Annotated in this window: 63 protein-coding genes and 1 pseudogene (2 of these 64 running past the window's edge); 36 read left to right on the top strand and 28 right to left on the bottom strand. The window is 67.7% G+C overall.

Features of this window, described 5'->3' with window-relative positions; genetic code table 11:
• Positions 1–232, top strand: partial view of an RNA polymerase sigma factor gene (locus HQ308_RS18530; protein ID WP_231476307.1) — the final stretch only. The gene continues 443 nt to the left of window position 1, outside the view; 232 of the gene's 675 nt are visible here — the last part of the coding sequence; its start codon lies off the left edge, out of view; it ends in the stop codon at positions 230–232.
• Positions 223–756: a hypothetical protein gene (locus tag HQ308_RS18525; protein ID WP_056448644.1), complete on the top strand. Its 534-nt coding sequence runs from the start codon at positions 223–225 to the stop codon at positions 754–756. The genes HQ308_RS18530 and HQ308_RS18525 overlap by 10 nt, the downstream gene beginning before the upstream one ends.
• On the opposite strand, the gene HQ308_RS18520 is transcribed toward HQ308_RS18525, so the two are convergent.
• Positions 740–1,597 (bottom strand): cyclopropane mycolic acid synthase family methyltransferase, encoded by an 858-nt coding sequence (locus tag HQ308_RS18520; protein ID WP_222647464.1) that lies wholly within the window; start codon positions 1,595–1,597, stop codon positions 740–742. The genes HQ308_RS18525 and HQ308_RS18520 overlap by 17 nt on opposite strands.
• 197 nt (positions 1,598–1,794) lie before the next feature.
• Here HQ308_RS18520 and HQ308_RS18515 point away from each other — a divergent pair, with 197 nt between their 5' ends.
• Positions 1,795–2,025 carry an acyl carrier protein gene (locus HQ308_RS18515; RefSeq protein WP_222629984.1) on the top strand — a complete coding sequence of 77 codons (231 nt, stop codon included), beginning with the start codon at positions 1,795–1,797 and terminating at the stop codon, positions 2,023–2,025.
• Positions 2,026–2,055: 30 nt separating this feature from the next.
• Positions 2,056–3,267, top strand: a complete 1,212-nt coding sequence (locus tag HQ308_RS18510) for an alcohol dehydrogenase catalytic domain-containing protein (protein WP_222647463.1) — start codon at positions 2,056–2,058, stop codon at positions 3,265–3,267.
• Positions 3,268–3,336: 69 nt separating this feature from the next.
• Here the strand turns inward: HQ308_RS18510 and HQ308_RS18505 are convergent, their stop codons facing one another.
• The 4 genes from HQ308_RS18505 to HQ308_RS18490 form a co-directional block, all read right to left on the bottom strand.
• Complete coding sequence (locus HQ308_RS18505; protein WP_027505583.1) at positions 3,337–3,741, bottom strand: four-helix bundle copper-binding protein; 405 nt, start codon at positions 3,739–3,741, stop codon at positions 3,337–3,339.
• An 80-nt stretch (positions 3,742–3,821) separates the two neighbouring features.
• Complete coding sequence (locus tag HQ308_RS18500; RefSeq protein ID WP_222638495.1) at positions 3,822–4,754, bottom strand: TIGR01777 family oxidoreductase; 933 nt, start codon at positions 4,752–4,754, stop codon at positions 3,822–3,824.
• Positions 4,751–5,422, bottom strand: coding sequence for a TetR family transcriptional regulator (locus HQ308_RS18495; RefSeq protein WP_222647462.1), 672 nt, complete (start codon positions 5,420–5,422; stop codon positions 4,751–4,753). The genes HQ308_RS18500 and HQ308_RS18495 overlap by 4 nt, the downstream gene beginning before the upstream one ends.
• Positions 5,423–5,528: 106 nt before the next feature.
• The gene (locus HQ308_RS18490) at positions 5,529–5,684 is read right to left on the bottom strand and encodes a hypothetical protein (RefSeq protein ID WP_197027779.1); all 156 of its coding nucleotides are present in this window, start codon (positions 5,682–5,684) and stop codon (positions 5,529–5,531) included.
• 123 nt (positions 5,685–5,807) lie between these two features.
• Here HQ308_RS18490 and HQ308_RS18485 point away from each other — a divergent pair, with 123 nt between their 5' ends.
• Genes HQ308_RS18485 through HQ308_RS18465 form a run of 5 tightly spaced genes read left to right on the top strand, consistent with a single transcriptional unit; the run spans position 5,808 to position 9,516 of the window.
• Entirely contained in the window at positions 5,808–6,035 is a 228-nt protein-coding gene (locus HQ308_RS18485; protein ID WP_056448660.1) for a hypothetical protein, read from the top strand.
• A complete protein-coding gene (locus tag HQ308_RS18480) occupies positions 6,032–6,952 on the top strand; it encodes an ABC transporter ATP-binding protein (RefSeq protein ID WP_222647461.1) in 921 nt (306 codons plus the stop codon). Before HQ308_RS18485 ends, HQ308_RS18480 begins: the two co-directional genes overlap by 4 nt.
• Positions 6,949–7,734 (top strand): ABC transporter permease, encoded by a 786-nt coding sequence (locus tag HQ308_RS18475; protein ID WP_027505580.1) that lies wholly within the window; start codon positions 6,949–6,951, stop codon positions 7,732–7,734. Before HQ308_RS18480 ends, HQ308_RS18475 begins: the two co-directional genes overlap by 4 nt.
• 40 nt (positions 7,735–7,774) lie before the next feature.
• Complete coding sequence (locus tag HQ308_RS18470) at positions 7,775–8,914, top strand: sensor histidine kinase (protein ID WP_222647460.1); 1,140 nt, start codon at positions 7,775–7,777, stop codon at positions 8,912–8,914.
• Positions 8,911–9,516: a response regulator transcription factor gene (locus HQ308_RS18465; protein WP_027505579.1), complete on the top strand. Its 606-nt coding sequence runs from the start codon at positions 8,911–8,913 to the stop codon at positions 9,514–9,516. The genes HQ308_RS18470 and HQ308_RS18465 overlap by 4 nt, the downstream gene beginning before the upstream one ends.
• 6 nt (positions 9,517–9,522) lie before the next feature.
• Here the strand turns inward: HQ308_RS18465 and HQ308_RS18460 are convergent, their stop codons facing one another.
• A complete protein-coding gene (locus HQ308_RS18460) occupies positions 9,523–9,885 on the bottom strand; it encodes a metalloregulator ArsR/SmtB family transcription factor (protein ID WP_027505578.1) in 363 nt (120 codons plus the stop codon).
• A gap of 14 nt (positions 9,886–9,899) precedes the next feature.
• Complete coding sequence (locus tag HQ308_RS18455; protein WP_222647459.1) at positions 9,900–11,162, bottom strand: MFS transporter; 1,263 nt, start codon at positions 11,160–11,162, stop codon at positions 9,900–9,902.
• Positions 11,163–11,231: 69 nt separating this feature from the next.
• Here HQ308_RS18455 and HQ308_RS18450 point away from each other — a divergent pair, with 69 nt between their 5' ends.
• Complete coding sequence (locus HQ308_RS18450) at positions 11,232–11,435, top strand: zinc-ribbon domain-containing protein (protein ID WP_027505576.1); 204 nt, start codon at positions 11,232–11,234, stop codon at positions 11,433–11,435.
• Between the two features lies 1 nt (position 11,436).
• Here the strand turns inward: HQ308_RS18450 and HQ308_RS18445 are convergent, their stop codons facing one another.
• The 5 genes from HQ308_RS18445 to HQ308_RS18425 form a co-directional block, all read right to left on the bottom strand.
• Positions 11,437–12,621, bottom strand: a complete 1,185-nt coding sequence (locus tag HQ308_RS18445; protein WP_222647458.1) for a phytanoyl-CoA dioxygenase family protein — start codon at positions 12,619–12,621, stop codon at positions 11,437–11,439.
• A 117-nt stretch (positions 12,622–12,738) separates the two neighbouring features.
• Positions 12,739–13,755 carry a LacI family DNA-binding transcriptional regulator gene (locus HQ308_RS18440; RefSeq protein ID WP_027505574.1) on the bottom strand — a complete coding sequence of 339 codons (1,017 nt, stop codon included), beginning with the start codon at positions 13,753–13,755 and terminating at the stop codon, positions 12,739–12,741.
• Between the two features lie 78 nt (positions 13,756–13,833).
• The gene (locus HQ308_RS18435; protein WP_222647457.1) at positions 13,834–17,340 is read right to left on the bottom strand and encodes an AAA family ATPase; all 3,507 of its coding nucleotides are present in this window, start codon (positions 17,338–17,340) and stop codon (positions 13,834–13,836) included.
• A gap of 31 nt (positions 17,341–17,371) precedes the next feature.
• The gene (locus HQ308_RS18430; protein WP_222647456.1) at positions 17,372–18,022 is read right to left on the bottom strand and encodes a dihydrofolate reductase family protein; all 651 of its coding nucleotides are present in this window, start codon (positions 18,020–18,022) and stop codon (positions 17,372–17,374) included.
• A gap of 33 nt (positions 18,023–18,055) precedes the next feature.
• Positions 18,056–18,688 carry an isochorismatase family protein gene (locus tag HQ308_RS18425; protein WP_222629918.1) on the bottom strand — a complete coding sequence of 211 codons (633 nt, stop codon included), beginning with the start codon at positions 18,686–18,688 and terminating at the stop codon, positions 18,056–18,058.
• A 154-nt stretch (positions 18,689–18,842) separates the two neighbouring features.
• On the opposite strand from HQ308_RS18425, the gene HQ308_RS18420 reads away from it, so the two are divergent.
• Positions 18,843–19,811, top strand: coding sequence for a GlxA family transcriptional regulator (locus HQ308_RS18420; RefSeq protein WP_222647455.1), 969 nt, complete (start codon positions 18,843–18,845; stop codon positions 19,809–19,811).
• A 63-nt stretch (positions 19,812–19,874) separates the two neighbouring features.
• Here HQ308_RS18420 and HQ308_RS22745 read toward each other — a convergent pair.
• Positions 19,875–20,117, bottom strand: a pseudogene (locus HQ308_RS22745) (hypothetical protein); the annotation flags it as partial.
• A 56-nt stretch (positions 20,118–20,173) separates the two neighbouring features.
• Here HQ308_RS22745 and HQ308_RS18415 point away from each other — a divergent pair.
• Together HQ308_RS18415 and HQ308_RS18410 are read left to right on the top strand one after the other, a co-directional pair.
• Positions 20,174–21,157, top strand: coding sequence for an arsenic resistance protein (locus HQ308_RS18415; protein WP_222647454.1), 984 nt, complete (start codon positions 20,174–20,176; stop codon positions 21,155–21,157).
• 128 nt (positions 21,158–21,285) lie between these two features.
• Entirely contained in the window at positions 21,286–21,621 is a 336-nt protein-coding gene (locus HQ308_RS18410; protein ID WP_222647453.1) for a hypothetical protein, read from the top strand.
• A 175-nt stretch (positions 21,622–21,796) separates the two neighbouring features.
• Here HQ308_RS18410 and HQ308_RS23015 read toward each other — a convergent pair whose 3' ends face one another.
• Positions 21,797–22,609, bottom strand: coding sequence for a MerR family transcriptional regulator (locus HQ308_RS23015; protein WP_222647452.1), 813 nt, complete (start codon positions 22,607–22,609; stop codon positions 21,797–21,799).
• Positions 22,610–22,621: 12 nt separating this feature from the next.
• The gene (locus tag HQ308_RS18400; RefSeq protein WP_027505563.1) at positions 22,622–22,957 is read right to left on the bottom strand and encodes a nuclear transport factor 2 family protein; all 336 of its coding nucleotides are present in this window, start codon (positions 22,955–22,957) and stop codon (positions 22,622–22,624) included.
• A gap of 161 nt (positions 22,958–23,118) precedes the next feature.
• Here HQ308_RS18400 and HQ308_RS18395 point away from each other — a divergent pair, with 161 nt between their 5' ends.
• The 4 genes from HQ308_RS18395 to HQ308_RS18380 are packed head-to-tail and all read left to right on the top strand — an operon-like array spanning position 23,119 to position 25,587.
• Positions 23,119–24,096 (top strand): intradiol ring-cleavage dioxygenase, encoded by a 978-nt coding sequence (locus HQ308_RS18395; protein WP_222647451.1) that lies wholly within the window; start codon positions 23,119–23,121, stop codon positions 24,094–24,096.
• Positions 24,097–24,119: 23 nt separating this feature from the next.
• Positions 24,120–24,353 (top strand): twin-arginine translocase TatA/TatE family subunit, encoded by a 234-nt coding sequence (locus HQ308_RS18390; protein WP_027505561.1) that lies wholly within the window; start codon positions 24,120–24,122, stop codon positions 24,351–24,353.
• Positions 24,350–25,132 (top strand): twin-arginine translocase subunit TatC, encoded by a 783-nt coding sequence (tatC, locus tag HQ308_RS18385; protein ID WP_222647450.1) that lies wholly within the window; start codon positions 24,350–24,352, stop codon positions 25,130–25,132. The genes HQ308_RS18390 and tatC overlap by 4 nt, the downstream gene beginning before the upstream one ends.
• Positions 25,120–25,587 (top strand): preprotein translocase, encoded by a 468-nt coding sequence (locus HQ308_RS18380; protein WP_222647449.1) that lies wholly within the window; start codon positions 25,120–25,122, stop codon positions 25,585–25,587. Before tatC ends, HQ308_RS18380 begins: the two co-directional genes overlap by 13 nt.
• 155 nt (positions 25,588–25,742) lie before the next feature.
• Here HQ308_RS18380 and HQ308_RS18375 read toward each other — a convergent pair whose 3' ends face one another.
• From HQ308_RS18375 to HQ308_RS18365, 3 genes are all read right to left on the bottom strand, one after another.
• On the bottom strand, positions 25,743–26,690 hold the full coding sequence (locus HQ308_RS18375) for an ABC transporter substrate-binding protein (protein WP_051613305.1): 948 nt from the start codon (positions 26,688–26,690) through the stop codon (positions 25,743–25,745).
• A gap of 83 nt (positions 26,691–26,773) precedes the next feature.
• Positions 26,774–27,205 carry a hypothetical protein gene (locus tag HQ308_RS18370; RefSeq protein WP_261776295.1) on the bottom strand — a complete coding sequence of 144 codons (432 nt, stop codon included), beginning with the start codon at positions 27,203–27,205 and terminating at the stop codon, positions 26,774–26,776.
• Between the two features lie 45 nt (positions 27,206–27,250).
• Entirely contained in the window at positions 27,251–29,143 is a 1,893-nt protein-coding gene (locus HQ308_RS18365; protein WP_222647448.1) for an acyl-CoA synthetase, read from the bottom strand.
• Between the two features lie 182 nt (positions 29,144–29,325).
• Here HQ308_RS18365 and HQ308_RS18360 point away from each other — a divergent pair, with 182 nt between their 5' ends.
• Entirely contained in the window at positions 29,326–29,763 is a 438-nt protein-coding gene (locus HQ308_RS18360; protein WP_222647447.1) for a hypothetical protein, read from the top strand.
• A gap of 19 nt (positions 29,764–29,782) precedes the next feature.
• Here HQ308_RS18360 and HQ308_RS18355 read toward each other — a convergent pair whose 3' ends face one another.
• A complete protein-coding gene (locus tag HQ308_RS18355; protein ID WP_222647446.1) occupies positions 29,783–30,445 on the bottom strand; it encodes an NAD(P)H-dependent oxidoreductase in 663 nt (220 codons plus the stop codon).
• Between the two features lie 98 nt (positions 30,446–30,543).
• On the opposite strand from HQ308_RS18355, the gene HQ308_RS18350 reads away from it, so the two are divergent.
• From HQ308_RS18350 to HQ308_RS18340, 3 genes are all read left to right on the top strand, one after another.
• Positions 30,544–31,119, top strand: a complete 576-nt coding sequence (locus tag HQ308_RS18350) for a TetR/AcrR family transcriptional regulator (protein WP_261776294.1) — start codon at positions 30,544–30,546, stop codon at positions 31,117–31,119.
• Positions 31,120–31,219: 100 nt separating this feature from the next.
• On the top strand, positions 31,220–32,437 hold the full coding sequence (locus HQ308_RS18345) for an FAD-dependent monooxygenase (protein WP_222647444.1): 1,218 nt from the start codon (positions 31,220–31,222) through the stop codon (positions 32,435–32,437).
• A gap of 30 nt (positions 32,438–32,467) precedes the next feature.
• Positions 32,468–32,938 carry a MarR family winged helix-turn-helix transcriptional regulator gene (locus HQ308_RS18340; protein ID WP_027505555.1) on the top strand — a complete coding sequence of 157 codons (471 nt, stop codon included), beginning with the start codon at positions 32,468–32,470 and terminating at the stop codon, positions 32,936–32,938.
• Positions 32,939–32,941: 3 nt separating this feature from the next.
• Here HQ308_RS18340 and HQ308_RS18335 read toward each other — a convergent pair whose 3' ends face one another.
• Positions 32,942–34,222: an EAL domain-containing protein gene (locus HQ308_RS18335; RefSeq protein ID WP_222647443.1), complete on the bottom strand. Its 1,281-nt coding sequence runs from the start codon at positions 34,220–34,222 to the stop codon at positions 32,942–32,944.
• Between the two features lie 199 nt (positions 34,223–34,421).
• Between HQ308_RS18335 and HQ308_RS18330 the strand changes: the two genes are divergently transcribed.
• The 3 genes from HQ308_RS18330 to HQ308_RS18320 are packed head-to-tail and all read left to right on the top strand — an operon-like array spanning position 34,422 to position 36,636.
• Positions 34,422–35,273 carry an NAD(P)-dependent oxidoreductase gene (locus HQ308_RS18330; RefSeq protein ID WP_082544688.1) on the top strand — a complete coding sequence of 284 codons (852 nt, stop codon included), beginning with the start codon at positions 34,422–34,424 and terminating at the stop codon, positions 35,271–35,273.
• A gap of 59 nt (positions 35,274–35,332) precedes the next feature.
• Positions 35,333–35,986, top strand: a complete 654-nt coding sequence (locus tag HQ308_RS18325; RefSeq protein ID WP_308115820.1) for a helix-turn-helix domain-containing protein — start codon at positions 35,333–35,335, stop codon at positions 35,984–35,986.
• On the top strand, positions 35,983–36,636 hold the full coding sequence (locus HQ308_RS18320) for an enoyl-CoA hydratase/isomerase family protein (protein ID WP_222638517.1): 654 nt from the start codon (positions 35,983–35,985) through the stop codon (positions 36,634–36,636). Before HQ308_RS18325 ends, HQ308_RS18320 begins: the two co-directional genes overlap by 4 nt.
• Positions 36,637–36,654: 18 nt before the next feature.
• On the opposite strand, the gene HQ308_RS18315 is transcribed toward HQ308_RS18320, so the two are convergent.
• Positions 36,655–38,157: an NAD(P)/FAD-dependent oxidoreductase gene (locus tag HQ308_RS18315; protein WP_056448723.1), complete on the bottom strand. Its 1,503-nt coding sequence runs from the start codon at positions 38,155–38,157 to the stop codon at positions 36,655–36,657.
• 156 nt (positions 38,158–38,313) lie between these two features.
• On the opposite strand from HQ308_RS18315, the gene HQ308_RS18310 reads away from it, so the two are divergent.
• The gene (locus HQ308_RS18310; protein WP_222647442.1) at positions 38,314–39,168 is read left to right on the top strand and encodes an alpha/beta fold hydrolase; all 855 of its coding nucleotides are present in this window, start codon (positions 38,314–38,316) and stop codon (positions 39,166–39,168) included.
• Here HQ308_RS18310 and HQ308_RS18305 read toward each other — a convergent pair.
• Positions 39,149–40,030: a bifunctional 2-polyprenyl-6-hydroxyphenol methylase/3-demethylubiquinol 3-O-methyltransferase UbiG gene (locus tag HQ308_RS18305; protein WP_222647441.1), complete on the bottom strand. Its 882-nt coding sequence runs from the start codon at positions 40,028–40,030 to the stop codon at positions 39,149–39,151. The two genes, HQ308_RS18310 and HQ308_RS18305, sit on opposite strands and share 20 nt — an antisense overlap.
• A 48-nt stretch (positions 40,031–40,078) precedes the next feature.
• Between HQ308_RS18305 and HQ308_RS18300 the strand changes: the two genes are divergently transcribed.
• Together HQ308_RS18300 and HQ308_RS18295 are read left to right on the top strand one after the other, a co-directional pair.
• Positions 40,079–40,891: a class I SAM-dependent methyltransferase gene (locus tag HQ308_RS18300; RefSeq protein ID WP_222647440.1), complete on the top strand. Its 813-nt coding sequence runs from the start codon at positions 40,079–40,081 to the stop codon at positions 40,889–40,891.
• Positions 40,882–41,868 (top strand): phytanoyl-CoA dioxygenase family protein, encoded by a 987-nt coding sequence (locus HQ308_RS18295; protein ID WP_222647439.1) that lies wholly within the window; start codon positions 40,882–40,884, stop codon positions 41,866–41,868. The genes HQ308_RS18300 and HQ308_RS18295 overlap by 10 nt, the downstream gene beginning before the upstream one ends.
• A gap of 24 nt (positions 41,869–41,892) precedes the next feature.
• Here HQ308_RS18295 and HQ308_RS18290 read toward each other — a convergent pair whose 3' ends face one another.
• Positions 41,893–42,060: a hypothetical protein gene (locus tag HQ308_RS18290; protein WP_222647438.1), complete on the bottom strand. Its 168-nt coding sequence runs from the start codon at positions 42,058–42,060 to the stop codon at positions 41,893–41,895.
• Between the two features lie 37 nt (positions 42,061–42,097).
• Between HQ308_RS18290 and HQ308_RS18285 the strand changes: the two genes are divergently transcribed.
• Entirely contained in the window at positions 42,098–43,357 is a 1,260-nt protein-coding gene (locus HQ308_RS18285; RefSeq protein ID WP_222647437.1) for a hypothetical protein, read from the top strand.
• Positions 43,358–43,388: 31 nt separating this feature from the next.
• Here HQ308_RS18285 and aztA read toward each other — a convergent pair whose 3' ends face one another.
• Positions 43,389–44,033 carry a zinc ABC transporter ATP-binding protein AztA gene (aztA, locus tag HQ308_RS18280; RefSeq protein ID WP_222647436.1) on the bottom strand — a complete coding sequence of 215 codons (645 nt, stop codon included), beginning with the start codon at positions 44,031–44,033 and terminating at the stop codon, positions 43,389–43,391.
• Positions 44,034–44,087: 54 nt separating this feature from the next.
• Here aztA and aztB point away from each other — a divergent pair, with 54 nt between their 5' ends.
• The 4 genes from aztB to aztD are packed head-to-tail and all read left to right on the top strand — an operon-like array spanning position 44,088 to position 48,363.
• Positions 44,088–44,945 (top strand): zinc ABC transporter permease AztB, encoded by an 858-nt coding sequence (gene aztB / locus HQ308_RS18275; protein WP_308115819.1) that lies wholly within the window; start codon positions 44,088–44,090, stop codon positions 44,943–44,945.
• 33 nt (positions 44,946–44,978) lie between these two features.
• Positions 44,979–46,196: an ABC transporter gene (locus HQ308_RS18270; RefSeq protein WP_222647434.1), complete on the top strand. Its 1,218-nt coding sequence runs from the start codon at positions 44,979–44,981 to the stop codon at positions 46,194–46,196.
• Positions 46,196–47,119 carry a zinc ABC transporter substrate-binding protein AztC gene (aztC, locus tag HQ308_RS18265; protein ID WP_308115818.1) on the top strand — a complete coding sequence of 308 codons (924 nt, stop codon included), beginning with the start codon at positions 46,196–46,198 and terminating at the stop codon, positions 47,117–47,119. Before HQ308_RS18270 ends, aztC begins: the two co-directional genes overlap by 1 nt.
• A gap of 32 nt (positions 47,120–47,151) precedes the next feature.
• Positions 47,152–48,363, top strand: coding sequence for a zinc metallochaperone AztD (aztD, locus tag HQ308_RS18260; RefSeq protein ID WP_222647433.1), 1,212 nt, complete (start codon positions 47,152–47,154; stop codon positions 48,361–48,363).
• A gap of 54 nt (positions 48,364–48,417) precedes the next feature.
• On the opposite strand, the gene HQ308_RS18255 is transcribed toward aztD, so the two are convergent.
• Both HQ308_RS18255 and HQ308_RS18250 read right to left on the bottom strand, forming a co-directional pair.
• Positions 48,418–48,870 (bottom strand): hypothetical protein, encoded by a 453-nt coding sequence (locus HQ308_RS18255; protein WP_222629816.1) that lies wholly within the window; start codon positions 48,868–48,870, stop codon positions 48,418–48,420.
• Between the two features lie 29 nt (positions 48,871–48,899).
• Positions 48,900–49,571 (bottom strand): DUF6745 domain-containing protein, encoded by a 672-nt coding sequence (locus HQ308_RS18250; protein WP_308115817.1) that lies wholly within the window; start codon positions 49,569–49,571, stop codon positions 48,900–48,902.
• A gap of 769 nt (positions 49,572–50,340) precedes the next feature.
• On the opposite strand from HQ308_RS18250, the gene HQ308_RS18245 reads away from it, so the two are divergent.
• A complete protein-coding gene (locus tag HQ308_RS18245) occupies positions 50,341–50,517 on the top strand; it encodes a hypothetical protein (RefSeq protein ID WP_156380573.1) in 177 nt (58 codons plus the stop codon).
• A gap of 61 nt (positions 50,518–50,578) precedes the next feature.
• Positions 50,579–51,010: a hypothetical protein gene (locus HQ308_RS18240; RefSeq protein WP_027505539.1), complete on the top strand. Its 432-nt coding sequence runs from the start codon at positions 50,579–50,581 to the stop codon at positions 51,008–51,010.
• A 122-nt stretch (positions 51,011–51,132) separates the two neighbouring features.
• On the opposite strand, the gene HQ308_RS18235 is transcribed toward HQ308_RS18240, so the two are convergent.
• Positions 51,133–51,540 (bottom strand): hypothetical protein, encoded by a 408-nt coding sequence (locus HQ308_RS18235; protein ID WP_156380572.1) that lies wholly within the window; start codon positions 51,538–51,540, stop codon positions 51,133–51,135.
• A 247-nt stretch (positions 51,541–51,787) separates the two neighbouring features.
• Between HQ308_RS18235 and HQ308_RS18230 the strand changes: the two genes are divergently transcribed.
• Complete coding sequence (locus HQ308_RS18230) at positions 51,788–52,483, top strand: hypothetical protein (RefSeq protein WP_222647432.1); 696 nt, start codon at positions 51,788–51,790, stop codon at positions 52,481–52,483.
• Positions 52,484–52,562: 79 nt separating this feature from the next.
• Here HQ308_RS18230 and HQ308_RS18225 read toward each other — a convergent pair whose 3' ends face one another.
• Positions 52,563–53,969 (bottom strand): cytochrome P450, encoded by a 1,407-nt coding sequence (locus HQ308_RS18225; protein WP_222647431.1) that lies wholly within the window; start codon positions 53,967–53,969, stop codon positions 52,563–52,565.
• 235 nt (positions 53,970–54,204) lie between these two features.
• Between HQ308_RS18225 and HQ308_RS18220 the strand changes: the two genes are divergently transcribed.
• A protein-coding gene (locus HQ308_RS18220) for a TetR/AcrR family transcriptional regulator (RefSeq protein ID WP_056448759.1) crosses the window boundary here: on the top strand, positions 54,205–54,855 show its 5' portion. It continues 48 nt past the right edge of the window; 651 of the gene's 699 nt are visible here — the first part of the coding sequence; the start codon lies at positions 54,205–54,207; its stop codon lies beyond the right edge, outside the window.

Here is a 54,855-nt window from a genome sequence, read left to right as displayed (position 1 = left end):
CCCGAGGGACGACCCGTCGCGCACCGTGTCCGACGCCGACTTCCTGTCCGCCTTGGACGATGCCCTCGCTGAGCTACCGTATCGCCAGCGGGCCTGCTGGTTGCTCCGTGAGGTCGAGGGCATGAAGCACACCGAGATCGGCACGGTCATGGCCCTCTCCCCCGGTGCCGTCCGCGGCCACCTCACGCGTGCACGCGCCACACTCGAGACACGATTGGAGACGTGGAGATGACGTCGGGTCAGCCTGATTCGACACCGCCGCAGACGGATTCGACGCTCCGTCGAGCCGCGAGCGTGCTGCGCGACGCGCCCGTCCACGGGTGGGTGGACATCAGCGCCGCCGCCCTCTCACGCGTGCGAGCCGTCGGGGTCCGGACGTGGCCCCTCGACGCCCGCTACCCCGACGAGGGCGTCGTCGAGGGCGTCGTCGAGGGAGTGGACGTCGACGCGGACACCCTTCGGGTCAGTGACGTCGTCGTACGTATCGCCGTCCGCAGCGCCGTCGCCGAGGTGGCGGGCACAGAGCCCGCCGACATCTCGCTCTACACCGAGGGTCACCGGTGCACGGGCGGTCTGGTGACGGTGATCGCCGCCTACGGCACGGATCTCCAGGAGGCCGGCGATCTCGTCGCGAGCCGGGCAGCTGCCGCTCTGACGGATGTCCTCGGACTTCCCTACAGCGCCGACGACATCGGCGTCGTGATCGCGGAGATCGACGCCCCCGACCAGGCGACGGCGTCTACTTCACCATCGTGAACTGGCGGACGTCGATCAGTTCACGCCGGAAGAAGTCGGCGCAGCCGGGCAGGTACCGCATGTAGGTCTGGTACATCGCCTCGCCGGCGATGGCGACGGCTTCGTCCTTCCTCTCCTCCAGCGCGGCCGACCACAGATCGAGCGTTCGAGCGTAGTGCTGTTGCAGCGATTGGACCTTCTCCACGCGGAAGCCGGCTCGCTCGCCCTTCTCGATCACCACCTGCGGGATCGGGAGCTCGCCGCCGGGAAAGATCTCGCGGCCGATGAAGTCGGCGAAGTCCATGTCCGCCCGCGTCACGCGCGACTTCTGCCGGAACATGTCGCGGCCGAGTTGCACGATGGTGTGCAGCATCATCCGGCCGTCCCCGGGCAGGATCGAGTAGGCGCGGGCGAAGAAGTCGTCGTAGCGGGGGGAGGTGAAGTGCTCGAAGGCGCCGATGCTGACGATGCGATCGACCGGCTCGTCGAACTCCTCCCACCCCTGCAGCCGCACCTCGGTGGTGCGTCCCGTGTCGAGCCCGTTCAGCATCGCCGACACGTGCTCGTACTGGTTCCTGCTCAGGGTCAGACCGACGACGTTCACGTCGTACTTCTCCACCGCTCGCCGAAGCGTCGCGCCCCACCCGCAGCCGACGTCGAGCAGACGCATGCCCGGACGGAGGTCGCACTTGGACAGCGACAGATCGATCTTCGCGAGCTGCGCTTCCTCGAGTGTCATGTCCTCGCGCTCGAAGTACGCACAGCTGTAGGTCTGCGTCGGATCGAGGAAGAGCCTGAAGAACTCGTCCGAGAGGTCGTAGTGAGCTTGGACGTCGTCGTAGAACGGCTGAAGATCGGACACTGAGTTCCTCCACGGGTCACCGGACAACCGAGCCCCACCCGACGGTGGTGCTGCGGCGCCCGTGTTCCCGCGATCGTCGCGTCGAAACACGCCGTCAGATCCTCGATCAGGGAGTTTCGGTCGGTCCGACCGCGGTACCCGTGCCCGACCGCGTCACCGAACACCGGAGGTGACCGAAACGGATGAAGGAGACGACGATGCCTGCAGGACAGACCGGATTCGACGACGTGACGTTCGACCTCGTGTCGGTGCAGTACCACGCCCTCAAGGCCGGACACGACTACGGACAGTACGTCCGCGATGCACGCAACGCGGGTCGCGACGACATCGCCGAGTTCTTCGAGAACGTCATGGCCGAGGACACGCAGCGCGCACACCGGTGCCACGAGTTCCTCGCCCAGCTGACGAGCTCGACCAGCGGCAGCTGACGCGCCGACACGCACGACGAGAGGACACGTATGAAGGCAGTGGTGTGGCACGGAACCGGCGACATCCGACTCGACGACGTCGACGATCCGGTCCTGCAGAATCCGACCGACGCGATCGTGCGCGTCACCGCGAGCGCGATCTGCGGCACCGATCTGCACATGGTGCGCGGAACGATGCCAGGAATGAAACCGGGCACCGTCCTGGGGCACGAAGCCGTCGGCGTGGTGGAAGAGCTGGGCTCGGCGGTCCGCGGCTTCTCCGTGGGAGACCGCGTAGTGGTCTGTTCCACGATGTCGTGCGGGTGGTGCTCCTACTGCCGGGCCGGCTACACCGCGCAGTGCGACAACGCGAACCCCGGCGGTCCGCTCGCGGGGACGAGCTTCTTCGGCGGTCCGGAGGCCACGGGCTCGATCGACGGTCTCCAGGCGGAGCGGGTGCGCGTCCCCTGGGCGCCGAACACGCTGGTGCCAATACCGGACGGAGTGAGCGACGATCAGGCCATCCTGGTCTCGGACATCTATCCGACGGCGTGGTTCGGTGCCGAACTCGCCAAGGTGCGTGACGGCGATACCGTGGTGGTGTTCGGCGCCGGCGTGGTGGGACAGTTCGCAGCGGCATCGGCGAAGCAACAGGGCGCGGGACGAGTGATGGTCGTCGACGGCATCGCCTCCCGACTCGAGGCGGCCCGGCGACAGAATGCCGAGACGATCGACTTCAACGCAGAGGATCCCGTCGAGGCCGTTCTCCATCTCACCGGAGGGATCGGCGCCGACCGGGTGATCGACGCCGTCGGTGTCGATGCGCAGACACCGTCGAGCGGTCCCGCCGCGGATGAGGCCGGACAGCAGCGCGAGACGTTCGCGAGCGAAGTGCAGCAAGCTGCACCGGATGCTGCGCCGAACGGCGACCTTTGGAGGCCGGGTGACGGTCCCAGCCAGGCGCTGCGGTGGGCCGTCCAGGCCGTGGCCAAGGCCGGCACCATCGGCATCCTCGGTGTGTATCCCCCCACCTTCGACGGCTTTCCCATCGGCACCGTCCTGAATCGCAACCTCACCGTGCAGGCCGGGAACTGCAACCACCGCCGCTACGTGCCGATGCTGCTCGACCGTGTCGCGAGCGGGTCGTTCGATCCGTTGAACTTCATCACGCAGACCGAGACACCGGTCACGGCCGTCGATGCCTACGAAAGTTTCGACCGTCGGGAGGAGGGCTGGCTCAAAACTGTTCTTGCAGTGAGCTGATCGACGGTGACTCGATCGACACCGCGTCCGCCGCACCCGCCGTACGTGCGAGTGCGGCGGACGCCGTCCTCACATCGGTGTGCCCGGCGCGGCCAGCAGGTCGCGGCACGCCCGCGCGCATCGCCGACATGCGTCCGCACACGCGGCGCAGTGCTCGTGCATCCCCGCATGCCGGGCGCACTCGTCGGCACAGTCGTCGCACGCGGACGCACAGGCGATCAGCGCGGCGCGTGCCGTCTCGGACCGGGCACCGCTCCGCGTGATGATCCGGGCGGTCGCGGCACACAGGTCGGCGCAGTCCTGATCGAGTCGAATGCACGACCTGAGTCGCGCGACGGAATCCTCGGCGAGGCAGGCGTCGGCACAGACGGTGCACGCCGTCGAACAGTCGAGACACGCCTCCACACAGGCCGCCACCAGTGCACGATCACCATCGAGGGGATGGGTGGCCAGTAGGTCCGTCACGGTCGTCATCGCTGCTCCTTCGTCGCACGGATCGCGTCGGTGTCGGCTACCCGCGGACCGTCGGCGGAAACGGCGCGTACGACGTCGCGTCAGCCCAGGGTGACCGGCAGCAGACCGCGGGACGTGTGGCGAGCGATCTGCTCCAACGCCGGACCGAGGCGCGGATACTCGAACTCGAAATCACTGCGCCGCAACACCTCGGGATCCACCCACCGACTCTTCAGGACCAGTTCCGGTTCGGTGCGGATGACAGCGGCGCCGGCGTGCAGCAACCATGCGGGGGTCGCGACACCTCGTGACCGTCCCAGGTGACGTCGGACCTCGCGCATCATGGTGGCGTTGTCCACGGCGAACGGTGTCGCGAGGTTCACCGGTCCCGCGATGTCCTCGCGCGCGTACAGATGGTCGATGGACCGGAGCACGTCCGCGACGTGGATCCAGCTGAACATCTGTGTGCCGTCACCCATCCGGCCGCCGAGTCCGAGCCGCGCCAGATCGATGAGGGGGTTGACGGCGCCGCCACCGGCACCCAGGACGATCGCCATGCGCAGAGCGATCTTGCGGACGCCGGTGGGCGCGTCGAACAGTTCGCGCTCCCACGCGCGGGCCACCTCGACGGAGAAACCCGTCCCCACGTCCCCGTCCCGCTCCGTCATCGGCCGGTCACGAGCATCGCGGTAGATGGTTCCGGTGCTGGCGTTGAACCACACGTCCGGAGCGCGGTCCACACGCGAGAGGGCCTGGCCCAGTGCGGCCGTCGTCTCCACCCGCGAGGAGAAGATGACGTCGGCGGTACTCTTGGTGTAGCGGCAGCTCACCGAACGGCCCGCCAGATTGATCACCATGTCGGCTCCGTCGAGGACACGGGTCAACCGGTCACGGTCCGACCACGACGCGTCGTTGACGGCGCCGCGGCCCACGGATCTCACGTCGATTCCCCGGTCCCGATACGCCCTCGCGAGGTACTGCCCGATGTATCCCGTCGCTCCACAGATCACGACGGTCCGTACGTCTCTCGTCATCGCCCGCTTCCCTTCTCGGATGTCATGGTGTCCACCAGCCCGACGATGTCGCCGAGCAGTCCTCGCGCGACCGGCAGTCGGGACAGGCTGATCGTCTTCGTGACGACGGGAACGAGACCGTCGACGAGCGCGCGGGTGCGGCGTTGGTCGTCGGATCCGTCCGTGACCCAGTGCAGGGTCACACCCAGGTACGCGACCCACAGCAACGTGGGGAGACGAGCCTCCAGCGATGCCGGTCCGCGCTGCTTGGACTTCTGCAGAGTCAGTCGCATGAGGTCCACGGCCATGTCTCGCGCGGCGGACGATTCGGGCGAGAAGGGACTGGAGGTCGACTGCAGGGGAAGCGCCGACTGGAGGAACGAGCCGCCGAAGCTTCGGTAAGGGTGCATCACGTCGAGACCGGCGTGCAGCACCGCCGAGAGGTTGTCCGCCAGCGAGGCGCCGTCACGGAGCAGGGGTATCGCGCGGGTCCGATGCTCGCGTTGGACGACGAGATACAGCTCGTGGACCAACTCGTCCTTGCCGGCGAAGTAGTAGTAGGCATTGCCCAGCGAGACGCCCGCCTCGGTCGCGATGCGCCGCATCGTGGTCGCCTGGAACCCGTCCTCTCGGAAGAGTCGAAGCGCCACCTCCACCAACCGCTCCCGCGTCGCCGTGTCTCGCACCATTGTCGGACTCCCGTCTTGAACGTGTTCAACAACGACCGTAGCGAAGTTGAACACGTTCAACAAGTGCCACCATGAACTCGCGACGAGAATCGAGGGGAGGGTGCGATCAGGAGATACGGCGACGGCGAACCGCCGTCACGACCGCGCTGACGACGAGGATCAGACCGAGAAACTGGAGTCCCGGTGAATCGTCGGCGCCGCCGAGAACGATCGCCGCCAGACCGAGCACCCCGAGCAGCGCGACGACGAACCATCCGTTCATGGTCGACACGCTACTCGGGCGTCCGGTTCATGACGTTTGTCATCGCTCGACCGTGACGGTGTCATCTCGACCGATGCATCCTGGCACTGCCGGTCCTGCCGCACGATCCGAAGAATTGTTCTCATGAAGCAACCAGACGAAGGAAACCTCTTCACCGACCTCATGGAGATCGGACCCGCGCCGACCCCAGCCCGCGAACTGGTGGTGGCCGTCATCTCGGTGGCCCTCATCGCGGTGCTGATCGCGATCGTCGGAGTCTCGGTGCCGACCGTGGCAGCGGCTGCCGTCGTCGCCGCGTTCCTCGCCGTCCGCGTCGCCGTCGGGCGTCGGCACTGGGGGCGAGCGTCATGACCGTCATCGAGGTATCGGGAATGACCCGCCGCTACGGCTCCGGCAAGACAGCGTACGACGCGGTCCGCAACCTCGACCTCGACATCGCGGAGGGCGAACTGTTCGGACTGCTCGGCACCAACGGCGCCGGCAAGACGTCGACTCTGGAAGTCGTCCAGGGTCTGTCGCGCCCCAGCGAGGGCACGGTCCGCATCCTGGGACTCGACCCCGTGGCGGATCGGAGAAGGGTCCGGCCCGCCCTGGGCATCATGCTGCAGAAGGGTGGACTACCGCAGGACCTGACCGCGGCCGAGAGCCTGCGGATGTGGGCCGGCACGTGCAGCGATCCACTGCCTGTCGACGACGTCCTGGCGCGCGTCGATCTCGAAGCCCGTGCGGACACCCGAGTGAAGTTTCTGTCGGGCGGCGAGCAGCGTCGTCTCGATCTCGCCTGCGCGATCATCAGCCGACCGCGAGTCCTGTTCCTGGACGAACCGACCACCGGACTCGATCCCGAGAGTCGGCGCAACACGTGGCAGCTCATTCAGGAGCTCAAGAACTCCGGGGTGACCATCATGCTCACCACGCACTATCTCGACGAGGCGGAATCGCTGTGCGATCGGTTGGCGATCATGCACCGCGGCAGCGTCGTTCGCAGCGGAACGGTCGACGACGTGGTCGCCGGTCACCCGGCGCGCATCGAGCTGAAGGACCCGCGGACCGCACTGCCGCAACTCCCGGGAGCCGACGTCGACCGGAAGGGCGACACGGTGTCGATCACGACGAACTCGGTACAGGAGACGCTGACCGAGCTGCTCGTGTGGGCCCGCGACAGCGGCGTCACCCTGCACGGTCTCGACGCGCGAGCCGCGTCCCTCGAGACCGTGTTCCTCTCCATCGCAGACACATTCGACGACCCCGAGGTGATCACGGCATGAGTACGATGACCGCACTGTCCCGAGCGGAATTCACGCTCCTCGGACGCAACCGCGTCCTTCTCTTCAACGCTCTGGTCATGCCCCTCGTCCTGCCGATCGTGCTTCTGGTCGTCGCGGGTCGAGACGGTGGGCTCACCGACGCCGGCGTGTCGGCCGCGCTGGAGATCTTCGCCCTGTTCCTGCTGGTGTTCCTGGTCTACTACAACCTCCTGTCGGTCTACGCGACGCGTCGAGACGAGTTGGTGCTCAAACGTCTCCGCACCGGGGAGAGCACGGACGCACAGATCCTTCTCGGACCCGCGGTACCGTCGTTCCTCCTGACCCTCCTCCTCGGAGTGATCGTCGGCGTGGTCGTGGTGGTCCTCGGCGGCGGCACTCCCGTCAACGTCCTGCTCATCGCGGCGGCACTGGTCGGTGGTGCGGCGCTCTTCGCCGCACTGGCCCTCATCACGTCCGCCTTCACCCGCAACGCGGAAGCAGCACAGATCACCAGCCTGCCCGTCATCCTGCTGGCGATGCTCGGATCGTCACTCCTGCGCGACGTGGTACCCGAGTCCCTCGCCGACGTGGTGGCTCTGACACCGATGGCCGCGGTCAGCGATCTCCTGAACCTCGGGTGGTTCGGCACCACCTCGGTGGGTGATGCCGCCGGTGGCGCCGACTCGGTGGGCTTCGCGTCGACGTTCGCGGAGGCTGGTCAGCCGGCTCTCGTCATGCTCGCCTGGATCGCGGGCAGCGTCCTGATCGCCCGGACCCACTTCCGCTGGGAACCGCGCTCCTGACGTCCCGCCACCGACCGTCCGATCTGCAAGGCTGGAGACCATGAGACTGCGCGATCATCTCGACCCGACACTCGGATGGCGGGGCAGCAGCGACGTCGAGAAGGTCCGCACCTACACCCGGCAGTCCTTCCAGTTCATCGTCGTCGCGGTCGCGGTGGCCTCGATGGCGGCCTCGGCGCAGGCGGGTGACGCGATCTCCACCGCCGCCGCGCTGGTGTGCGTGGTGTCTGCACTCGTTGTCCTACACCGTATTCCCGCACTCGGTGGCGCTTCGAGTGCGGACGTCCGGGCACCGTTGTGCGTACAGATCGCAGCGGCCGCCGTGCTCGTCGTGGTGGGCGCCGCACCGAACCTCCTGTGGGTGGCCATCCTGGTGACGACACCGATCGCGGCACTGGTGGACCTGCGCTGGTCTCTCGGCGCCGCGGTGGTCGCCCCGGTGGTCGCCGCCGCATCGGGCTCGACCGCCCTCGAGATCACACTCCTGGCCTTCTGCATCGTCGCCATGGCCACCACGGTGCGCCTGTCGATGTGGTTGCTGCGCATCGTCACCGAGCTGGCCACCACCCGCGACGCCGCCGCCGCCCTGTCGGTCGCCGAGGAACGACTGCGCTTCTCCCGGGACCTGCACGACGTCGTCGGTCGCGCGCTGTCCGCCATCGCGGTCAAGAGCGAGCTCGCCGCCGCGCTGGCTCGGCGAGGAGACGACCGAGCTGCCGCGCAGATGGACGAGGTACGTGTACTCGCCCGGGAGTCGATGACCGACGCTCGGGAGCTGGTGCGCGGCTACCGTTCCGTCGACGTCGCGGCGGAACTCCGCGGCGCCCAGTCCCTGTTGTCCGCCGCCGGTATCCGGACCGAGCTGACGGGGACGGTCGCCGACATCCCCGGCGCAGTAGCCGAACAGGCCGCGTGGGTGGTGCGGGAAGGCGTCACGAACATCCTGCGCCACTCGCGTGCCACCTACTGCCGTATCGAGTTCGGTGACGACCGGCTCCGCATCGTCAACGACCGGCCGACGTCGCCGGAACGTGCGGGCGACGGCACCGGTCTCGCCGGTCTCCGTGAGCGTCTGGCTGCGGTCGGAGGTTCCCTCACCGTCGAGGCCGGAGCCGACACCTTCACCCTCGCTGTCGAATTCGCACCGACGACGACATCCCCCACGAAGGGCACACCATGATTCGGGTACTGCTGGCAGACGACGAGAACCTCATCCGGGTGGCCCTGGGCACGATGCTCGATCTGGAGGACGACATCGAGGTCGTGGGACATGCGGACTCGGGCGAGGCGGCGGTGACCGAGGCCGCGCGGACCACCCCCGACGTCGCGGTGCTCGACCTGCAGCTCGGCGGGATCGACGGTATCGAGACGGCCCAACGCATCGCCGCGCTGCTTCCCGACTGCCGGTCGATCATCGTCACCAGCCACGGCCGGCCCGGATACCTCAAGAAGGCGCTCTCTGCCGGCGTCGGCGGATTCCTCCCGAAGACCACGTCCGCGGCGACCCTCGCCGAGGTGGTGCGCACGGTGGTGAGCGGCGGACGCTACGTCGATCCGAGCCTGGCGGCCGAGGCCATCGGCGCGGGCGATTCGCCGCTGACACCGCGCGAGTCGGACGTGCTCGAATTCGCCGCGGACGGAGCCACGATCGCCGAGATCGCCCAGCGCGCACATCTCTCACCGGGAACGGCACGCAACTATCTCTCGGCCGCCGCGGCCAAACTGGGCGCCGCCAATCGCCACGAGGCATGCGCGATCGCCCGGCGCCACGGGTGGATCTAGACCCGATCAGTGATGCGGAGGCTCGCCGGTCACGGTGTGGTCGGCGAAGTTGAGACCCTCTCGCACCAGCCGGGCCAGGTGGCCGTCGGCGAGTCGGTAGATGACGTTGCGGCCGCTGCGTTCGGTCTCGACCATGCCGACGAAGCGCAGCTTCGCCAGATGCTGACTCACCGCGGTGCGGGACGCGCCGGTCTCCTCCGTGAGTGCCGTGACGTCGGCTGGGCCGTGGCTCAGCGTCCAGAGCAGGTGCAGCCGAGTGGGATCGGACAGCATGCGGAACGTGTCGCCGGCGGCCTCGAGACGCGCGCGGTCCGGGCGGTCGGCATGGTCGAGACTCGCGTGAGCCCGCTTCTCGTCCGATGCCGTCATATCGCCGCTTCCGTCTACTCGGTCGGTGGCGCGCCCACCGTCGATGCCGGAGTCCAGAGCCGACCGGCACCCAGCGCGGCAAGTGTAGCGAGGACGGCGATGATCGACGCGGCGACGACCTGACTCACCTCGGCGCCCACCCAGCCCGCCACCGGATAGGTGAGCAGGAAGCACGCATGAGACAGCGAGAACTGCGCCGTGAAGAGCTCGTCCCGGTCACCGTCGTCGGATTCTCGGGTGATCACGCGAGCAGACGGGGTGGAGATCATCGACGTTCCAGCGCCCACCACGGCCCAGACGACGGCGAGTGACGCCCAGCCCGCGGCACCACTCGGACGGAGGGCGGCGAGCGCGACAGCACCCGTCGTCCCGAGAGAGACGACCACACCACCGGCGAGCATCAGCCGACGGTCGTCGACGAATGTGAGAATGCGGGGAACTGCGAACGCCACCATCATCGACCCGCCGCCGAAGACGCCGAGAGCCACGGCCAGGGCGCTGGCCGGCCCACCCACGATGTCGCGCACGTAGACGACGCTGTTGACGATCACCAACGCCGTTCCGGCCGCGACGACGAGGTTCAGTGCGAGCAGCCCCCGGAGCGCCGGACGAGTGCCGAAGCGGCGCACTCCGGCCACGAGTCGGTCACCGAACGACCGAGACCCGTCCGGAGCGGACCGGGGCTCTCTATCCGGAATTCGGGTGTTCACCACGAGGACGGCCGACAGCGCGAAACCTACTGCTGTGCCGACGAACAGCGAGTGGTACGACACGACGGTGAGCAGCGCCGCGGCGAGCATCGGACTCACCAGCGACTCGAGGTCGTAGGCGAGCCGGGACAGCGAGAGCGCGCGGGTGTACTGATCGTCGCGGGAGATCACCGCGGGAACGACGGCCTGGAAGGTCGGCGTGAAGGTGGCCGAGGCCGCCTGCAGGACGAACACGAGCACGTACACCTGCCACACCTGCGTCACGAACGGCAGCAGTACCGCGATCACGATCCGTACGACGTCCGCGGACACCAGCACGGTCGTGCGTGGCAGACGGCCGGTGAGCACGGACATGACCGGAGCCACCCCGACGTAGGCGACCATCTTGACGGCCAGCGCCGTACCGAGGACAGCGCCGGCGGAACTACCGGCGATGTCGTAGGCAAGAAGTCCCAGCGCCACGGTGAGCAGACCGGTGCCGACCAGTGCCACCACCTGTGCGGTGAAGAGCCTGCGAAACGCCGGGACCGCGAGAACGGACTCGGATCGAACCTGCAGAACACCCATGCCGACGACCATACCCATGTGTGCGCACGTGCGCACACATGGGTGTTCGGTGGCCTCTAGTCTGGCCCGATGTTCTTCCTCTTCGGATACGGCACGAAACGGTCCTCGCTCGGCGCCGGCAGCACCCGGACGTGCCCCCGCTGCCACAACACCACCCAGTGGGAGCGGATGCGGCAGTACACGCAGCTCAGCGTCTTCTTCATCCCCGTCGCACGCTGGAAGCGGCGCGTGCTCGAGGTGTGCGGAATCTGCGGGACCGCGACCGAGGTGTGAGTCACGCCCGGTGGCGGGCGAACAGATCCGCCGCGGCGGCGTCGAACTCGGCGGCGTCGAGCCCGCTCGCCAGCGCGCGCCGCACCAGTTCGGCGTGCGTCTCCCCCGCCAGACCGCTGATCGGCTGGTCGAGGTCGAGGTTCGACGGGAACGCGTAGCCCTCGGCCGACGCCGCGATCACGTTGGCGACGTCCCGCTCACGACCCTGCGCCGCCCAGTCCACCAGCGTCGGATACAGGGCGGACACGATCGCCTGCCGGTCGACACTGTCGAGCGCGCGGCCGAACGGCGAGGAGATCTGCAGCAGGTTCGCCATCCTGAAGATGTCGGTCGACGTGTTGTGCCCTGCCGCGTGGAACAGCGCCGGATTGAAGAACACGGCGTCGCCCTCCCGAAGCGGAAGCTGAACGTGGTTGTCGGCGAAGTACTCCCGGAACTCGGGGAGGTTGAAGGCGATGTAGCCGGCCTCGAACTTCTGTGAGTGCGGCAGATACATCGTCGGGCCGCTCTCGATCGGCATGTCGCAGTGCGCCACCGCTCCCTGCAGTGTCAGCGCCGGTGACAGGCGGTGGATGTGCGCCCGGAACGCCGCGGCCGTGTCGGTCGACATGAACCCCAGGTGGTAGTCACGATGCGGATTCTGGGCGGCGCCACCGGGATTGACGACGTTGATGGCGGACGTGACCTGATACATCGGCCCGAGCCACGCCTCCGCCACCAGCGCCAGGAGATCGTTGGCGTAGTACCGAGCGAACTGCTCGGGCTCGGCGACCGCCAACTTCTGCAGGGCCGACCAGATGCGATCGTTCGCTCCCGGCTTCGCGAAGTGGTCACCGTTGCTCACACCGCTCTCGTGCTGGCCACGAATGACGTCCCGGTACGTGCGGGTGGTCTCCGCGACCGCGTGGTCGGCCGTGAAGGCACCGCGGAACACCACGATGCCGGGGCCGTTCAGGAGTGCATTCGCCAGTTCGTCCTGGATGTCGGCACGCACCTGGTCGTCGGTCGCCCGCCGCGCGAGCTCCGGTCCGTCGTACACGAGCACGTTCTGCACCACGTCGGACGCGTGGGGGTGGTCGGCGAGCTGGGTGCTCTCGGACACCAGTGCCCGGAACTCCTCGATGTCGCAGTCGGCCGCGCGGAGGCGATCCGCGCGGTGCGAGTGGCTGCTGATGTTGCTGGTCATACCTGCTCCTCGGTCCCGATGGCCGTTGTCGTCATGGTCGAGCCTGCCGGGCGCGGACACCTCGAGACAAGGCTTCGAACCCTCAGTTTCCCCTCGAGACTGGACCCGCCCGAGCGGTCAGGGCATGTTGAACGGGGTGACGATGCGGATGGGTGACGAGGATCCGCGGACCGCGGTCGAGGCATCGCGCGCGTGCAGCACCATCCGACACGCACGCTGAGCGTCCGCGCGCATGTCGTGCTCGAGCACCGCGCTGATCTGTCGGCGATACAGCAGGTCCCGGTTGTCCGCATCGAGGTCGTGCGCGACGAACACCCGGCAGGGTCGATCCAGCGTCCGGAAGGCCCGCACGATGGCCGAGTTCCCGCCGCCACACGAGTAGACGGCGGAGATGGTGGGGTGACGATCGAGGGCGTCGAGAACCAGCGACTCCACGCGATCGTCGAGCCCGTCGTTCTCCGCGATCTCGACGACCGTCCGCACAGGTCCGGGTAGTCGTCGCAGCGCGGTGCGAAAGCCCATCTCCCGCTCCTCCTCGCCGTGGAACGCGTTGCTGCTCAGCGTGATCAGGACGTCACCCGGGTGATCGGCCATCATCGTGGTGATCAGATAGGCGGCCGTCTCCCCCGCTGCACGATTGTCCATTCCCACGTACCCGGACCGTCGACTCCCTGGAATGTCGGTCACGTAGGTCACCACGGGAATCCCGGCGGCCACGAGGCGATCGACCGCGGCGGCGACGTCCGGCACGGCAGGCGCCTTCAGAATGACGCCCTGAGATCCGCTGCCCGACAGCCTGTTCAGCCGCGCGACCACCGCCTCGGCGGTGGCGCTCTCCTGCAGATGAAACCGTGCGCGCACCGTGGCGGGTTCGAGACTCGGCAGTTCGGCCTCGACCGCACGCTTGAAGGTCTTCGAGAAACGGTCGGGCGCAGACATGACGACGTCGAGCATGTACTTGCGTCCACTGAACCGCAGTTGTTCTCGTTGGCCGTCGAGATCGGCGATCGCCCGCGCCACCATCTCCCGTGTCGACGGGCGGACACCGGGGCGATCGTTGAGCACACGGTCGACCGTGGCCTCGCTCAACTCCGCTTGTTGCGCGATCTCTCTGACCCGGTAACGATGCGCCACTGCTGCTCCTGAGGTGACGACGGCACTGCGCCGCGCGACTGCCCGATCAGCGACACGCTATCAAGTCCGACGTGGTCCTCAGGGCTGTCGGGGCCGTCGATCGGGAGTGCCCGGGCCGAGCGGAATCTCCTCGAAACGGTCGAGCAACGCCGCCGCCTCGCACTCTCGCGCCGTCGACCGGGCCGCACGAACGTCGACCGCGTCGACGGGCTCGCCGCGGGACACCGCGATGCGCGCGGCGAGGAGCACACTCTCGGCCTCCCACATCCGATAGCCGCGAGCGGCGTGCGCGGCGCGGGCACGCCGGACGTGAGCGTGCGCGTCGTCCCACCGTCCGAGTGCCGCGCAGAGGTCGGCGAGATGGTGGTGAACGACTCCGAGGACACCGGGAGTCAGCAGGACGGTGTGATCGGCGAAGGGAGCCAGCAGTGCGAGCGCGTCCTCGCACACGGCGGTGGATGCCGTCGCCGCGGCCGCGCGCGCCGCCAGGACGACGGTGATGAGCCACAAGGTGTCGACGGAGAGCGCCGCCAGTCTGCCGTTCTCGAACCACTGCACGAGGGATCGGGCGCCGTCCGTGTCGCCGCTGTCCACGGCGGACAACGCGAAGGCTGCTCGATAGGCGGGGAGAGCCTCGAAGAGTGGCTCCATGTCCCGCTTCATCGCCGCGAACTCGCCGAGCCCGTCTCGGAACATCCCGAGCAGGAAGACGGCATTCATCTCCCGGCCCCACGTGTGCCGCCCCATCGGCGCCGGCGGCGGACGTCGAACGTCGTCCTCGAGAACCTTTGCGGCACGGCGCAACTCACCCGTCGCGACGAGAAGTCCGACCCGCATGCACTGCACCGTCCAGAGGGCCTCCACGTCCAGCGCGAGCCGCGTGGCCGACACGGCGTCGAGAGCCGCGCCGGCCTCGCGCGGCTCGCCGGACTCGATGTGCGCCCGCGCCATGGTGACGGCGAGCGACGGATCGAGGTGCCCCGGTCCGAGGTCCATCAGTCGCACCAGCTCGGCGAGCGCCTCGGCCCGCTGCTGCCGGAAGCGAGGCAGCCGCAGGCCGGTGAGAACGGCGCGCGGAGCGTGGGCGAGGGCGTCGTCGTCTCCTGCACCGCGCGCCATGTCGGCCGCGCGCGCGAGGTCTGCAGCACGACCCGACCATCCGGTCGAGGTCCATGCCAGTTCCTCCACCATCTGGGTCAGGAGCTCGGAGGCAGCGCCGGAAGCACCGCGACCCGCCCTCTCGAGAGCATCGAGCCCTGTCCGCAGGTGCTCCGTCCGCCTCGGGTCGGGTTCGTAGAGCTGGAACAGGGCGATGCCGTCGATGACGTCCGCGGTGAGCGCGTCCAGCAGCAGATCGAGATCACCCAGTCGACGGGCCATCTCGGCGGCGTCCAGCAGGGTCGCGCCGTAGCCGCGGTCCAGTGCACGCCGCTGCGAACGCCCCTGCCGGATGAACAGTTCGCATCGCGCGCGGGTGTCGCCCCCGGGAACGCTGCGCTCAGACGCCCTCTGAAAGAACTCGGCGGCGTCCTCGTACGCCGCGACGGCGTAGGACCTCTCGCCCGCACGACGTAGATACTCCGCTGCCGCCGACCGGTCGGCGTCGAGCGCGCGTTCGAGGTGACCTGCGGTCCTGGCGAGCTCGTCGACGGTGGACGTGGCCCCCGAGCCGATGAGTGCGGCCGCGACGGCAGAATGCGCCGCTGCGCGATCGGCCCCGGACAGCGTGGCGTCGACGACGTCGACGATCAGCGCGTGGCGTAGGTGCAGGACGTCCTGCGCTCGTTCCTCGATCACCAGACCGGCGGCGGCCAGTTCGTCGAGCGCCCGAGCGAAGGAACGGTCGTCGAGGGTGGCGAGCGCGGTGCGCACGACGACGCGCGTGGCGCTGACTCCCGCGACGGCACACAGCGTCACGATCTCCCGCGCGGTCGGAGTCAGGCGGTGAAGGACCCACAGCACGGCGTCCGCCAGGGACGCCGGTGACGGTCCGTCCGGCTCGCGCCGATGCGCGTCGAACACGGCCTCGAGGAAGATCGGTGATCCGGATGTCCAGCCGTGCAACCAGATAGGGTCCAAGGTGCTGCCGCACAGGCGCGTCCAGTCCTGCACGTCCTCGACTGTGAGGGCCGGGATCGACACCGTGTGCACCGAGGACGGCGGCAGGGCCGACCGCAGGTCCGCCGCAGGACCGTCGAGCTGCGCTCCGCGCATCGTCACGACCACACAGAGGCGATGGCGCCCCGCCGCGTGTACGAGGAATCGCAGCACGGAGAGCGTGGCCTGCGACGCCCACTGCAGATCGTCGATCGCGAACACCGTCACCCGACGACGGGTGGGACCGGTCAACCACCGTTCCATCGCCGACGAGAGCATCGCGCGATGATCCGCGTCGGGTCCCTCGGCCGACCACCGATCCGTGTCGACCCACCCGGTCGTCAGCATCTCGCGGACGGCGGAGGCGGCGGGAGCATCGTCGTTCCGGTCGTTCTCGCGCCCGAGTGCGTCGATGAACGGTTCGAACGGGACGACCGTGTCCATGCTGCACCGCCCGTAGAGCACGTCGGCGCCGGCGGAGTCGGCACGGTTCAGCGCCGCGGTCACCACCGTCGACTTGCCGACGCCGGCATCGCCGGAGACGACGACGAGCTGACCGGCCCCACCCGCGGCCGCCTCGACGGCCGACGCGATGACGTCGAGTTCCCTGGTACGTCCCACGAGCAAGGGCGAATCGCTCGGAGGAGTGGCCCCGACGCGGTCCACCTCCGCTCGTCGAGCCGGGACGACGACCATCTGCGACGACGACGGTGTCGTCACCTCGATCGCGTCGGGATCTCGGAGCAACTCGACGAACACTCGCTGCGTCTCCGCGGACATCTCCACGCCCAGTTCGGTGGCCAGCACGGTGCGGCACCGCTCGGCGACACCGAGGGCGCGAGCGCGGTTTCCCAGGGCGTCGTGCGCACGCATGGCGACCCGGTAGGCGGCCTCGCAGAAAGGGTCCGAGTCGAGCAGCTCCTGCGCTCGGGCCAGCGCGTGCTCGTGGCGACCGAGTTCGAGCGAGGCGGCGGCGTCCACCTCCAGTGCACGAAGACGGATGCGGCCGAACACGGTGCGAACCTCGTCGGCCCAGGTTCCGTGCAGGCCGTCCAGAGGTGGAGCGTCGAGCAGGCCGAGCAACTCACCGGCGCGATCGGCACGCGCATCCGCCGAGTGGTGATCGGGATCCAGGTGCCGACGCGCCAGGTCCAGATCCACGATCACCGCGGGGCCGAGCGTCAGTGTCACCGCTCCTGATCGACTGGACACGGTGGTGCCCGCCAGCGCTGCACTCGTCGCCAGCAGCTCGCGGACCTTGGACAGGACGCTCCGAACGGCCGACGACCAGGTGGTGGGTCGATCGGTCGACCAGATCACCGAGGCGAGCTCGCCGTACACCACACCGCGTCCGTGATTCATCGCCAGATACGAGAACACCGTCGCACACCGAGGTCCGCCGAAGGCCCGGACGTCGACGACGCCCGCGTCGCTCTCCACCCGCGGCGATCCGATGAGCCGGATCACGGCACGAGAAGGAAGCGACACAGTTGTAAGTTATCCCGGGTCGGCGGGAACCCTACGTCTGATGGCGCCTCCAGAACAGATGGTGCACGACACCGCTCGCGCTGGGAACGACCTCGTGCTCGAAGCGATCGTTCAGATCGTCCGGGGACTCCCACAGCGCCAGGCCCGGTCCGAGATCGACGGGTGCGACCGCGACGTGCAGCGTGTCGAGGAGGTCGGCGTCGAGGAACTCCCGGACCGTGGTGACACCGCCACCGATCCGGACGTCTCGACCGTTCGCCGCAGCCTTCGCCTGCGTCAGGACATCGGACGGGCCGGCATCGACGAAATGGAACGTGGTGTCGGACAGGGTGAGGGACGGCCGCACATGATGCGTCATCACGAAGACCGGCGTGTGGAACGGCGGCTCGTCACCCCACCATCCCTGCCATTCGTGATCGGTCCACGGTCCGCGTTGTGGGCCGAACTTGTTGCGCCCCATGATCTCGGCACCGATGTTGTTGGCGAAGTCCCGAGCGAAGTAGTCGTCGAGGCCGCGCGTACCGCCGGATCCGGAGCGTCCCGGCATGCTCGCGGTGCCGAGATACCACGACATGAGCTCACGATGGTCCAGGCCGAACGGGTTCTCGAGGCTCTGCTCGACGCCGGCGGCCACCCCGTCGCGGGACACGGTGAAGTTCTGCACTCTCGACAACTGCGTCATGTCTGCTCCCGACTCGAGGAAGGTGGTCGGTGATCAGACTCGCACGGCGTCACGGCCGGTCATCGCGGACTCGACGAGATTGCTCTTGTCGAGCGGCGTCTCTGCGCGCACCGCGTCGGACCACGCGGTCGTCGTGGCCACCGCCGCGAAGTTCGAGTGCAGCAGCGTCATGAGCGTCGTGTGCACGACCTTCGCGGACGCGGTTCCCGCCGCGTTGGAGAGGTCGATCGCACCGGACGCGTCCGACAGGATCTCTGCCGCGAAGCCGAGACCTTCGGCCTCGACGGCAGTCGCGAGGTCACAGTTGTTTGTCATGAAGCCGACGATCGTGATCGTGTCGACGTCTCGGGCCCGAAGCTGCTCGGCCACGTCCGTTCCCGCGAAGACGCTGCCGTACTGCTTCTGCACGCGTGTGACGCCCGCAGGCAGCGCCGACTCGATGTCCTGGTGCAGGGCGTAGCCGTCGGTGCCCGGGGCGAAAACCGGTGCGCCCTCGGGCATGCTGTGTTGTACCGCGAGGACGGGAATTCCTGCGTCGACGGCCGTCTCGATGGCCGACACGATGTTGGCGAGCGACTCGGCGCGAGGCGGGTAGGCGATCTCGAGGGGCCCCGAGAAGTACTCCTGCTGCACATCGACGACGATCAGTGCCCGGCGTGGTGTCATGTCTTCTCTTTCCTGACGGTGTGTGACGTGGTCTGCCCGGCCGGGCCGACCCACCACCTCAGTGTTCTCCCGCCTTCGGTCGCAGAACAGTGGCACGTATGCACGCTTACGATGAATTCGAGCCAACTCGAGTTCTGTATCGGAGGAGTCACCCGTGCGTATCGCGATCTACGCGTTCGACGACGTCACCATGTTCCACCTCGCCGCCCCGCTCATGGTGTTCGGCGAGGTGCAGCGGCTGGGTCTGGCATCCGACTGGGAAACGACGCTGTGGTCGGACTCGCCCGGCAGCATCAGGACCTCCGAGGGATACGTGCTCGGTGACGTGGTGGGTCCAGATGTCACCACCACGGCCGACATCGTGATCGTGCCGTCCTGGCACACGTCGCTCCCGCGTCTCGGCGACACCGTCGGACACGCTGTCCGCGAGGCACACTCGCGCGGCGCCGTGATCGTCGGCCTGTGTCTGGGCGCCTTCGCCGTGGCCGATGCGGGCCTCCTGGAAGGACGCTCCGTCGTGACGCACTGGGCTGCACTCGCCGACCTCGCGGAGCGCAGCGACGGCAGCACCGTGGACCCGTCCGTTCTCTACATCGATCACGGCGACGTCGTCACCTCGGCAGGAACCGTCTCCTCGATCGACGCGTGTCTGCACCTCGTGCGGAAACATCTGGGCACCGCCGCCGCCACTCGGGTCGCGCGGCAGCTGGTGATCGCACCGCATCGCGAGGGTGGGCAGGCGCAGTACATCGAACGGCCTCTCGGCGAACCTGCCGCCGACACGACCATCGCCGATGTCCAGGAGTGGATCCTCGGCCATCTCGACGAGGAGTTGTCGATCGACCGCCTGGCCGATCACGCGCGCATGAGCCGCCGCAGCTTCGTTCGTCACTTCGCGCGCTCGACGGGCGCGACGCCCGCGCGGTGGGTTCTCGAACGTCGGCTCGACGAGAGCCGGCGGCTGCTCGAGACGACGGACTGGTCCATCGACGCCGTGGCGTCCGCGTGCGGATTCGGTAGCCCGGTGACGTTTCGTCAACGTTTCGCCGCCTCTTTCTCGACCACGCCGTCGGAGTACCGCCGCCACTTCACCTCACGCGATCGGACGCAACTCCCGGCCTGACCGGAAGGTCCGATCGGGCCGGAAGGATGGTGGACTGCGCCGACCTCGAGGGGGTGGTGGCGGTCATCTGCTGGTGGCTGCGCCACACCCCGACCGCGGTGACTCGCAGCAGACGTCGCCCCTCCATGCATTTCTGCCCTCACGCACCGCAAGAACCGAGATGACACGAGCAGCAACGGGATCGGCCCACGACCATCCGAGAGTCGCATGCAGCGCCAGCCCGATGAGGACGACGGCCGACAGGTACGTGCACAGAAGGGTCTGCTTCGAATCGGCCACCGCCGTGGCAGAACCGAGTTCGCGACCGTTTATTCTGAATTCATCGATTTCTGAACAGTGGTTCCCTCGCTTAGTGTCGTCGCATGACCGACTGGGCGAACAACCCCGCCGCACAGTGGTGGGACAGACACCAGATCGGCCTGTATCTCGCGGCACTGACCGTCGGAGCCATTGTGGGGCTGACCTTCCCGCAGAGAGCCCCGACCTTCGAACACGCCATCGATCCGGTGCTCGTCGCCCTGCTCTACGCGACGTTCCTGGCAGTCCCGTTCGCGGAGATCGGTCGATCCCTCCGCGATGTCCGCTTCCTCGCAGCCGTCGCGGTCCTCAACTTCGTGGTGGTCCCGGTGGTCGTCCTCGCCCTCACGCGGGTCGTCCCGGACGAGAGGGCGGTACTCGTGGGCATCGTGCTCGTCCTGCTGGCTCCGTGTATCGACTATGTCATCGTGTTCGGTGGGCTCGCGGGTGCCGCGTCGACGCGGCTTCTCGCTGCCGCTCCCTTGCTGATGCTGCTGCAGGTCGCCTTGCTTCCCCTCTGGCTGTGGGTGTTCGCCGGATCCGAGACGGTGGCCGTCATCGACGTGGCACCGTTCGTGGAGGCCTTCGTCCTGCTCATCGTCGTCCCTCTGACGGTGGCCGCACTGACGCAAGCACTCGCCCGACGGCATCGGGTCGGCCTGCAGCTGATGGACGTGATGGCCGCCGCGATGGTGCCCCTCATGATGGCGACGCTCGCGGTGGTCGTCGCGTCGCAGATCGATTCGGTCCGAGGCGAGTTCGACCGACTCATCGTCGCGGCCCTCGTCTTCGTCGCGTTTCTCGTGGTCATGGCACCGGCCGGCATCGGCGTGGGTCGGGTGTTCGGTCAGGACGTGCCGTCGACACGGGCACTCGTCTTCTCGGGTGCGACTCGTAACTCTCTCGTCGTTCTCCCCCTTGCCCTCGCCCTTCCGCCGGCACTCGACCTCGCTGCCGTCGTGGTGGTGACACAGACACTGGTCGAGCTGCTCGGCATGGTGGTCTACGTGCGACTGGTTCCGAGGCTCGTACCCGCCGCGCGAACCTGATGCCGTGTGTGATGGTGCGAGCACCTGTCGGTGGACGCCGCGCGGCGTCCGCCCACAGACGGGCCATGAGGAGCCGCCGTACGAACCGATCGGTACGCTGAGGAGATCCGCCACGTGAGGAGAAGCAGATGACCGTGATCCCGGCCGTCGCGCTCGTCGTCATCGGCAGCGCTCTGGCTGCAGTGGGTGCCAAGGTCACGGCTCGGGAGAACCCGCGAGTCGTTCTGTCGCTCACACATGAGAACACCGCGACTCGGATCACGACGAGAATTCGCCTGCTTCGCGGGCTCGGCGTCTTCGCGCTGATGCTCGGCAGCTTCTACCTCGGACCGGCGTTGTGGCCACACTCCTTCGCGGGACCCATCGCGCTGAGCGCGGCAGTGCTGACGATCGGCTACTTTCTTCCCCACGTCGTCATCACACGCCGCCACAATTCGGCCGTCGAGGGTCGGGCGACCTCGTGATCGCGGCAGCACTCGTCTTCGTCGTCGCTGCGGCGCTGCGCATCTGGACCGATTTCCAGGTGTCCGCCGTGAATGTCGGCCACACGTCCTCGCCCTCTACGTTCCGAGCGTGGTCATCACCACCACTCACAATCGTCATCACGCAACGCGCGCAACCGGACCCTGACGGTCGCGGTCACAGCGCGGTGGGGTCCCGGACCGGCCAGCCGATCTCCGTCACCAGTTCACCCTCGAAGACGACGCCTCGCGGATAGCGCTCACGCACGGGTCCTTCTCGTCCGATGCCGTGTTCTGCGGCATGGGTGCCGAGCGCGGAGTACGTCTCGTCGATCCGGGCGTCCGGACCGTCGTGCAGCGCCACGGCGAAGTGGCCTCCGGCAACCGTCACCACGTCGAGAGCGCACCGAGCCGCGCGCGTCGCGTCGACGGGGTACCACAATGATGCGGAGCCCGTCTCGTCCGCGAACAGTTCCTTGTCGAAGTCGGCCCCGAGCGGCCCGACAGCCTCGATTCCAGCACTACGAAGGCGCTCGATCAGGCTGTCGTGCGCGGTATTCCACCAGCCCGCGACGCCGGACAGCGTCACGGTGCCGCTGACGGCCACGGCGACGATCGGGGGGTCGGTCCGCATCTCGATCGACGGCGACGTCGTCGACTCGTTCACCAGTGCACGGAGAGACGACACCGCGTCGTGCGTCCGCCGCAATTCCGACTCCAGGCGATCGAGGTGCTGCGTGAGCACACTGCGCCGAACACTGTCGTTCTCGGCGGTGACGTAGGACCGCACATCAGGAAGCGGCATGTCGAGGTCGCGCAGTCGCTTGATCACTTGTGCACTCGCGACCTGGGAGACGTCGTAATAGCGGTACCCGCTCGACGGATCGACGTCGACCGGTTCCAGGAGGCCAGCATCGTGATAGAGCCGCAACGCTTTTCGCGTCAGTCTCGTCATCGTCGAGAACTCGCCGATGGTCACCCGCGCCGCCACGGACCCAGTCTCTCATCCACCGATGGTCAACCGTGCGATCACGCCGTCGGCGAGCTCGAATCGATAGACGAGGTCGGCCACCCCACCGGGGAAGTTCCCGGCGATACGAACCGAGACTCGATGATTCCTCGCATCGACGAGCTCGGACCCCGTCACCGTCGTGGTGTAGGTGTAGCGGCCGGCCACGGTCTCACGCCACGCGCGGATCTCGTCGCGGCCCCGGTAGGTGTGGCCTTCGTCCGTCACAGTTCCGTCCGGAGCAAAGCATGTCGTGAGTGAGTCGCTGTCGTCGCGGTCGGCGGCATCGAGGTAGCGGAGAACGACGTCGGGAGCATCTGTGGTGGTCATGCGTCGAGAATCAGCCCTGCCCCGAGGTGAAGGTCAAGTGGTGGCCGGACCACACACGCTCCCGGGTGCCTCACAGCTGGCGTGCAGGCCGCTCCCCGGAACCTCACGAAGTATCGACTCCACACCGAAACGCACACCGCGACAACCGAGGAGCTACAGCAATGAGCGCCGTTCCCGAACCCACGCCCACACCCGACGGGCCCACCTACGCCGGGCGCCCACTCCCCCGGCCCGACGAGGACGTCGTCGATCAAGGAGTCGGTTTCGACATCGCCACTCTCGTCACCCGCCGCCGAGTCCTCAGCGTCGTCGGCGCCGGAGCCGGAGCACTGGCCCTGGCCGCGTGCTCGGGGTCGTCCGACACCGCGAGCACCACGACCGCCACCGCTGTCGCCACCGCCGCAGTCGCCGCGAACGAGATCCCCGATGAGACCAACGGCCCCTACCCGGCCGACGGAAGCAACGGCGTCAACGTCCTCGAGGAATCGGGAATCGTCCGCGCCGACGTCACCTCGAGCCTGGACGGCGGCACCGTCGCCGCCGGAGTCCCGTTGTCGATGACCTTCACCGTCACCGACCTCGCGAACGACAACAACCCCTTCACCGGCGCCGCCGTCTACCTGTGGCACTGCGACGCAGCCGGCAAGTACTCGATGTACTCCGACGGCATCGAGGACGAAACCTATCTGCGCGGCGTCCAGGTCGCCGATGCCGCCGGCGTCGTGACCTTCACGACCATCGTCCCGGCCTGCTATTCCGGCCGCTGGACGCACATCCACTTCGAGGTCTACCCGGACATCGCCTCCGCCACCACCGCCGACAACGCGATAGCCACCTCCCAGGTCGCCTTCCCCCAGGACATGCTCGACGCCGTCTACCAGCTGGACACCTACGCCGGGTCGACCGAGAACCTCACCCAGATCGGCAGTCTCGACAACGACAACGTGTTCGGCGACGGCCACGACCTCGAGATGGGCACCTTCACCGGCGACCCCACCTCCGGCTACGTCGGATCACTGGCCGTTGCCGTCGACACCACCACCGAACCCGCCGCCGGCGCAGCACCCGCCGGGGGCGGGCCCGGCGGCGGACAACCTCCCATGGGCGGCGGGACCCCTCCCGCCGCACCGTCCAACTGACCACTCACACAGAAGGAATCATCATGTTGCACAACCTGACCGGCTGGCACGCACTCATCGTCCTCGCCATCCTGCTTCTCGTCTTCGGCTCGACCAAGCTCCCCTCCCTCGCCAAAGGCGTCGGGCAGTCCATGCGCATCCTCAAGGACGAGGTCCGCGACGACACCCCCACGCCGTCGACGGGACGCGTCGACGCCGTCGACTCGACGACGACCGCCGCGGACGGCGTCCCGGTGCCGTACCGACACGCCTCATGACCACGACCACCGCCGCGCGAGGCACTATGCCCCTCGCCGGGCATGTCAGCGAGGCACGCCGCCGCGCGACCCGCGCGGCGGTGTCGCTGGTCGTCGGAGTGATTCTCGGCTTCGTACTCTCCGACCAGATCCTCGACGTCCTGCGCACACCGGTGGAGGAACTCGCGCAGTCTCGTCAGGCCAGCCTGAACTACGACACCGTCACCGGGGCCTTCGACCTGCAGATGAGGATCGGCCTCTTCTCGGGAATCATCCTGTCGAGCCCGGTCTGGCTGCGAGAACTGTTCGCCTACCTCACCCCCGGCCTCACGGCTCGGGAGAAGAAGTACGTTCTCGGCTTCACCGCGGCGGCGGTGCCACTGTTCGCCGCCGGGTGCGCCTTCGGCTTCCTCATCTTCCCCCGCATGGTCACCGTCCTCGCGAGCTTCTCCTCCGAGGAGGACAGCACCATCCTCGACGCCTCCTACTACGTGGACTTCGTCATGAGGATCGTCCTCGCCACCGGAGTCGCGTTCGTCCTGCCCGTACTGCTGGTGATGCTCAACTGCCTCGGAGTCCTGTCCGCCCACCGGCTACGCAGCAGTTGGCGGATCATCGTCGTCGTCATCGCCCTCTTCAGCGCGCTCGTCACGCCGGCGGCCGACGTGCTGTCGATGTTTCTCGTCGCACTGCCGATGTCGGCGCTCTTCGGAGCCGCCGTGGCCATCACCACCGTGCACGACCGGCGGGCACTCACCTCGAACCCCACCACGATCGGGAGAACCCCATGTTCGGCCTGACCCTCGAGAAGCTCTTCTTCGTCGCCGTCATCGCCGGCCTCGTACTCGGACCGAGCCGACTGCCCGGCTACGCACACCACCTCACCCGCGCGATTCGAACGCTGAAGCAGTTCGTCGAGACGACGCGCGCCACGGCGGAGCGGGAGATGGGCGTGCCGCTCCACCGTTCGGAGTGGGAGTCGCTCGACCTAAGGCAGTACGACCCGCGTCGCATCGTGCGGGACGCACTCCACGACACCACCCCGAACACCGTCGTGACCGACGAGATGATCGAGCAGGCGGAGCGGATACGGCCGGGCCAGAAGTACCTGGTGACAGGACCGTCCTCGCACCCCGTCCGCACCCTCATCGCCTCGTTGCCCGCCGACGACCCCCGACGAATCGCTGCGAGACTCGTGGCAGAGGTAGACGCGCCTGCCGCTGATGCGAAAGACCTCCAGCGAGAGACGCTGTAGGGCTTCCAGTCGGCAGTGTCGCTCGACATGAGGGACGCCGCACGGGTTCCACGTCGCCCACACCCCCTTCAGCCGGCTTAAGGGGGTGTGGTGCGCTGCGAATCGTGCAGCTGGTCGACGACGCCTGTGCCGAGCACGTCCGCGCCGGTGACCGCTCAGCCGGCCGACCCGTACATCTGCTCGACGAGGTCGAGTGACCACTGCGCTGTGATCGGCCCACCGTCGTTGGTGAACTTGTCCGTTCGCACCACCCGCCCGTCCCGCACAGCCGGCAGATCGGCCCAGAGTCGATTCGACTCCAGTGCTCGTAGATCGTCACTCGACGTGATGGCCGCGAGAAGAACGTCCGAATCCGCTGCGACAGGGATGTTCTCCGCTGCGAAGTCGGCCTCGGGACGAGCCGATTGCCAGGCCTGTCCGAATCGAGCTCCGACGTCCTCCAGCACCAGCGAGGTGATTCGCTCCCTGTTGATCGAGATGCCACCGCCGTCTCCGGTGGCGATCGACAGCACCGTCGTGTCACCGAGAGGTCCTGCGAGTTGTTGTCGGAGCGCGGCGACGCGGTCCGAGTACTCGTCGAGCAGTGTGGCGGCCGTGTCCTCGCGACCCAGTGCCGCACCGACCCTGGTCACGTCGTCCTGCCAGGACACCCCGGAATCGGTCGATCCCACGGGGAGCACAGGCGCGACGGCGCTCAACTGGTCGTAGATCTCCTCGACCACCTCGTCACGCGCGATGATGAGGTCGGGATCCGCTGCGGCCACGGCTTCGATGTCGATGCTGTTGCGCGGGAACAGCTCCGCGACTCCCCGCGACAGCAGGTCTCGGGTCGGTGCCGTCAACGGCCCCGGGATCTCCGGCGGAGCCTCGGACTCGACGGGCATGCCGACGACCGGGAGGCCGAAGGACAGGGCGATGTCCAGATCCCGACGCCCGTCGATGACCACGACCGACCGGATCTCGTCGGGGACGACGATGGCCCCCAGGCTGGTGTCGACCGTGCGGCCCGTGGCGTCGTCGGCCGAGACGTCCGCACTGCAGGCGGTCAGCACTGCGACGGCACCGGCAACTGCGAAGACTTTGGTAAAGGATTGGTAATGCACGCCTCACCGTAGCGAGGTGGCCGACAGCATTGTGGTGCCAGCTCGGGCCCGAGCATGTGCGTCCGGTCACCTCGCGGTCGAGGTCACCGTCCGTCCGCGCCCACGATGCACAGGTCCGCGAAGACCCCGGCCACTGCGAAGCCCGCGGCGACAGCGCAGCCCGCGACACGGGTGCGCCGCGGCAGCTCCGCGGTGAGGGCGAATGCTGCCGTGTCCCAGACGTCCACGGCGACGCCCGCTCGGAGCAGGGGCCGCACCGCGACAGGTGCGAGGTGCAGTGCGGCGATGACGCTTCCGCCGATGTAGATCTCGCGGACACCGAACGTGCGGGCAGCCGCACGGGTGGTCGGCACCGCCGCGTCACGCCCGGCGAGCAGCTCGTTCGAGCGGGTGGGAGCGACCATGTGTGCCACACCGATCGCGGCGCGACCGTATCCGACCAGCGCTGGTACACGCCGGCTCCAGCGCATCGCCGTGTCGGCAACGTCGTTCGAATTCAGAAGAAACATGCTCATGTGATGGGTCCTGTGTCGAGTGGGGGTCGGTCGTCCGGGGGGTGTTCAGGTCGTCGTGCCGGCGCGCCACGGGACGGTGTAGCGGGAGAGGATCGCGTCGATCGCGGCACCGTCTGTGGAATGTGGAACGTCGACGACGACGGACACGGTGCCGTTGTCGAGGGTGGTGTCGATCCCGTCCGCATCCACGAGCCCCTCGAGCGCCGCGACGACGACCAATCGCGTGGCGTCGGCGCGCAGGGCGATCTTGTACGGCTTGCCCACATCGGTGAGTGGGAGCGCACTGACGACGGTCACGGACCGCGGCGCAGCGGCGGCCTCGGCGACTCGATCGCGAGCCCAGACGACGATGTCGGCGGCCGACACCGCGTGCGGGTCCCAGACGGTGACGTAGGCGACGGGCACTTCGCCCGAGTGCGGGTCCGGAGCACCGACCGCGGCAGCACCGGTCACCGCCGGATGGGCCAGGAGCGCGTCCTCGATGAGGGTGGGATCGATGTTGTGGCCGCCACGGATGATGAGGTCTTTCGCCCTCCCGGTGAGGTGAACGAAGCCCTCGGCGTCGACTCGCCCGAGGTCTCCGGTGTCGACCCACCCGTCGTGCAGTGTGCCGAGTCCGTCGAGCACGTGGCCGGCGTCGGTGCGCTCGGACACGTATCCGGCGAACACGGTGGGGCCGCTGATCTCGAGGATCCCGGTCTCGCCGACCGGGAGACATGTTCTTGTTCCGTCGGATTCGACACGTACCGCGGCGATCTGTTGATACGGGAACCGCTGTCCGACCGCATCGTGGCGCGGCACATCAGGCAGACTTCGAGCGCTGGCGCAGGTGGCTTCCGTCAGACCGTAGCCCTGCAGCAAGGCCACCCCCGTGTGCTCCTCGAAGCTCGTCCTCACCGCGGCCGGCAGCGCGGACGCGCCCACGATGCACGACGTCAGACTGGAGATGTCGGCGTCGACGGCGCAGTGTGCGAGGACCGAATAGACCGTCGGGACCGCGCTCATGGCGGCGATCCGGTAATGCTCGACGATCTTCCAGAACTCGCTGTAGAGCGACAGGTCGCGGTACCCGAGGGGGCCGGCCCACACGACGGTCTGACCGCGGAACATCGGTGCGAGCAGAGTGACGACGAGCGCGTTCACGTGGAACAGCGGAAGCGCGGCGAACAGCGTCGCACCGTCGTCCAGGGTCGAGCTCAGGGACACCATCCACGCGTTCGCCACCTCGTTCAGGTGAGTGTGCGCGGCGAGCTTCGGATGTCCGGTGGTGCCACCGGTGTGGAAGAACGCGGCCAGATCACCCGTCCGAGGAGGCTCACCGACGAAACGGCTCCCGTCGGTCACAGCGTCGGACAGATACGCCGCCGTGATGCCGTCCGGGCCGGACAGAGCCTCGGGTTCACCTCGGGCACCGGTCGGCCGCAAGGCGAACACCGTGGTGACAGAGCAGCGCTCGGCGACCTCGCACGCAGCGGCCCACACGTCGGCGTCGAGCTCGGGACCTGCCGCGATCAGGACGGTCGCACCCGCCCGGCCGACGAGATCGGCGATACGGTCGGCCGTCAGACCGGAGTTGACCGGCGCGACGACACCGGCTGCCTGTGCAGCGAGTGTGGCGGTGATCAGCTCGTCGCAGTTCGGAGACATCAGCGCGACGGCGTTGTCACGCCGGATACCGTTGTCGTGCAACAGCTGCGCGGTGGCGTCGACATCAGCGAGAAGTCGGATGTACGTACGACGGACCGGACGTGACCAGTGCGTGGCATCCGGGAGGGTGATCACTGCGTCGCGATCGGGCCACAGCGACGCTGCCCGCTGGAGCAGCGAGTAGGTGGACGCAGGCAGCGCGCGGTCGCCGAGCGGTATCGACTCCACGCCGGCGAGATCGTCCGGCGAATCCATGACCGGCCACAGCAGAGACTTGACGACGCCGGTCATCGGCCGTACCGCGCTGTCGGCCGAAGCCCCCCGGTACCAGCGTCGTTCCCTGCTGCGAGAGCGCACGACATCGCCACACCCCCTTGTTGATGAAATCATCACTGATGATCGCATGCGCAGTCAAGGGTGGCATTCTCCGGACGGGGATGTAACGCGGAGGCGTCCGACACCGACCAGGTGGTATGACATCGTCGCGGGTCGCCCGCTCCCTGTTCGTCGCCTCAGCGTGCTCGGCCGCCGCGCTGCTCGCGTCGGGCACAGCACATGCCGAGGTCGTCGACCTCGACATCCTGCCCGGGCTGAGCTTCGGGCCCACCACGCAGTACGGCGTGGGATGCACGTACGTAGCAGTGGCCCGCACTGCCGATCCATCCGGCCCGCGCGTCGACATCGCTTCGCTGGACACCGAGTCGATCATGCCCCTGGAGGAGTTCGCCTGGCAGTTCGACGGCTACTGGTCGTCACCGGTGATCGCCGGACACAAGGTGTCGCTGTGGACGCCGACGACCCCGGGCGAACATTCCCTCATGGCGTACGAGACGTCCGCGGGTGGGCCCGTCGCCACCGTCACGGTCAACCCCGCGACCGCAGTGGGGCCGCTCTGCTTCGTGGCACCCTGACGCGAGGGGCGCGGCCGGCTCACCGCACGGCGGACACGTCCCGCACCTCGTGATTCTGCGCATCGGACCGCACGTGGGAAGCCTCCGCCGCCGAGGAACGGACCCGGGCCGCCACGCCGTCCACGATCGCCCGCGCTTCCCGGGCGAGGGAGTCACGTGAGCGCGTCTCCGCGTCGTGGACGATTCCCGTGTGCCCGGTTCGCGCGCCGGTGTATCCGAGAATGCCGGTGATGATCTGGGTGGACAGGGCGGTGTCGTAGCCGCGCTTAGCGAATCCCTCGGCGTCCTCCCCCGCGACCATGGCCAGATGCACGGTCAGGTTGTCGAGCCTGCGTCCGGTCGGCGTGACTCCGGTGTCGAATGCCCACCCGTCGGTGAAGACGCGATCGACCCACCCCTTGAGGAGCGCGGGCATCGACCACCAGTAGACCGGAAAGACCAGAACCAGGTCGTCGACACCGTCCAGGCGACGCTGCTCGGCGAGCACATCCGCAGGAGGAGTCCCACCCGCCGGATATCCGGCGCGGTCCTCGAGCGAGAACCGTGGATCGAAGCCCTCGGCATGAAGGTCGGCGACAGCGGTGGACACGGCGTCCTCGGTGAGTCGGTCGGCGACGGAGCGAGCAAGACGCTGGGTGAAGGACGTGGTGTCGGGGTGGGCGACGACGACGAGCGCGGTCATGATGATCCTCTCGGTCGGGATGTACCATCAGTAGGTTACCGGTGGTAGGTTACCAACGGTACATAAGAGACGAGGCGGTGTCGATGACACGGGTGCGAATGACGAGAGAGGATCGCCACGAGCAACTGGTGACCCTGGCCTGGACGATCGTGCGCGAGGAAGGCGCCGACGCACTGACGCTGGGTCGACTCGCGCACGCGGCCGGTATCACCAAACCTGTTGTCTACAGTCACTTTCCCTCACGCGCAGCCTTGCTGGTGGCCTTGTTCGAGGCGTACGACGCGACGCAGACACTCGCACTGGAGCAGGCGCTCGACGCGGTCGAGCACTCACTCGCCGAGCGAGCGCGCGCCATCGCCACGGCGCACGTCGACTGCGTGGTCACCCACGGGCGCGAACTGGCGGGCGTCGCCGCGGCCCTGGAAGGCGCACCCGAGTTGGCCGACTACAAGCGCCGGTCTGACGCCGCCTACTCGGATCGGTGTCGATCATTCCTCGAACCGTTCGCCGAGGGAGCGCTTCCGGCGTCGACCATGACCGCCGTTCTCGGTGCAGCGGAGGCACTCTCGGCAGAAGCAGCTGCGGGAAACTTGGACACTCGGGAGGCGTACGACGAACTGACAGCGACCATCGTCGACGGAGTGGAACGCAGCCGTCGACGCGTCGCCGACTGACCGAGACGAGGCCGCAAAGGACTCTTCATGGTGAAGTTACTTCACAGTGAAGCTATAGTGGTGGCGGGTCGGCCTCGCCCCCCCATCGAAAGGCTCGACCGTGACCGCCTCACAGCAGCGCCCCGTCCGCGTCCTCGTCACCGGCGCGAGTGTTGCCGGCCCGACCGTCGCATGGGGGCTTGCACGCACCGGTTTCGACGTCACCCTGCTCGAACGGTCGGCGTCGCCGCGTGAGACGGGACAGAACATCGACATTCGCGGCCTCGGCCGAGAGATCGTCCGACGCATGGGTGTCGATCACTCGATCATGGAGCACCTCACCGGGGAAGAAGGCACCCGCTTCGTCGACGAGCGCGGAGAACCCTCCGCGGTCTTCCCTCGCGAGGAGGGTCGCGACGGCCCCACCGCGGAGATCGAGATCCTGCGGGGCCGACTGGCGCAGATCCTCGTCGACGCGGTCCCCGACAGTGTCGAACGCCGCTTCGGTGACTTCATCTCCGCCGTCGAGCAGGATGCCTCCGGTGTCGACGTCACCTTCGACAGCGGATCCACCGAGCGTTTCGACCTGGTGCTCGTCGCCGAAGGACGCAGTTCTCGCACACGGCGCCTGATGTTCGGAGCCGAGACCGAGCTGCGCGACTTCGGTGTGAGCATCACCTACGGCACCCTCGATCGGCGTCCCGAGGACGTGAACACGTGGGACTGGTACACGGCGACCCGCGGACGCGTCGCGTCCGTCAGGCCGGACAACGAGGGCACCATCAGAGCGAGCATGTCCTTCCGGTCCGAGCCGTTCGGCTTCGAGAAACTGCCCGTGGCAACCCAAGTGGAGATTCTGCGTGAACGGTTCCGCGGTGCCGGATGGCAGACGGACCGCATCGTGGCGGGGTTCGCCGCCCGGCCGGACGAGTTCTACACCCAGCGCATGGAACAGGTACTCGTCTCCACCTGGAGCAAGGGCAGGGTGGCGCTCGTCGGGGATGCCGCGTGGGGCTCGGGTCCGACCGGAATGGGCACCACACTCTCCCTGGTCGGAGCGCACATCCTCACCGGCGAGTTGGCCGCGCACCCCGATCGACCGGACCTCGCCTTCGCTCGCTACGAGGAGCTCATGCGTGGCTACGCCGACAGCGCGCAAGGACTCCCCCGCGGCGGCGCGAAGCTGCTGCATCCGATGTCTCCCACGGGAGTGCGGGCACTCCGCGTCGGCCACCGCGTGGCGGCTTCGGCGCCGGTGCGCAGACTGTTCCAGTCGACCCTCCTGACGAGCGAGAAGCATGTTCCCCGCCTCGCGGAATACCCTCGTCTCCGTGCCTGACATCGCCCACGCGGGAAAGACCACCCACCGATGACCTCACCCCAGACGCGCGTTCTCCAGGCCCTCCGGCTGTACGCGGTGAGGTACCAGGAATCGGCGCATCTCCTCGCCCGCTGGATGGACCTGCCGACCACGGACGGAACCGCACTGGGAGAGGTGATCTGGGCCGAACGCGAAGGCAGCCCGCTGACTCCCGCGGCGCTGTCGCGGCGGGTGGGCCTCACCTCCGGTGCCACCACGGCGTTGATCAACCGGCTGGAAGAGAGGGGGTTCGTTTCCCGCAACCGCGAGAGCAGAGACCGCAGATCGGTGACGCTGCGAGCCACCGAGGCCGCCCACGAGCGGATCGACCCCTTTCTTCGACGGTCCTCGGCGGCGCTCGACACTGCACTCGGCGACTACGACGCCGACACCGTGGACGCGATCAGCGAATTCCTCGTTCGATTCGCCGATGTGCTGCCGGGGGTCTCCGACGCGGAAGGTCACGTCGAGGACGCGTGAGGATCATCCGCGAGACGGCAGCACGCGCCTCATCAGCGACCGTGCCGCCGACACGACCAGACGACGGTCGTGCGTGAGGATGAACTCGAATCGCCGATCGGCGTCGGGAACGTCGACATCGCCGAGGTCGCGAGCGATCAGCGCCGCGAAGTAGTGCCGGCCCACCGCCGTCACCGTCCACTCGCCCGAGAATCGTTCTGTTGCATCCAGTGCGGCACCGCGCACTCCGGGGGCCGGCTCGTCCGGCAGGCCCACCCCCAGCGCGGCGATGAACGGGTGCAGGGCCGCGAGATCGGCGTACCGGTCGACCACGTTTGGCGCGAACCACCGGGCACGTTGGAATGCCGAGAGCACGATGAGTGGGTCCACAGCGCCGCGGGCGTGGTCCTCGATCTCACGAGCCATGCTCAGCACGAACGCTTTTCGCCCCACCAGGGGTGGGATCTCCCCGAACAGGTCGGACGGCACCTCCGGCACTGCGGAACCGGCCGACGACCGTCTGCGTGCCACCACCGACGGCGTCCGGTCGAGAACGTCGCGGCGTCGCGACGTGTCGGACGGCAACGCCGCGGGTCGGCCGAACAACCAGCCCTGCCCCAGGGTGGCACCGAGCGCTCTGGCACGGGCCAGATGCTCCTCGTTCTCCACACCCTCGGCGAGAATCGTCGCGCCGGTGAACTCGGCGTGCGCACGCACCGCAGCGATGACACGCGCTTGTGCCGGACTCGGATCGGACTGCACCAGCGTGCAGTCCAACTTGATGATGTCCGGTGCCACGAACTCCAGCATGGTGACCGTGGCCTCGTTGGCCCCGACGTCGTCGAGGGCCACCGAGCACCCGAGTCGTCGAGCAGCGTCGACCACCGCCAGCAACGTGGCGGGATCGGACAGCAGCGACCTCTCGGTCAGTTCGATCACGACGTTGATCGGCCGGTCGAAGCTGTCGAGCATTCTCCGTGCGAAGTCGGGTATGACGGGCCCGTTGTGCGGTTCGACGTTGATGAAGACGCTGTACTCGGTACTCAGACCGGCCTCCGCGGCACCGGAGAGTGCGGCCAGTCGGCATGCCCAGTCGAGCTCACGCACCACACCTCGATCCGCCGCCTCGTCGAACACCCGTCCGACATCCACACCGGGTACCGCGGGCCACCGAGCCAACGCCTCGTAACCGACCACCACCCCGGAGTCCAGGTCGACGATCGGCTGATATACCGATCGCGCTCCCCACACGTCCGCCAGGACGGCCTCGACCGCGCGGGATTCGGGACCGACGATGCGCTGCACGCCACCCTCTCCGACGGACTTCCGGGGTTGGTCCGCCGCCGCTCGACTACGAAGCGACTGTGATCACCCCCAGCCTACGGGTCCCGCGCGTGTCGGGACGCTGATCGGGGTTCGAGTAACCGAGCATCCGCTCTGCTACGGTCCGAGGAGTCCGCGGTACTCACCGTTCACCGCGACATCGACGAAGGACGGATACCTCATGACTTTCTCGGGTAAGACCGTGTTCATCTCCGGGGCCAGCCGCGGCATCGGGCTGGCCATCGCGAAGCGCCTCGCAGCGGACGGCGCCACCATCGCGCTGCTGGCCAAGACTGCCGAACCCCACCCCAAGCTCGACGGGACCGTGTACACCGCGGCCGCGGAGATCGAGGAGGCGGGCGGGCAGGCGCTGCCCATCGTCGGAGACGTTCGTGACGGCGAGGCGGTGCAGGCCGCCGTCGGCGCCGCCGTGGAGCAGTTCGGTGGCATCGACATCTGCATCAACAACGCCTCGGCGATCAACCTCGGATCCATCGACGAGGTTGCTCTCAAACAGTTCGATCTGATGAACGGCATCCAGGTGCGCGGGACGTACGCCGTGTCGCAGGCGTGCCTGCCCCACATGAAGGGCCGCGACAACCCGCACGTCCTCACGCTCTCACCGCCCTTGCGCCTCGAACAACGGTGGCTCGTGCCGACCCCCTACATGATGGCCAAGTTCGGGATGACGTTGTGCGCCCTGGGAATCGCGGAGGAGATGCGGGAGATCGGCATCGCATCGAACACGCTGTGGCCTCGCACGTTCATCGCGACCGCCGCGGTGCAGAACCTGCTCGGCGGCGACAAGGCGATGAGCGAGGCACGGAAGCCCGAGATCTACGCGGACGCGGCGTACGCGGTGCTGAGCAGACCGGCCCGCGACTACACGGGACAGACTCTGCTGTGCGAGGACGTCCTGCTGGAGTCGGGCGTGACCGACCTGTCGGCATACGACTGCACGCCGGGAGGCGATCTCGCAGTCGACATCTGGGTCGACGAGCCCAATCCCCCGGGCTACCGACCACCCGCCTGAGGCAGCCCGCCGGCGACCACCGTGCCGTAACAGAGCACATGCTCTGGTATGGTTCGGTGGTGCCTCGCCCCCGCCTCCACGACCTCGACGCGCTGATGGACGCCGCCGAGTCGCTGGCGGTCGACTCCGGCGCCTCCGCCGTCACGATCCGCGCGATGTCGGAGCGCACCTCGATCTCCAACGGCGCCATCTATCACGCGTTCGGGTCACGAGCGGGCCTCCTCGGACGAGTGTGGGTCCGTGACGCACGTCGGATGCTCACTCTGCAGAACGATGCGGTGACCACGGCACTCGAGCACCGACCCGGACGTGACTCCGCCGTCCGGGCCGTCGTGGCAGCCGCAGACGCACCGGCTGCCTTCCTTGCCGAATCACCCGTCGCAGCACGGTTTCTCATGACGGTCTCGCGGCGAGAGCTGTTGGGCACCGACGACCTGCCCGACGAGGTCGCCGCAGACCTGCGCACCCTCGACGAGACACTGGCCGCACTGCTCGTCCAACTCTCCCGAGCCCTGTGGAACCGCGCCGATCGCGAGAGCGTCGCCGTCGTCAAGGACTGCGTCGTCGGGCTCCCGACAGCACTGTTGCTGCGCGGCAACACATCACCCGACATCGCCGCCCGGGAACGACTCGCCGCCGCCGTCCGCGGCATTCTCGCCCTGCCCCCACCGACCACGGATCACGCCCCGCCCAGACGAAAGGCCTCCTCATGACCGCCACCCTCGACCTCCGCGACGGCATCGCCGTCCTCACCCTCGGGGACGACGAGAATCGCTTCTCCCCGGACTGGCTCGACACCGTCGGCGCCCAGCTCGACACGGTCGAAGCCGACGCCCGCGGACTCGTCACCGTCGGCACCGGAAAGTTCTACTCCAACGGACTCGACCTCGACTGGCTCATGGCCAACGGCGAGCGCGCCGACTGGTACGTCGGCCGCGTGCACGCTCTGTTCGCCCGCATCCTGACGTTCCCGCTCCCCACCGTCGCCGCCGTCAACGGCCATGCCTTCGGCGCCGGCGCGATGTTCGCTCTGGCGCACGACTTCCGCACCATGCGAGCCGACCGCGGTTACTACTGCTTCCCCGAGGTCGACATCGACATTCCTTTCACCCCGGGCATGGCGGCGCTGATCCAGGCGAAGCTGTCACCGCAGGACGCCGTCGTCGCGATGACCACGGGGCACCGTTACGGCGGCGCCGACGCACTGGCCGCGAGACTCGTCGACGCCATCGCCCCCGACGACGAGGTCGTCGGTGCCGCGATCGAGCGGATCACGCCCATTGCCGGCAAGGACCGCGGCACCCTCGGCGCGATCAAGACCACCATGTTCGCGCCGGTCGTCGCGGCTCTGCGCGCGAGCTGAGTTCGACCTCGGCGGCGATCAGCCCGCCCGTCCACCGAAGGCGTAGTCGGCCAGGGGGAATCGGCGGCTGCGCCATGCCGCCTCGGGAGTGGTCGACGCCCGGAACGGCACGTCCCCGTTCGCGGTGAAGTAGTAGCTGTTGGCGCCGGCACACGTCGGATCGGTGAAGACCTGCCACGACCGACGTGCCAGTATCGCGCTCATGTACTGCTCCTGCGCCGCCGAGGTCACCTCGGCGAAGGTGGCCCGGCGTCGACGAGCCTCGGTCAGGACACGCACGATGTGCGCGGCACTGTTCTCGACCAGGGTGAAGAACGAGGCGCCGTTGTATCCGTAGGGGCCGAAGACGGTGAAGAAGTTCGGAAAGCCCGCCGTCGCGACGCCCTGATAGGTGTGGAACCTCTCGGCGTCCCAGTGCTCCGCCAGATCGGTGCCGTCGGCGGAGGTGAGCGGATACGTCGGCAGTGCGTCCCTGTCGGTGACCTTGAATCCGGTGGCGAGGACCAACACATCGAGCTCATGCTGCACGCCGTCGCTCGTGCGGATGCCGCCGGGCGTGATCGCCTCGATGGACGTCGTCTGCAGAGAGACGTTGTCCCGGTTGAACGTCGAGAGATACGAGTTGTGGAAACTCGGCCGTTTGCACCCGAGCGCGTAGGTCGGAGTCAGGGCGTCCCGTGTGGCCGGATCGTGTACCTGTGCGGCGATGTACCGTCGCGCGGCGACCTGGAGAGCCGCGGTGGCGGGAACCCACTTGTGAAAGTGCGCCAGCACCGGGAACGTCGCCTCGACGAACGCCTGGCTCGCCAGGCGGGCGATCTGCCGGACTCCGGGGACTGTCTCGAGACTCGCGCGTCCCATCCGGCCGAGCGGGAAGTCCGGCTTCGGCAGGCACCAGATGGGCGTGCGTTGAAACACCGTCAGATGGTCCACCTCCGGTGCGATCTCCGGGACCACCTGCACCGCCGTCGCGCCGGTACCGATGATGCCGACCCGCTTACCGGCCAGCGAGACCTCGTGGTTCCACCGGCTGGTGTGCATCGTCGCGCCCTCGAAGGTGTCGATGCCCTCGATGTCGGGGAGCTTGGGCTGGCTCAGCGGCCCGCCCGCGTGGATCAACCAGCGTGCCGTCACGTCGCCGGCGCTGGTCGAGATCGACCACGTCGCGGACGGCGCATCGAACGAGGCCCCGTGTACGCGCGTGCCGAACTGCAGATGAGGCGCCAGGCCGTACTCGTCGACGATCTGCTCGGCGTAGGCACGCAACTCGCGGCCGGGGGCGTAGCTGCGCGACCAGGTGGATCGCTGAGCAAACGAGAACTGGTAGCTGAAGGACGGGATGTCGACCGCCACGCCCGGATAGGTGTTCCACTGCCACGTGCCGCCGGGACCGTCACCGTCGTCGACGATGAGAAGATCGTCGAAACCGGCCTTGCGGAGCGCGATAGCGGTACCCAGGCCGGAGAAGCCTCCGCCGACGATGACGATCTCGTGGTGCCTGCGCGGTGACGTGTCGGGCATGAGGCCCCTTCTTCGACGGTGTGTGGCCGTCGAGGTGCGTCCCTCGTGGCCTCGTGACTCTGCGACGGTACAACCGTGACCCGAATCGGACAGCGAAACGTGCAGCGCACGTACTTCCACCGTCATCACGGGGTCCGACCTCCTAGTGTCTGCACCATGACCGTCGAACGAGTACCGGTGTCGGGCGGACACATCACCGTCGAGACACTCATGGGCAGCTCCGATCCGATCCTCGTGATCCACGGGGTGTCCAGCCAGCGCATGCTGTGGAACTGGCTGCACGCGGAGGCGCCACACCTGACGCTCGTCGCGCCGGACCTCCGCGGCCGCGGTGACAGCGTCGACGTCACGGGCGCGTCGTCGCTCGCCCGTCACGCGGACGATCTGGACGCCGTTCTCGAGGCCCTGGGACTCGACTCCGTGCACGTGTGCGGCATGTCGATGGGTGCATTCGCCGCAGTGGAATTCGCAGCGCGGTTCCCATCCAGAGTGAAGAGTCTCGTTCTCGTCGACGGAGGCGTGCCGGTGGAACCGCCGGCCGGTCTCACCCGAGACACCGTCGCAGCCGTGTTCGAGGACAGGATCGCGCGAACGCGGCAGCGATGGGACGACCTCGACGACTACCTCGACTTCCTGGTGTCGACGTCGTTACCGCTGCTGGACCGTGACGATCCGCTCCTCCGGGAGTACGCCGCTCATGATCTGGCCGACGGTGCGATCCGGCTGTCGACCGATGCGGTCGTCGCGGACGCCACGGACGTCTTCTTCGGCGACTCGCGGTTCCGCGACCTGACGGTGCCGATCCGATTCCTGCACGCGCAGTGGAGCGTCGGGGCAGGGTCTCCGCCGATGTACTCGCCGCAGGACATCGACGCTCTCGAGCTGACGTCCGTCAGAGCACTGGACGGCCTCGATCATGCCGGCACGATCATGACCGCCGTGGGCGCGGCTGCCGTGGGCGAGACGATCGACGACGCACTGCGGGACGGGGTCAGTGACGGGACGCGGTGAACACGTCCACTGGATGCGGCACTCGAAGGCCTCCGTCCGCGCCGGGGACCGACACCGCGTCGAGGTAGGCCCGCACCGGGCCCTGTAGATCGGGGGTCAGCCTGGCCTGCACCGCGAAGTCGAGCACCTCGTCGCTCGCGGACGCGAGATCGACCAGCGCGTGCAGAGTGGCCACGTCGTCGACGACGATCCCGGCGTCGACGAAGGCGTCTCCGACGTCACCGCTGAACCACTGTCGATGACCCGCGAGCGGCGGTGCGAGGACTCCCACCAGCGCGTTCAGCTCGGCCGACGGTGCGACGGCCACCCACAGTTCGCCCCCGGGACGTAGCAGCGCGAGAGCAGCGCGCAGGGTCGCCCCGACGTCGGCGACGTAGTACATCGAGTGCACGAACATCACGACGTCGAAGGTCTCGTCGTCCACCGGGGAGTCACCGAACGACGCCACGTGGCCGTCGGCACTCAGCTCGTCGGCACCCAGCGCGGCCATCGTGGCGGTGAAGCGCTCGACACTGCCGATCCACGGATCGATTCCGACGTACCGCACGGGGCGCCCTGGCACCGCCAACACCAGACCGGCGGCGAGACGGACGTCCAGCACGCCGTCACCGCATCCCACGGACAGCACCGAGATCGGTCCGTCCCCCCTGGTACCCAGCCTGCCGGCAAGGTGCTCGGCGATCAGATCGCGCTGATCGGAGAGCAGTTCGAAAGCGGAATGCAGGCGGGCGTAGGAGTCGGGTTCGAGGCCGGCCAGGGCCGGAGCTCCCCGCCGCACGGCGCGCACACCGTCGAGAAGCACTGCGGCGAGCTCGGTGGGCGGTGGCGCAGCTATGTTGGACATCAGATACGAGTCAATCACGACGCCTCATCCGGTGTGTTGCGGTCGGCTCCTTTCAGGAGGAGTGACATGAGCAGCGGAGACACAGCAGAGCGCAGCCTCGAGCACTGGAGCGAAGCCGGTCGCACGGGCATGGAGGCGTTCTACGCTCTCGCGACCGAGGACTACCGGCAGCTGGCGTTGGCCGCCGACTGGCCGACGCTCCTCGGCGACCGCGCGCACGAGGGCTGGTCGCTGCTCGACGTGGCATGCGGCAGCGGAAAGTTCCCCACCGCGCTGCGCCGCTACACCGACCTGTCGGCGGTTCCCGAGCTGGCCTACGACCTGCTCGACCCGTCCGCGTTCTCCGTCGCCGAGGCACGCGGCGCGCTCGGTGCGCCGTTCGCGGCCAGGCACGACCTGGTGATGACCCTGCAGGACCTCCCCGCGGATCACGCCGGCTACGACGTCGTCTGGGCCACCCACGCTCTCTACGCACTGCCGCCGGACGAATTGGACGCTGCGGCAGAACGATTCGTGGCCGCACTGGTTCCCGGAGGCCTGGGCCTGGTCGCACAGGCCACGGCTGCCTCGCACTACCTCGCGTTCTACGACGCCTTCCGCGCCGGGGTGCGCGAGGCGACGCCGTACACGACCGCCGAGCAGGTGCGCGACGCACTGACACGAGCCGGCGCGGACGTACGCGATCAGCGCGTCACCTACACGACCGGTACCTCCGACCGTGGCATCGCCGAAGGTTTTCTCCAGCGCTGCGCGTTCGACGACTCGGTGTCGCTGGAAGAGATGGAAGCCGCTCCGGTGCTGGGCGAGTACCTGGCCTCATGCCGCGACGCGTCCGGTTCCTACACCTTCTCGCACGAGGCGGCCCTGCTGTGGCTCTGAACGACTCGACCACCAATGATCGCCTGCCCGAACAGAACCGGGACGGCGGTATCGATCAGGACTGGGCAGGCGACGATCAGGACTGGTGGGACTGGTACGTCACCCTGGCCGCGAACGATGCGGCGCCCACCGAACTGGTGGACGGTCCCGGCCTGCCCGATGTCGAAGCCGCCACGGACGAGCAGATCGAGCGCGAGCTGGCCGAGCCCTACGTCCTCGATCCCGCTTCCGTCGAGGCCTTCGCACGGCAGGCTTTCGTGCGACTGCCCGCAGTGCTGTCGCCGGCGGTGGTGCGCCGCCTCGCCGAGCGACTCGAGGAGTTGCTGCGCGCGGAGCACGGTGACGACGTCGCCGGGCGATTCACCGCGCTCGAGCAGATGTGGCTCCACGACGATCTGATGCGCACCGTGGCGCTCTCGCCCCGCATCGGCGGTCTGGCCGCGGCACTGCTCGACGTGCCCGGAGTTCGCCTGTACCACGACAATGCGTTGTCCAAGGAGCCCGGCTGCGGGCGCACGCCGTGGCATCACGACGCCGAACACTTCCCCCTGCAGACCACCGACGCCGTCACCGCGTGGATGCCGATGTCGGCCATCCCGGGCCGGATGGGTCCGCTGTCCTTCGCCCGCGGCCGGGACGTGTTGGACGAGGTCGCCGATCTGGAGTTCGACAAGGTCGGCACGTCGTACGACGAGGCCGTCACCCAACGCTTCCTCCAGCGCGACGTCGCGGTGGAAGCGGAGCCGTTCGCGGTGGGAGACGTGTCGTTCCATTCCGCGCTGTGCTTCCACACCGCGGGCCCGAACCGGACGACGCAGCCGCGTCGAGCACTCGCCACCACGTACTTCGCCGACGGCACCCGTGTCGTGGAATCGCCGACCCTGATCAGCGGCACGTGGCGCGAGTTCCTCCCCGGCATCGAGCCCGGCGGACTCGCGGAGTCCGAGCTCAACCCGGTGGTGGGTCGCCGGGACTGAGTCGGCCGGCGGCAGCGGCCGTCGTCAGCGGTACGTGCGCACCATTCCCTGAATCGGATCGAACGACGGCGGCATATCGAGATCGACCTGCGTCGTCTGCGTCTGCACTCCGTCGTCTGTCGGTGACACCGTCTGCGGCAGAACGCGCCAGTGGGCGCGTGGGTCGTCCGGCTGCTCGTGGTCGGTACTCATCGCTGCCTCCGTGTGTCACCGCGGTAGTTTGGTCGCCGTGCAGTGGCGACAGTACGACCCTCGGGCGAGCGTCGCCGCCGGAACGGGCGCCTTCACAGCGTGTCTCGCGGTGATGTCCACCCCGCCCACCGATCTGATGTCGGCAGAGCGCGATTCTCCTGTCAGCTCTGTGTTCCTCACTCCCGCGTGGGCCGGCGTCGTCGCAGTCGTGGTGGTATTGACGGCTGTCCGTGTGGCGTTCACTCACTCGCGGCGGGGCTTGATCACCGGTGTCGGCGCGGCGGGCACCGCCGTCCTGGCAACGCCGGCGGTGGTCGACATCTCCACGGCGTGGTCCGTGACTGTGGCCGGTGTCGGATCCGGACTGATCCTCGTCACGGCGGTGACACTGGCCCACACCAGTCGCACCGCATTCGTCGCTCTGGCTCTCGGGGCCGCATCGGCCTACCGCTTCTCCCCACTCGTTGCGCAGCAGTATCCGGACCGCTTCCGATGGTCGGTGAGTCTGCCGGGCGACGCATTCTTCCCCGAGCCGGTCGTGCCGATCCCGGTGCTCGTGGTGACCGCAGTGCTACTCGCGAGCACGATCTCGATGCCGCACGTCGTGACCCGTGGTCCCCGAACTGTGCACTGGCGCATGGCCGCTGCGGTCGGTCTGCTGTGGGTCGTGTATGCGTTCCTCGGTGACTACAGTGCGTCCGTCGGTCAGTGGACAGTGGCCGCGGCAGCGACGGTCGTCGTGATCGTCGGGGCAGCCATCGGTTCCGCGGACAGCGGTGCATTCTTGTGCGCAGGGCTTGCCGTGGCCTGCACCTTCGTGGGAGGAATGGTGTGGAACGCGTGGTGGCTCGTTCTCCTCGCGATCGCGGGCTTCACCGTCGGCGCCCTCGCAGCGCGGTGGGCACCCTCCACTCCGGTGGGCTGCTGCATCCTCGCGCTCGTCTGCGCGTCGGCTCTGTTCCCGTACGGCGTCGTGTCCACCGTCGGGTATGCCGTGGTCCTGCCTGCTGCCATCGTCTATTCGCTGCTGTCGTCCCGACCGTCCGATCCGACGATCACTTCCGTGGGCCTGCTGATCCCGACCATGCTCGCCGTCGTCACACTGTCCGCTCCTCCGGACCGTCCGTACGAGTTCGGATGGACGAGTGGTGCCGACCCGATTCTCGTTCTCGAACCCGGGACCGTGGGTTCCCGCTCGGTACTCGCGGTCGTGGTGGCCATGTTCGCGGCCGTCGTCGCAGCGGGCGTTGCAGCACGTATCGACCGTCGGAACCACAAGCAGCAGAGCCCCTCCTGAGTCGTAGCGATCGGTGACACTCGAACGCCCATCAGCGGACCACCCGCCCCGCCTCGAGCTTCACGACCCGATCGGCCATGTCGATCACGAGCGGATCGTGAGACACGCAGGCGACTGCCACGCCGCGCCGGGCTTCAGCCCTCATGACGTCCCGAATGCGATCCCCGCTCGTCGCGTCCAGACCCGTCGTGGGTTCGTCGAGAAGCAGAAGATCAGCGCGACGCGCAAGGCCCTGCGCGAGCAACGCCCGCTGTCTCTGACCGCCTGACAACGCGGAGAAGGGCCTGTCTGCGAGCTCGCTGATACCGAGGCGATCGAGCGCGTCGTCGACGACACGGCGAGACTCGGCATCGAGACGGCGCCACGCCCGCCTCCCGCCCCAGACGCCGACTGTCGCGACGTCCCGCACCGTCACCGGCAGTCGGTCCGGGACCGCCGCGCGCTGTGGAACGAATCCTAGTGCCCGCGTCGCGACTCGGGTGCCGGACGTCAGCGCACGCGTTCCCGCGATCATCTCCAGCAGTGTGGATTTGCCGGCACCGTTCGGACCTGCGATCGCCGTCACCTCTCCCGCGACGACATCGAGGTCGACCCCGTCGATGGCCACGTGTCCGTCGAACTCCACGCGGGCACTGCGCAGCCGAGCAGCGAGTCGGGTCGTGTCGATCTTGGTCATGGACCCACCTTAACAATTTTGGAAATGGTTATCACTATCGTTACGATCCCAAGCGTGACATTTCAGGCGCTCGTCGAGCCCTTCTCGCTCGCCTTCGTGCAACGCGCCCTCGTCGGGGGCGCACTCGTGGCGGTGCTGTGCGGGGTCGTCGGTACGTGGGTCGTCATCCGCGGCATGGCTTTTCTGGGAGAAGCCCTCGCGCACGGGATGTTGCCCGGAGTCGCCCTGGCGACGGTCCTGGGAGCGCCCGCGCTGGTGGGCGGCGCGCTCAGCGCGGTCGTGATGAGCCTCGGCATCGCTGCGCTCCAGCGTCGCGGATCCCTCTCCTACGACACGAGCATCGGCATGCTGTTCGTCTCGATGCTGGCACTGGGAGTCATCATCATCTCCCATTCGGGAAGCTTCGCCACCGATGCCACGTCCATCCTGTTCGGAGACATACTGGCCATCACGTCCGTGGACATCGCACTCCTGGCCGTCGCTGTGGTGGTCGGCATGACGGTGGCCGCGGGCTTCCACCGCTCGTTGGTGGCGCTCGCGCTCGATCCCCGCATCGCGTCGGTACTGGGCCTTGCTCCCCGCGCGGCACAGGCTGCTCTGGTCGCCCTGGTGACGCTTGCTGTCGTGGCCTCCTACCAGGCTGTCGGCTCGCTTCTGGTCGTCGGACTCCTGCTCGCACCTGCCGTCGCCGCCGGGCAGTGGACCACTCGGATACCGACTCGAATGGTGGCGGCCGCCTCGATCGGTGTGCTGTCGGTGTTCGTCGGTCTGCTCATCTCGTGGCACGCGGCCACGGCGGCCGGCGCCACGGTCGCCGCGACGGCGATCGCGCTGTCGGGCCTGTCGGTGGCGGCAAGGGCGGCGACCGCGTCGATCGGACGCACGACATCAGCGCCGGCGCTCTCCGTCTGACACCGGCCGACCCGATTCACCCGAAAGGACACTGTGCGACAACACATCACGACCACCGCTCTCGCCCTCGTCGTCGGCCTGACCGCGTGCTCCACCGAGCAGGCTCCGACGATCCCCGCCGACGAGGTACCCGCCGAAGGCCACGGAGCGATCGCCGACGCCGCGGAACTCGCCGAGCCACGACTCGGCCTCACGACCATCGATCCCACCGGCTCGATCTCGCACCTGGACCTACTGGACGAATCGGTGTCCGACCTCGGCACCATCGGTGCACCCGAGGCGATGAGCACCGACGGACGCTACCTGTTCGCCGGGACGGACGCGGGAATCGAGATCGTGGACAGTGGCGTCTGGACCTGGGACCACGTCGACCACTTCCACTACTACCGCGCCGAACCCCGGCTCCTCGGCACCGTCGAGGGCGCCGGCGACGCGACCGTGGCCACGTCGAATCAATCCACCTCGGGCGGAACCGGGCTCTACTTCCCCGACTCCGGCGACGCCGTCCTGCTCGACACCGCGGCGTTGTCGAAGGGCGAGATCTCCGAGTCGTTCCGGCTGCAGAACCCGCCGGGAGACGGCATGGTCGTGCCCGTCGGATCGTTCGCCCTCGTCACCGACGGGGTCGGCCCCTCACGGACAGTCGTCGGACACACCTCGGACGGAAAGCGCACCGGTCTCGTCGAGTCGTGCCCCGACGCCGCCGGCACCATCACCACGCGTGTCGGCACCGTGATCGGCTGCTCCGACGGCGCGCTGCTCGCGTCCGCCACCGGAGACGAACTCACAGTGGAAAAGATCCCGTACCCGACTGACGTGTCCGCCCCTCCCGCAACGTCGTTCGACAATCGCGAGGGCCGCCCCACCGTCGCCGGCCTCGCCGGCGATCAGGGCATCTGGTTACTCGACACCCGCCAGAGGTCGTGGACGCTCCTTCCCGCTCCCACTCGCTTGACGCATGTGTCGGCGGTCGACGACAGCGACGACCATCTTCTCGGCCTCTCGGCCGACGGCCGCGTGTTCGTGCTGGACGGAGCCGACGGTTCGGTCGTTGCCGAGACGGGCGCGCTCGTCGCCGCATCACAGGCCGCCGGTGAGACACCCACTCTGATCGCCGACCAGCAGCGCGCCTACCTCAGCGCGCCCACCGAACGGAAGCTGTACGAGATCGACTACGCCGACGACGCCCGCGTCTCCCGCACGTTCGAGACCGCGTCCGAACCGGCCTTCACGGCCGAGACGGGACGTTGATGATGCGAGGACACCGGACGGGCAGTCTCCTGGCCGCGGCGGCAGTGGCTGTGGTGGCCCTTCTCGCTGGATGTTCGGCGACAGCCGACGACCGTCCGGTGGTCGTGGTCTCCACGAACATCCTCGGCGACGTCGTCGAGGAACTCGTCGGCGACGAGGCAGAGGTCGTGACGCTGATGAAGCCGAACGCCGACCCACACTCGTTCGAGATCTCCGCGCAGGAGGGCGCGCGTCTGCGCTCGGCGGACCTCGTCGTCTCGAACGGGCTGGGATTGGAGGAGGGACTACAGCAGCATCTCGACGCCGCAGCCGCAGAGAAGGTTCCGACGTTCGTCGCCGGGGACGTCATCGACGTGCTCGACTACCGGGAGGGCGACGCGGCGGGCAGACCGGACTCCCACTTCTGGACCGATCCTGCCCGCATGATCGCCGTCGTCGATGCCTTGGAACCGGTGCTCGGCGATCTCGACGGAGTGGATCCGGCCACCATGTCGACACGAGCGGCCGAGTACCGCGGACAGCTACAGAGTCTCGACGAGGAGATGTCCGCCTTGTTCGCCGCGATCCCCGACGAACGGCGTGCGCTCGTCACCAACCACCATGTCTTCGGTTACCTCGCTGACCGTTTCGACTTCGAGGTCGTCGGGGCGGTCATTCCCGGCGGCACCACCCTCGCCGCACCGTCGGCGTCCGACCTGTCCGATCTCGTCGATGCCGTCGACTCCACCGGTGTCCGCACCGTCTTCGCAGAATCGTCCTCGCCCGACCGACTCGTTCAGGCACTCGCCAGTGAAGCCGACATCAGCGTGGACGTCGTGCAGTTGTTCACCGAGTCGCTCACCGGTCCCGACGGCGGCGCCCCCGACTATCTGACGATGATGCGCGTCAACACCGAACGCATCGCCGCCGGCCTCTCCCCCTGATCGGTATCGTTCCCACACAGAAAAGGATTCACATGCGTCTCAATCACTTCCGGCGGGCAGGCTCCACTGTGCTCGCGCTCGGCGCGGTCGTCACTCTCGCGGCGTGCTCCTCCGGAACCACCACGACCGCCGCCGACTCCACCACGAGCACCACCGCAGCGATGCAGGCCGGCCCTCGTGTCGCGGTCTCCTACGACGGCGGCGTACAGGTGCTGGACGCCGCCACCCTCGAGACCGTCGCGGACTTCGACTCCGAGGACTACACACGCCTCAACCTCGCCGGCGACGGGCGCAACGTCATGGTGACCACGAGCAAGGGCTTCCAAGTACTCGACACCGCCGCGGGCACCACGGACGCACCACAGCTCACGGACACGGTCTTCGAGGCGGAGAAGGCGGGCCATGTCGTCCGGCACGGCGGCAAGACAATCTTGTACGCCGACGGTACCAGCGACACCACGATCTTCGACACGGCAGCACTGGAGTCGAGCGACGGTCTCCCCGAGGTGGAGAGCATTCCCGGTGTGGAGGCGCATCACGGAGTCTCGGTCGTTCTCGAGGGCGGCACGTTCCTCACCACCGTTGGTAATGCCAACGGACGCACCGGTATCGAGGTGCGCAATGCCGCCGGTGCGGTCATCGCGCGCAACGATCAGTGCCCCGGCGTCCACGGCGAGGGAACGGCACAGAACGAGATCGTCGTATTCGGCTGCGAGAACGGTGTCCTGGTCTACGACAAGGGCGAGATCACCAAGCTCGACGCTCCGGACCAGCCCTACGGGCGTACGGGCAACGCGTACGTCAGCGAGACCAGTCCCTTGGTCGTCGGCGACTACAAGAACGACGCCGACGCGGAAGGCTCACTGCTGCAGGCGGTCACCGTCATCGACACCGTGGCGAAGACGCTGGACGTCGTCCAGATGCCCGACGGTGCCGAGTACACCTGGCGCGGGGTCTCCCGTGGACCCGACGACAAGGCCTACATCATCGGAACCGACGGCGCCCTGCACGTCTTCGATCCCGAGACGCGCGAGTTCACCGCTTCCTACCCTGTCATCGGTGAGTGGGAAGGCCCCAGCGAGTACCAGGACGCACACCCCGGCATCTCCATCACCGGCGACACCGCCTACGTCACCGAACCGGACACCGACAGCATCCACGCCGTGGATCTGACCACCGGTGACGTCACCGTCAGCAGCGAACTCGACGTCACTCCGAACGAGTTCGTGGCCGTCACCGACTGATCCTGTCGTCACCAGGGGCGCGGTGTCAGCCGCGCCCCTGGCTGGTCGCGTGCGTCAATCCGCGACCAACCGCGCTGATCGGAAGTGTCGACCCACTCCACGCTCGCGTTGCCTGCTGATGACGTAGGAGCCCGGCGCAATTCCTGTCGCACCGTGTTCGGGATGAATCAAGTACGCCGTGACCTCGGTGTCGAGGATGCCCAACGCAAGGCCGTTCGGATCGAACACCGGAGTGGACCACATGCAGTGGCCTTTCTCGCAGACGAGACTGTGAGGGTTGCCGCCGGCAGCGCTGCGAAGCAGTTCGACGCCGGTGAGGGGCACGTCGTCGGACCGCGTGCCCCGAAATGCCTGTACGTGGAGGATCATCGGACGCGGCACGACGATCAGGTCGCCCTGAGCTTGAAGCCCGTCGACGACGGGTATCGACACGTCTCGATCGAGATAGTCGAAGACGTCGAGGCCGGTCAGGGCCGTGAGTGTGGACAGAGTCATGGTCGTGGTCATCGAAGTCACCTCGGGTCGGCGGGATGTGGTCACGTGCGGCGCACGAGACGGGAGTAGTCGTCGCCGGTGATGCCGTAGGTCCATCCGGCGGCGTCGAGTGCGGACGTCATACCGTTCGGAACCGGCAACCCGTAGCGTCGCCGCCGACCGTCCCGCTCGACAGAACCGTTGACCACGAGCAGAATTCGGCCGTCGTCCACCCAGCTGGTCGGCGTGGCGTAGAGCGACAGCTGGGCGCCGGCATTTCCCGGATCGTCCGTCCGGTCGACGAGTTCGAGTCCGGCCTCGTCGATGTAGACGTCCCACCCGATGCGCTCGATGGCGCACCGTCGTACCTCGATGTTCCGTTCGCGTGCGATGCGCTCGACGGTGGGTTCGGTGATCACCCACTCGGGAACGATGGTCCCGTGATCGACATGAACGGATCGTCCGTCGGCGAACTGGACTGCGGGCTCGTTCTGTCCGTGCAGTCGCCGTTCGTTGTGCACCGCTCCCGGAAGAGGTTCGGTCTGAAGAATTCCAGGTCGCTCGGACATGACGCAGACACTGTCGAATGCCCACCACCAGCCGGTCGCCCCCGCGAGGGCTGTCTGAGTATCGAGGATGGCGTGATCCGTACCGCGGAAGGCAGAGATGCCCAGTGTGCGATGGATGTCGTAGTACGCGAGCCGGTGCGCTTCCTGCTGCCCGTACCACGCCACGCTTCCCGTCGGTCGCTGAACGAGTGACCGCACAGCGGCCGCCACTCCATCGAACAGGCTCGTGCGCAACGAATCCCACACCGCGATTCGCAGCAACTCGTCGGGCGCGATCCCCTGCCGCGCGGACTCCGCCAGTGGCTGCGTGCGTGCAGCCCAGAGGGAGCGACTGTCGGAAGGCCATCGTCGCGACACCCCGCCCGTGCGGTTGTCCATACGTTCGCGTGACCGTGAGACGGTCGACGCGATTCGAGCGGCAGCACCGGACGTCAGAGAGTTCGTACCCGACAACTGTTCGGAGACAATCAGTTCGGCGCCAGCCGGTGGGGACGGTACCCACACGAACTCGGGACAACGGAACCCTGCATGCCTGTACAGATCCGCTACGGCGGCCTCGGCGGTCGGCCTGTCGGACGGCAGAGTGGACAGACCCAGCGCGAGCCACGTGTCCCGCAACGTGGGTACGGATGCCATCTGATGAATCGAAGACGATGCGGTTCTTGCCCTGACCGCGAAGGGTGTTGCTGCGGCGCTCACGCGAGGGTGGCGGTGTCCGCCTTTCCGGTTGTCATGTGTCCGAGAATGACACGTCCCGCGACGCAGCGCAAGAGTCGGTGCCGATACCCGTAGCAGGATCGGCACATTCGGCCGAAAGTTCTCCCAGGGGGGCAGCGCACCGGATCTGACACCGTCGAGCGATAGACCATTCGTACGCTGCCACTCATTCGCCTTCGGCGTTGATGCGGCGTCGATACAGGCATACGGTGCCGTCATGGGAAATCCACGCACCGCCGCGATCGGCCTCTACCTACTTGCGGTGATCGTGCGCGTGGCGACCTGGGGAGGCACGTCGGCGGCCGATCGCAGCGACGACGTGGTCCTCCTCCTGCTGGTCGGAGCAGTGGTCGCGGCGATTCTCTCGGTCAGGTCTCGCACGGACACGCCGTGACCCGCCCATGCGCGGCAGCGGCGAGCACGATCTAGACCGATCAGTTGGTTACAGTGGTGCGATGTCGTGGACGTCGTCGCCCAAGGATTCGGTGCTGGGCCTCGCCGTCCTCCTGTACATCGGAACGGCATTGGTGGTGCCCATCTCGGTCGCCGCAATGTCCGCCCTCGGCGACGCTCCCTACGACGTTGTCCCCGGGTGGTTCGCGATGGGTGTGTTCGCGTTCTGCATCGGTGCGTACACCACGGTCTATGCCGCCTACGGGTTGTACCTGAAGGCGGTGTCGGCGCACAGACGGAGAACAGGGCCAGTCCTGGCGGCGCGCCTGGAGACCGGCGCAGTGGTCCTCGCATGGGTGTCACTCGTTGCGGGATTGACCTCCCTCGCACCGGGCGTCGCCGTCGCGAGCGGCCTTGTCTGCGCTGCGGTGTGTAGTGTCGCCGGCGCCGTCGTTCGTCGACGTGTGTTCGGACAGAGCGAACGCCGTACGTGACGCATCGGTGCGTCCGGGCAGTCCGGCTCTACTGTCCTTCCGACACGGTGGAATTGTCCAGGGCCGCGGCGAAAGCGTTGATCGCTCTCGTGTAGCGCTGAAAGCTCCTGTTGGTGCCGTAGTCAGTAAGAAAACGATCCGGCGAGCATTCGCCGCCGATACGGGACTGACCTACGGATGCTGGCGGACACGCGCTCGAATGATCGCTGCGGCCTACCTTCTCCACCGGGGTACAGAAGCATTGCGGGCGAGAAGATCTCGGTCGAGGAAGCGTGCGTGATCATCCACACGGCGCCGAACGCAGTCACTGCGAGCCCGATGACGGTCGCGGCTATCTTCGTCCCCAAGCTCTGCTGGGCCAACCTGCTGGAGAACAACGCAGCCAGTCCAGCGAAGGCGCACAGGAAGATCGACCCGATGAACAGGCCGTCCAGATCGAGCACGCGGGCCACCGCGAACAGCGCCGCACCGATCGCGAGTAAGACCAGTTCCGCAACCGGGTCGCGGCGGGTACGCAGCGCGCCCATCACCGGCGGTCTCGTCGCGGCAAGACAGCTGGATGCACTGATGCGGTACGCCTGCCATGGGCCGGGCTGCGGTGCGTGATGGTCTGCATCTGTTCCACGCTTGCACGGACTCACCGCGAGCGACAGCGTACAAACCCCTACAGATCCAGGCACTCGACACGTGCGACAAGCGCCGACCGACACTGTGCGCCAACCAGCGGCCTTCGCCACGATCCGGCGATGAAGAGTCAGGTCGTGGGAGACTTGGGCGATGGCCCACGATGACCTCGACGCCGCAGAGATTGCCACCATTCTGACCTCTGCCGATGCCAACGATGTCGCCAGATTGCTGAGAACGCCCGCTCCGAGCTCAGTCGACATTCAGTGGGCCCGGGTGTCGGCCATTCTCGAAGCGAATATCGGCGTCAGTTTTCGCGGTGCGACAGACGCGGATATCGCGGCGGCAGAGAAGGCGACGCGCCCGTGGACCGACGAGGTGCGGGATCTCTACCACCGCGCCGAGCTGACTCCAGAGCAACGCGGTATCGCTTTGATACCACCCGGCTTCGAGCTCCTGAGCCTGGACAGGTTACTGAGCGATCATCGACTGTGGATCGACTTCAACGCGAACCCGGCATTCGGGGAGCCCATCGACATGGACGAAGAGATGGCAAAGCCGGCGGGATCTCCAGCGCCGATGATGCTGCCCGGGTTCGTGGCTTTCGCCAAGTCGAACGCCGACACGCTGTTCGTCGACACTCGGACAGGCCCCCTGCACGGGTGCGTCAACATCCACCCCGACGCGGACGCACCCTGGAAGCCTCCGCTGTGGAGATCACTCAGCGCCATGCTCGAGCAACTGGCGTTCTCCCTCGAACGCAACACCACCTTCGACATGCGCGTCACACTGTGGTCGAAATACCAACCCTTCATCGAGGGCACTCGCCTGGTTTGGGAATACCGTTGACGGTTGGCTCCCCGCGCGGTGCACGACGCCAACCCGTCAGCTGCCCTACGCAGCGTCCTCCTCAATCCAGCAGAGATCGTCAGAATGGTGCGTGACGGCCGACCTGCAGGCGTAAGTCCCGCGGTTTCAGCGTGATGGTCTCCTCCACCCGCAGAACGTAGCCGGGCTCAGGAACCAGGGTCCGCTGCTGAACGATCATCGCCAGTGCGACCACTATTTCGTGATAAGCGAACTGACGACCGATGCACGCCCGCATTTCGGTGCCGAACGGCTTGTACAGGTCGGTGAGATTCGCCGGTACCCGCGACCGTTCGAACCGGTCGGGGTCGAACGCCTCGGGATCGTTGCCCCACCCGGCGTCACGATGAAGTTGCAGCAGGACGACGAAGACCCACTCCCCCTTCTCGAATGGATGCTGTCCCACCCGCGTGTCCTGCCGCGCCTTGCGGAAGTAGCCGGGCGCCACAGGCCACAACCGCAGAGTCTCGTCGACGACGCGGCGCAGATACCGCAGCTTGCCCACATCCTCGAAACGAAGCTCGCCCTCGGGTCGAATCAGCTCCACCTCCGCCCGCACTCGTTCCGCGACCTGAGGATGCAACGACAGGAAGTGGAGCGCGAAGGCCAACACACCGGCCGACGTCTCCTGCCCCGCCACGAGGAACGTCAGGATCTGGTTTCGAATGTTCTCGTCCGAGAGTCTCTGTCCTGTAACAGGATCGACCGTGTCGAGCATGAGACCGAGCAGGTCGCTCCCACCGTCTCGACTGCCGCGCCGTGCTGCGACGATGTCGTCGACGATCCGGCGAACAGCCACCACGTCGGCCTTGTGCTGGTCTCGCTGACGGCGGAACACGGTGGCCTCCACCAACGGATGTGAGTAGGCCGCGCGGTTGATGTAACGCAGGGCGCGCGAGATGCGCGCAATCAGCTCGTGGGGCTCGGAGGTGTCGAACGACGCGAAGTCGTACCCGAAGGCGACGTCACCGATGATCTCGAGAACGAGTTTGTTGGTGTCCGCAGGAACATCGACCCAGGCGTCTGCACCGAGTCCGTCCCAATACGCCAGTAGCCGAGTGGTCTTCGCGACCATCGCGTCGTGGTAGCCGCGCATCGACGACTGCGTGAACGCCGGCGCCAGGATGGCGTGCGCCGCAGCCCACGACGGCTCCGAGTTGTGGGCGGTGAACAGACCGTCCCCCGCGACGGAACGCAGGTTCCGCAGCGGCACACCGAGGAACTTGGCCCACGTCTTCTCGTCGTTGACCGCAGCCACCTCCACGGGCCCGGACACGTAGGTGACCCGAGTGCCGACGACGTTGCGTTCGAAGATCGAGCCGTATTTCTGCGCGTCGCGCATTCCCCACTGGCTGGACTCCGTCACGTGAAGATCGAGTACGTCTCCCAGCACAGGCAGGCGCCTCCGCGGATGCGGCAACTTTCGGTCGCTCGCTCGTATCGCACGCGTCGTCTCGAACGTGGTCATGCAGGCCCCCCAGCCGTGGATGAATCGACGAGTCCGGCAGCCGGCCCTCATCGGACGAATGGGGCCGCCGTGCTCGAGTGCTCTGCAGAAGGCTACGTCGATCGTCGCGCGGGAAACATCGGCGGACCGAATGCCGTTGGCTCCGAATCGAGACGACTGCGGGCGCGGTGGCGTGGGCGGGATCGGGCGGAACAGACCCTTGCCGCGGCCTGAATAGACGTTTAGCATATTGAACATGCGTTCAACCGCCGCCGATCGCGACCTCACAGCACGAGCACGTATCCGCGACGCCGCGATCGACGTGTTCGTGAGCGACGGCTTCGGTGCACCCATTCGAACGATTGCCGTCCGAGCGGGAGTGAGTCCGGGTCTGGTCATCCACCACTTCACGAACAAGGCGGGATTGCGTGCCGAATGCGACGCGCACGTGCTCGACTCGACCCGGAATCGCACCGGCCGAATCCTGGGAGCCGATGGGAGCGACTCGTCCGGTGGCGCAGTGGGTGATGCGGTGAACGAGACGCTGCAGTCCATGGCCGAACACGGCCCGCTACTGGTGTACGTCACTCGTCTGATGGCCGAAGGTGGGGATTCTGCCCGGACGTTCGTCGATCGACTGGTGGATGACGTGGAGAGTTCGATGCGGGCTGCGGTGGCGGCCGGAACCGTCCGCGCCTCTGTCGACGAGGCAGCGCGCGCCCGCTATCTCGTCACGATGGCGCTGGGGACGCTGACGATCGACATGGCGATGAATCCTCCACCAGACCCGAGCGACGGTGCCGCCATCCTCCGCGCCTACAGCGACCGCACGATGGTGCCCGCCGCCGAGTACGCCACCCACGGACTACTCACCGACAATTCGGCCCTCGACGCCGTCCTCGCTGCC

Source organism: Rhodococcus sp. BP-241 (genome assembly GCF_019836145.1).
Lineage (GTDB): Bacteria > Actinomycetota > Actinomycetes > Mycobacteriales > Mycobacteriaceae > Rhodococcoides.
This window is presented reverse-complemented; position numbering and strand designations above follow the sequence as displayed.

Bases quoted from the DNA above. Each gene is read 5' to 3' on its own strand.
- HQ308_RS18300 (WP_222647440.1), top strand. From the start codon at position 40,079: ATGAGCAGCGGAGACACAGCAGAGCGCAGCCTCGAGCACTGGAGCGAA.
- aztC (WP_308115818.1), top strand. From the start codon at position 46,196: ATGATGCGAGGACACCGGACGGGCAGTCTCCTGGCCGCGGCGGCAGTG.
- HQ308_RS18455 (WP_222647459.1), bottom strand. From the start codon at position 11,162: ATGGGTGTTCTGCAGGTTCGATCCGAGTCCGTTCTCGCGGTCCCGGCG.
- HQ308_RS18480 (WP_222647461.1), top strand. From the start codon at position 6,032: ATGACCGTCATCGAGGTATCGGGAATGACCCGCCGCTACGGCTCCGGC.
- HQ308_RS18365 (WP_222647448.1), bottom strand. From the start codon at position 29,143: ATGACCGGCGTCGTCAAGTCTCTGCTGTGGCCGGTCATGGATTCGCCG.
- HQ308_RS18330 (WP_082544688.1), top strand. From the start codon at position 34,422: ATGACTTTCTCGGGTAAGACCGTGTTCATCTCCGGGGCCAGCCGCGGC.
- HQ308_RS18445 (WP_222647458.1), bottom strand. From the start codon at position 12,621: ATGACCAGCAACATCAGCAGCCACTCGCACCGCGCGGATCGCCTCCGC.
- HQ308_RS18460 (WP_027505578.1), bottom strand. From the start codon at position 9,885: ATGACGGCATCGGACGAGAAGCGGGCTCACGCGAGTCTCGACCATGCC.
- HQ308_RS18255 (WP_222629816.1), bottom strand. From the start codon at position 48,870: ATGACCACGACCATGACTCTGTCCACACTCACGGCCCTGACCGGCCTC.
- HQ308_RS18310 (WP_222647442.1), top strand. From the start codon at position 38,314: ATGACCGTCGAACGAGTACCGGTGTCGGGCGGACACATCACCGTCGAG.
- HQ308_RS18425 (WP_222629918.1), bottom strand. From the start codon at position 18,688: ATGACACCACGCCGGGCACTGATCGTCGTCGATGTGCAGCAGGAGTAC.
- HQ308_RS18485 (WP_056448660.1), top strand. From the start codon at position 5,808: ATGAAGCAACCAGACGAAGGAAACCTCTTCACCGACCTCATGGAGATC.
- HQ308_RS18510 (WP_222647463.1), top strand. From the start codon at position 2,056: ATGAAGGCAGTGGTGTGGCACGGAACCGGCGACATCCGACTCGACGAC.
- HQ308_RS18495 (WP_222647462.1), bottom strand. From the start codon at position 5,422: ATGGTGCGAGACACGGCGACGCGGGAGCGGTTGGTGGAGGTGGCGCTT.
- HQ308_RS18320 (WP_222638517.1), top strand. From the start codon at position 35,983: ATGACCGCCACCCTCGACCTCCGCGACGGCATCGCCGTCCTCACCCTC.
- HQ308_RS18490 (WP_197027779.1), bottom strand. From the start codon at position 5,684: ATGAACGGATGGTTCGTCGTCGCGCTGCTCGGGGTGCTCGGTCTGGCG.
- tatC (WP_222647450.1), top strand. From the start codon at position 24,350: ATGACCACGACCACCGCCGCGCGAGGCACTATGCCCCTCGCCGGGCAT.
- HQ308_RS18500 (WP_222638495.1), bottom strand. From the start codon at position 4,754: ATGACGAGAGACGTACGGACCGTCGTGATCTGTGGAGCGACGGGATAC.
- HQ308_RS18360 (WP_222647447.1), top strand. From the start codon at position 29,326: ATGACATCGTCGCGGGTCGCCCGCTCCCTGTTCGTCGCCTCAGCGTGC.
- HQ308_RS18225 (WP_222647431.1), bottom strand. From the start codon at position 53,969: ATGACCACGTTCGAGACGACGCGTGCGATACGAGCGAGCGACCGAAAG.
- aztA (WP_222647436.1), bottom strand. From the start codon at position 44,033: ATGACCAAGATCGACACGACCCGACTCGCTGCTCGGCTGCGCAGTGCC.
- HQ308_RS18390 (WP_027505561.1), top strand. From the start codon at position 24,120: ATGTTGCACAACCTGACCGGCTGGCACGCACTCATCGTCCTCGCCATC.
- HQ308_RS18465 (WP_027505579.1), top strand. From the start codon at position 8,911: ATGATTCGGGTACTGCTGGCAGACGACGAGAACCTCATCCGGGTGGCC.
- HQ308_RS18315 (WP_056448723.1), bottom strand. From the start codon at position 38,157: ATGCCCGACACGTCACCGCGCAGGCACCACGAGATCGTCATCGTCGGC.
- HQ308_RS18230 (WP_222647432.1), top strand. From the start codon at position 51,788: ATGGCCCACGATGACCTCGACGCCGCAGAGATTGCCACCATTCTGACC.
- HQ308_RS18410 (WP_222647453.1), top strand. From the start codon at position 21,286: ATGACCGTGATCCCGGCCGTCGCGCTCGTCGTCATCGGCAGCGCTCTG.
- HQ308_RS18430 (WP_222647456.1), bottom strand. From the start codon at position 18,022: ATGACGCAGTTGTCGAGAGTGCAGAACTTCACCGTGTCCCGCGACGGG.
- HQ308_RS18340 (WP_027505555.1), top strand. From the start codon at position 32,468: ATGACCTCACCCCAGACGCGCGTTCTCCAGGCCCTCCGGCTGTACGCG.
- HQ308_RS18380 (WP_222647449.1), top strand. From the start codon at position 25,120: ATGTTCGGCCTGACCCTCGAGAAGCTCTTCTTCGTCGCCGTCATCGCC.
- HQ308_RS18515 (WP_222629984.1), top strand. From the start codon at position 1,795: ATGCCTGCAGGACAGACCGGATTCGACGACGTGACGTTCGACCTCGTG.
- HQ308_RS18475 (WP_027505580.1), top strand. From the start codon at position 6,949: ATGAGTACGATGACCGCACTGTCCCGAGCGGAATTCACGCTCCTCGGA.
- HQ308_RS18470 (WP_222647460.1), top strand. From the start codon at position 7,775: ATGAGACTGCGCGATCATCTCGACCCGACACTCGGATGGCGGGGCAGC.
- HQ308_RS18505 (WP_027505583.1), bottom strand. From the start codon at position 3,741: ATGACGACCGTGACGGACCTACTGGCCACCCATCCCCTCGATGGTGAT.
- HQ308_RS18350 (WP_261776294.1), top strand. From the start codon at position 30,544: ATGACGAGAGAGGATCGCCACGAGCAACTGGTGACCCTGGCCTGGACG.
- HQ308_RS18370 (WP_261776295.1), bottom strand. From the start codon at position 27,205: ATGAGCATGTTTCTTCTGAATTCGAACGACGTTGCCGACACGGCGATG.
- HQ308_RS18395 (WP_222647451.1), top strand. From the start codon at position 23,119: ATGAGCGCCGTTCCCGAACCCACGCCCACACCCGACGGGCCCACCTAC.
- aztD (WP_222647433.1), top strand. From the start codon at position 47,152: ATGCGTCTCAATCACTTCCGGCGGGCAGGCTCCACTGTGCTCGCGCTC.
- HQ308_RS18245 (WP_156380573.1), top strand. From the start codon at position 50,341: ATGGGAAATCCACGCACCGCCGCGATCGGCCTCTACCTACTTGCGGTG.
- HQ308_RS18290 (WP_222647438.1), bottom strand. From the start codon at position 42,060: ATGAGTACCGACCACGAGCAGCCGGACGACCCACGCGCCCACTGGCGC.
- HQ308_RS18240 (WP_027505539.1), top strand. From the start codon at position 50,579: ATGTCGTGGACGTCGTCGCCCAAGGATTCGGTGCTGGGCCTCGCCGTC.
- HQ308_RS18400 (WP_027505563.1), bottom strand. From the start codon at position 22,957: ATGACCACCACAGATGCTCCCGACGTCGTTCTCCGCTACCTCGATGCC.
- HQ308_RS18415 (WP_222647454.1), top strand. From the start codon at position 20,174: ATGACCGACTGGGCGAACAACCCCGCCGCACAGTGGTGGGACAGACAC.
- HQ308_RS18450 (WP_027505576.1), top strand. From the start codon at position 11,232: ATGTTCTTCCTCTTCGGATACGGCACGAAACGGTCCTCGCTCGGCGCC.
- HQ308_RS18355 (WP_222647446.1), bottom strand. From the start codon at position 30,445: ATGACCGCGCTCGTCGTCGTCGCCCACCCCGACACCACGTCCTTCACC.